Here is a 57,671-nt window from a genome sequence, read left to right on the forward strand (position 1 = left end):
CCCGCCATCAGGTTTTGCGTATTTGGAATCACTGCTTGTGCAGATTGACGCCCTTGGTGCGCAGATCAGGCATCTCGTACCATTTCAGCTTACGTGCCATGATCGGGTTGGTGTTTTCGATCAGGATCAGTTGCTGATCATCCCTCAAGCGCATCAGCTCATCGGGATAGGCCAGCTTGCGCTGCGTTGCGGCCCGATTATCTGTGGTGGTGCTGGACCGGCTGCTGGAGCCACCATTGCCCCCGGAGCTGGAGCTGAAGGCCGTGGCTATGGCCGAGCTGAAGTTCCACACGGTTGTCACGCCGCACATCGCTGAGAAGTATTCAGCGCTGGTCTTGTCCGGTGACCCGAAATACGCCACCGCCCCGGAGTTGGCGATGAAGCTCTCATAGTCCTGCCCGTAAATCCGCCGGAGTTGGCACAAATCTTGCGTGATGCCCCAGAGCTGAATACCGAACCCCGCCATCAGGCCATAGGCTTGCTCCACCATGGTCAGACGACCCAGAGCTGGCATTTCATCGAGGATGAAGAGCACCGGCTTTTTGGGCTTATCTGCGATATTGCGGGCATTGATGGTGATGGCTTGCTGCACCAGCAGGCGCAAAAACCGGCTGAAGGTTTCCAACCGATCCGCTGGCAGGATCAGAAAGATAGTCATAGGCTTGCGCTTCAAATCTGCGAAATCGAAGTCAGATTCAGAAAGGCATTCACGCACCCGCGCACTATCCAGCATGTGGGTTTCTGCTTGAGCCGAGGCCAGCACATTGGCCATCAGCTTTGGCTCTTTTTGCAGACTTCTCGCCCCAGTACTGGCTATCAGATGATGCGGTGATGCCGCCATCTGCTCGAACATGGCGATCATGTCATCGCCACTCAGCAAAAGCAGATCACGCACCGTGCCAAGATTGCGCCGCCCATCAAACGCCGCATCGAAGCAGACGAACAGGATCAAGCCTTGGATCAAGGCCTTAGCTTCTTCCTGCCAAAACGCATCGCTTTTGCTGTTTTTCTGAACAAGACTATCAGCCAACAACATGGCGTTTTCTGTTGCATCGACATCGCCCAGCTTAATCCAATCCAGCGGATTGATCCGAGCAGACACACGCCCCATCGCATCAGTAGCAATGCCCCATGGATCAACGCACATCACCTCTTGGCCCAGGGCTTCACGCTCATCAGTGGTAATGCGGGCATTCTCGCCTTTTGGATCGATCACCAAGGCAGAGCCTTGATAGCACAGCAGATTGATAATGATGTGCGAGACGCCCTTGCCTGAGCGTGTGGGCGCAGATGTCAGCAGATGGCGATCACCTTTATAAGAAAACACCTTTTCGACTGCGCCATTGACCGAGTCATCAAAGGCAGAGCCAAGGATGATTCCATCACTGCCAAACAGGCCCTTTTCATTCATGTGCTGACCATCGGCCCACTTACTTGAGCCAAAGGTCGTTGGCACATCCATCAGCGCTTTGACACCGCGACCAAGCCAGTAGCCAAGCGCGCCCAAAAACCCAAGCATGGATGCAAGCCATGCAGCGCTCCATCCCAGCACGCCGTTGCTCATGATGGCAACGAACACCAGCAGGCCAGCAGCGATCAGTGTTACAATGCGCCGAAACTCTTTTGCCTCAGGTGACAAAAACCAGCCAAGCAGAAAGCCAGCTCCAGTTGAGAGCGCCATCATGGCAATGCGCCACATCATGAACAGCCCGTCATAGTTCGAATAGCCGTAGCTTTGATACGGCGAGCTACCAAACAAGCCTTGCGCATGGGCATCATGCCCAAGCGCAAAAACAAGCAGCGTTGCGCAAATGCGCAGTTTTGTATTCGTGTTCCAGTCCATAGGACCATCTCCTTGTTGAGAGTTGATAGAACCCTCTCAATAAGAAGACGTCCGACTCGTCCGCGCGGGTATAGGCTGGGTAGGAACGGGTAATTCTCTAACCAGAGATCAATTTGGTTGGGTTAGTGAGCCGATATCAATCAGCACCCGTTATAGTTTTTGTTACCACTTGCCGTGATCGTATATGTGCCGCCGCGAGGGCCTGTGTAGCACCGCGAACTTGAGGATCGACGCGCGGTCGATCTGGCTTTGCGAGGTGGCGCTAGTCGCAACGTGGAGAGGCGCGTGGCTTGAGCACCCCATTCACAAGCAAGGCCATCGCCATCACCGTCTAAATTATGGGGATCTTGCGAAGGCCCGCCACTGGCCAAGAAAAATCGCTGCGCTAGCGCCCCAGATGCAAAATCACCGCAATCTTTATCACTGCCAGCAGTCAAAGTTGAAGCGGTTACAGATCTGGTAAATTGTGAACGACGATAAAGAGCGGCTGATTGTTTGCCGATATTACTGCCAGAACACTGTTTAGCGCCCCGCGCCGCAAGCTCAGCTTCTGTCATCAGCTTAACCTTCGCCGATGATGACGGCTGAATATATGTCGCACAAACGCTGGCCGTTGGTGCTTTTTGCAAGGCTTGGGCAAAGGCCATCATCCGTTGGTCAGACGCAGCATTGTTAACAGTCCCGCCCGCACATCCAGCAAGTGTTGCGCCAATCACAATTAAAAAACTCAATCGCATAGAAAAATCCTCATGCCCTAAAAAGTACAACTAAAGGTTAAGCACCATTAACCCTTGGCGGGAATTGTTTTCTGGGCAAAGGCCATAAATGACATGGCCCGGTCCTTTTACCGCGACAGATCAAACCCACGATTTTTCCGACGGGTTTTAACACTGGCATCTTGCGTCTGTGACTGAATTGTCCGGCGCATGTAAGCTGCGATATCGTTGGCGAGGATTTTGCGATCCTTGGCATGTTTAAATTTCAAGACACGCGCACGGGCTTGCAGGTTTTGCCGTTCTTTTAGCTGCTGGACAACTAGTCGATCCCGTTGCTCTTGATCACGCCGCATAGCTCCCAGTGCTTCTTTGACATTGAGATCGCGAACGGGTTTAGCTTTGCCTGTTAGGCGATCAAACAATCCCCTTAGACCCTTGTTCAGGCGATCTGATCGTATTGTTGATTCTGCGATCCACCGTTCTTCCTGCTTGGTTTTTAGCATCTGACGCTCAGACCGCTGGCTAGTGACCAGCGTCTCACGCTCAGCCAAGAGGGGCTTGAGCGCGTCGGCGTGAGACTGTTTTACTTGCGCGATATAGGCTTTCACCTGATCAGTCATTCTGGCTTTTAAGGTGCGCCCAACTTCCGTGACAGATGAACAGGCGGACGGATCGCCAAGCTTGGTCACTAAATCCTTGGCCTTAATCCCTGTCCATTTGGCGATGGCGTAAACATTGCCCTGCACATCCAATGCAACATGGCCACGACGATCACCTTTGGCGATATGATAGCCACGCTCAGCCAAAGCATTGCGATAGCTATCAAGATTATCAGAGCGTTCCCAAACCTCTTGAAATATCTGTTTGATTTCACGTGGATCGATCTTGACGCGTTTGGCTTGCTGCCATTCAGACAGTGTGAAATTTAGCGGGTTTTTATCACCGTAAGTTGCCAGACCCTTTGGCAGGGTCCAGCCGTGATCCAGATACAGATCCCGCGCGATGTCACGTAGCTTTACTTTAAAGTGGGGTAGGTTAATCGCTTTGATTGTTTCAGGATTTATCCGCGACCACACAACATGCGCATGACGACGGCCCTCTTTCTCATGCAGAATAATGGCGCGAGGTTGGCCGGTTAAACCCAGCTTAGCCTCAATTCTATCAGCAGCGTCTTCAAAATCTTGTTCCGAAACGTCATGCCCTTGCGGTGGATTGAGACTGACAGAAAATAGAAATTGCTTACAGCGGGTAGCCTTCGATATGGCATGCGCCTCATCTAATGCGCCGTGCAAATCATCAGCCATGAAGCCCCGCAATTGCAGAATGCTGATATGGTCGTTGTCGCGATCATTCATCAGGTGATCTGACAGCGCCCGGGCACCAGATCTTTGCGACGCTTTGATGATCACCGCTTTAAACCCAGAGCTGCCAACAAGGTCACACGCATCCATGCGACATCAACGCATGCTTGTTGCAGATCGCGTTCTAAATCTGGATTGACGACAAGTGTGCCTTGGTTCGAACCCTTGGCAATCTGATTAAGATTACTCGCCATGCGCGATGCACCCAGCCACGCCAAGATCTCAGCCAGAAGTTGTTGCTCCGCAACAGGTGGTTTTGACCTCTTTCGGTATTTAGGAGCCTCATCAGCCAAAACCACGGACTTGATATATGAGGCTAGTGGCATCGAACCAGCATGACCTTCAAGCTTTGCCCGTTCATCCTCAGTTAAACGCAGTGAAAACGGAGCTGGCCTTTGTGATTTTTGCTGGTGTCGTTTCATGGGTGAGGCCCACGCAGTTCATCTGCATGATCACTCAGCAGAAGATTCCAGCGTTCCAGCTCTTCAAAAACTTGTGCTGCCTGCCTGAAAGAAAGGCCTGTGGATGATTGTGATCCAGCACTGGTTTTATCATCGACCTCGGATAAAATGGCGTTCGAACGTTTGTGTTCCAACCGCACCAATTTTCCAAATTTGATTTTTGAACGCTGCCGCCACCTTGAGGGTGAAGGCTGCTGCTTGATCGTACGATCATGCCTCAAGCTTTGTGGTTTGAAACTGCGCCGCGCGCGGGCAGGATATGATGTCCCTCACACCTGTGCATCGCCGTCCCACGCGCGCTGCGGACAGGAACCTGCAAGCTGAACCCGATCGTGTAGCGCATCAGTCTGAACAGGGTCCCCACAACCACCCGAAATGGTCGCGGACAAAAGTATACGGCCCAATTCTTTCATTGAACTTTCAAATGGTTGACGCAGACCAAACATATTTTTGACCTTAAATTAATCCATCTGCTCCAGAAATGTGACTATTTAACGAGTGAGGGGCTGAACATGGCCACTGTGACCGGCGGAACCGGCGACGATACACTGACGGGTACGACTGGCGCAGACAGCATCCAAGGCAACGGCGGCAATGATACGATTTCGGGTGGTGCGGGGAACGACACCATTTATGGCGGGCAAAAGGGGCCGCCAAGCTACACGGCGGTCAGTAACGGGCAGACAATTAACGGGACCACCGGCCAGGACTATTTCCGTTGGTCCGCCGAAGATGGCTCAAACGCGACCATCCGTCTTGATGACGGGGGCGGTAGCGACAATGATGGTGACAATGTCGCGGATTACGTGCTGGTCGGGACGACGAATACGACCAATACCCTTGCCTTGCGTGGATTCGACTATGGCAAGGACAAGATCGTCCTGCAGGAAAACTACACCGGCATCACATCTTCTGTCGTTCAGCATTCGCCGACCACCTATGGCGTCGTCTACACGATCACCTATGCGAACGGCCACACGCAAACTTTCAACATCGAACTGAACGGAACGGGCCCGATCAGCCCCTATCAGATATTTACGACGACGCAGCCGACGGTCAGTGACGACGACAGCCTTTCCGGTGGCGATGACGCCGATACCTTCGTGATCGAGGATGACTTTGGCAGCGACACCATCGTCGGGGGCGAGGGCGGGACTGATTACGACACGATGAATCTGTTGTCCCTCACGGGTCCGGTCACGGTGACATATACCGGGGCCGAGGCCGGGACGATCACCGATGGCGCGAACACAATCACCTTCTCCGAGATAGAGCATCTGGTTCTGACCGATCAGGCGGACACAGTCGACGGCTCTGCCGACACGGCAGGCATGTACATCGAAGCCCGGGGCGGGAACGACGACATTCTCGGCGGCTTTGGCAATGACAGTCTGCGGGGCGAAGACGGCAACGATACGCTGTCCGGTCAGGCGGGCGACGATTCGGTTGCGGGCGGGGCGGGCGACGATCTGATTTACACCGGATACGGTGCCGACACGGTCTGGGGCGATTCCGGCTCGGACAGGTTCGTCATCGACGATGGTGACGGATCGGTGACGATCTATGGCAGCGACGAAGGTGGCGATACCGATACACTGGACTTCAACACCGGTGCTGCGACGAACGGGGTCACCGTTACTTTCGGCGGATGGGAATTCGGTGCGTTCAACTTTGACGGGACGACCGGCACTTTCTACGAAATTGAAGCGGTTCAGGGAACGGACCTGGCCGACAGTCTGGATGCGTCGGCCGACATGTCGGGGCTCGATCTGTCCGGTGCGGCGGGTGACGACACTATTTTGGGTGGCATGGGCGATGACTTTATCGATGGTGGCACCGGCGACGACAGCCTCAAGGGGGGGCTGGGCAACGACACGATCACCGGCGACGATGGTACCGACACGTTTTCCTATGCGGCAGGCGACGGCACCGACACGATCACCGATTTCAACACCGGTAATACGGGCACGCTGAATGACGGCGACAGCACCAATAACGATTTCATCAATCTGTCGGCCTTCTATGATGACATCTGGGAACTGCACGCCGACCAGGCCGATGACGGTATCCTCAACCAATCCAATGACGGGGTCGGCGGTGCCGACTATTCAAACAACGCGCATTTTGGCAGCGGCGGCCTGATCTTTTCAGGGGCCAGCGCGGATAATTCCAGCTTTACCTCAGAAAACACCGGCGTTGTCTGCTTTACGACCGGCACTGCCATTCGCACACCGCGCGGCGATGTCCTGATCGAGACCTTGCGGGTCGGCGATCTGGTGGTCACAGCTGATAACGGTCCTCAACCCATCCGCTGGATCGGCACGCGGCACTTGGATCACAGGGCCCTGCGCGCAGCGCCAAACCTTAGGCCGATCCTGATCAAGGCAGATGCCCTGGGCAATGTGCGGCCGTTGTTCGTCTCTCCGCAACATTCCATGATGGTTGGTGAAAGCAATCTGGTGCGCGCAAAGCACCTGGCCGAATACATGCCGGGCGTGCGCGTCGCCAGCGGCAAGCGGTCGGTCTGCTACGTCCATCTTATGTTCGACGCTCACCAGATCATTTTTGCCGAAAACGCCCCGTCGGAGAGTTTTTATCCCGGACCGATGAGTCTCAAGATGATGGGTCATGAACCCAGAACAGAGCTTTTGACGCTGTTCCCCGACCTGAGGGCGGACCCGAGCTTGCGCGATTTTCCGGCACGTTGGTACGGCGGGCCTGCACGCGAGGTGATCAGGCGGCGCGACTTGGCGGAAATCTCGATGAACTAGTCACCTTGCTAGGCTGTCGGAGACATCCGATCCATCAGCGAAGGCATCAGTTCGAATGGTGGGGAAGCTGAAAGTATTGAAAGGCGACGGCAAACAGCTAGCGAAGGATCCTTGCCCACGAACCCGGCGTTCGCGCATATCGTTAGGGACGTCGCAGAAAGTAAAGTGCCTAGGGCGATACGGGCAAGAATGCCGCCGAGCGGCCTTTGATCTTTAGACGCCGTTCGTCGTAATCTTCAGCGTGTAGTACTGGGTGGGCTGTCCTACGGTCTTGTAAAGATCGTCATCGTTGAAGGTCCGATCGCCTTTCAGGTCAACTTCATCCTCGACCAGTACGCCATCATAGCGGAAACGGCATCTGTAGGCCCAATAGCCTGTGTAGTCGGTCAGCTTGAGCGTGTGGTGGCAGGTGGGACAAGCGTTGCCATAGACCAGATCAAAAGCGTTCGCGTTATTGACCATGCCCTTGTTGATGATCGGGGATTTACTGCAATTGCTGCAGGTATAGTCGATGTTGATGCCGGGTTTGCATATCCTCCAGCTTGGGGCCGTCGGACAACCGGGGGTGCTGGAAAAACCGCCGCGCATTTCCGGGGCCGGAAAGTTGGGACTGGCCCCGATGCCGCTGACGAGATTGGTGTTCATCGCCACAAGGTGCACGTCTTCGATGATCATATGATGATGGCCGCCGCCGCCCATCCGGATCTGTTCGGGCAGAGCCGCCAAGGCGTCGATCAGTTTGGTCGCGATCGGGCTGCCCCAACCGGTGCATGCGTCAAATCCCGGTTCCGCCTGATAACCCGGAGAGTTCGGCGTGGACCGGTTGTCCCCGTGGAGGATGTTTTTGAAATATCCGCCCTTGGCCGCCAGTTGGTAGAGTTGCCCGTTGATGAAGCCAATACTGCCCTTGGATGGCTTGGCCCGGCTGCGTTTTTCATTGGCAAGCGCGATCAACGCGGCCCACATCGGAGCCACCGCGCTGGTCCCGCCGATGCCCATTTTGATGCCGCCGGTCTTGTAGATGTCCCAATCCCCGGCTGCCGCCAGAGACGCCACATCCGGTACCACACGCCCCGTCGACTTGCCGTCATTTGCCGACGGAATTGAGATGCCCTGCGCGGTTTGCCATTTCGGGGTGGCGAAGATGCTGCTGACACCGCCGCCCGTGGCACCGCCGCCTTTTTCGGTGTTGTTCCAGACCACTTCGGTTTTCGTGCCCTCGATATAGTCGATCTGGGTCCCGCCGCAGGCCAGCACGTTGGGGCTGCTGGCAGGGTAATCCACATGGGCGGTATTGTCGGTCGGCTTGCGTTGGCCCGCCGATCCGTTGGCACCTGCAGCAGCGCAAACCGTCACGCCTGCCAGAACCGCCTTTTCCAAAGCGGCTTCGACGGCAGAGGTTTTGCATTCGGAATTTTCCTTGCCGCCCCAAGAGATTGAGATCACCGTGTTCCTGTCCTTGACGGCGCGTTCGATTGCGGGACCGAAACCATCGGGGTTCGATCCGCGATAGATGTTGATCTTGGCCCGCGGGCAAATGCTGCCGATGATTTCGATGTCCAGATGCGTTTCGGTCGTGGGAAGCTTGTCTTGCGCGGCGGGGATCGTGTCGACATCGATCACCGTGACAGCGGGCAGGGGACGGATGCCCAGTTTCGTAAAGTCACCGGCCACCTCGTCCACGTCGATTTTGCCCCCAAGCGATATGATCGCGATGGACTGCCCCTTGCCGCGCAGATTTGTCGGGAAGCCGTAATATTGCGCGACGTCGATGGGCAGATAGCCGGGGAAATATTCCTTGGCCGGGTCCGTGACGCCGAATGATAGGTGATACCACGCCTTTGCGCTAAGTGTGGGGTAGGGGGTCGCCGCGCCGAACTTTGCCTCGCCCATCACGTCTTTTTCATTGCGGGCCAGAACACCGTGGTATTTCAGCCCGCAGTTCTTGAACCAGTACTGTTTGAAGTTGGCCATCCTAAGCTTGTGACCGCCGTGGCAGTGACCGAACAGCGACCCGCCTGCGTCGAACGTCCCGTATCCGGTCGGACCTGCGTTGACGATGACGTTGCCGCCGACCTCTGGGCAAAAGAACTCAAGGTTGAGACCATCACGGCAGGCGGCGGCCAACTGTTTGTCTATCGGCATCATCAAAAGTCCTTTTGGAAAAAACAGTAAGAAACAAACCCTCGGGTTTAGCGTGCATGAAAATTATGCAGGTTTTGGCCCAGTCACTCTGTGATCTAGGCCACATAAGCGAGGGTAGATGCTGGATAAATATGGGATTTGCCGGGCACTTGAGACCAGCGGTTGGTTCGCCCGACCTGGCTGAATGAATTCCTGCTGGTGCATAAAAGGAAGATTTTGCGCGTCCGTGATTGGGTCTGGGTCGCCCTTGATCATATTTCGGTAAGGTTCCCGTAAGGTTTCGGTGTTGAAGGGGGCTCGACCCAATAGCGAAGATACCCCAGATGACCATTTTCAAAACCCTGAAGACGCAGTTTTCCGCCCTTCGGAACACCTATACATTATCGCCTCTTACCTTGATCCTTTTGACTGTCGTCTTCGTGTTCTGCGTCGATAACGCCACTTTCTGGTCCATTGGCAGCCCGATATTCGAAGGGCATCCGCTGTCCTTTGCCGGCTTCCTGTTGGCCGTTTATCTCCTGACGACCGCTGCATTTTCGCTTTTCGGGTTTGCCTGGACGGTAAAGCCTTTCTTGATGTTCATCCTCATCCTCAGCGCGGTCACATCATATTACATGGACCGGCTGGGCGTCGTGATCGACAGGGACATGATCCAGAACGTCATGGTCACCACGATGGCAGAATCCAAACATCTGGTGACGGTCGGCTTTGTCACCCATGTTTTCGTACTTGGCGTATTGCCCGCGCTGGGCATTGCCTGCGTCAAGGTCACGCGCCACAGCATGCTGAAATCGATTGCGATGCCGGTGCTGACGTTCAGCGTCAGCATGGCGTTGGCCACCGGTTTGCTGATGGCCGATTTGAAAAGCTATTCGTCAATCCTGCGCGAACGCAAGGACCTCATGGGCAGCTATCAGCCCGGCATGCCGCTTGTCAGCACGATCCGCTATGCAAAGCTGATGACGCGCACGGCCAATCTGCAGATCGCCGCTATCGGTGAAGACGCCACCAAAGGTCCGGCCTACAGCGCAAGTCGTAAACCCGTGTTGACCATCGTCGTGGCCGGGGAAACCGCGCGGGCGCAGAATTTCAGTCTGAACGGATATGACAAAGACACCAACCCGCGGCTGTCGCAGCTGCCTGTGGTCAGTTTTACCGATGTGAATTCCTGCGGCACCGCGACGGCCGTTTCCCTGCCGTGCATGTTCTCGAACTTCACGCGCGATGATTATTCATATGAAAAGGGGATCTCGAACCAGAACGTGCTTGATGTGTTTGACCATGCCGGGCTGCACGTCGAATGGTGGGACAACAACACCGGCCACAAGGGCATCGCCGACCGCGTTGGCAGCCGTATGATGTCTGCCGCCGATGGTGCTGCGTTTTGCGCGTCGGGCGAATGTACAGACGGGGTGTTCATGCACGCCCTTGCAGAATACGCCAGCACCATCACCGAGGATACCGTTCTGGTGCTGCATCACATCGGCAGTCACGGACCCACGTATTACCTGCGCTACCCCGCCGAATTCGAGCGTTTCACTCCGGCCTGCCGCACCGCGGAATTCAAGAACTGCACTGCAGCGGAAATCACCAATTCCTATGACAACACCATCGCCTATACCGATGAAATCCTGGCCCAGACGATTGAATTCCTGAACGCACAGACGCAATTGTCCACGGCCCTGGTTTATGTGTCGGATCACGGGGAATCGCTGGGCGAGGGGGGGCTTTACCTGCACGGCTCGCCCTATTTCATGGCACCGGAGTTTCAAACCAAAGTGCCAATGATCCTGTGGATGTCCCAAAGGTTTCAAGACCAGTTTGCCATTGATCAATCCTGCATTGCGGATCAAAGATCCGGCACCTTGTCCCATGACAATCTGTTTCATTCCCTTCTGGGTATGATGGACATCAAGACGCGCGAACGTGACCCCGAGCTGGATATATTTGCATCTTGTAAGGCGGGTTTGAAAAATGTGAAAGTTGCGGACAAATGACACTTGATACATCAACCTCAAAACAGGATCGCCGCAAACCGGACCGCGTGACCGGGAGTGCCCATCTTTTTGCGGCTGCCGGATACTCCTTCGGCGGTCTGCGCAGACTTTGGCAGGAAACGGCGTTCCGGCATATCACCCTCGCGCTGCCGCTGTCCGGTGTGGTGTTGTGGTGGGCCGGGGCCAGCATTGGGGAATTTTGCGTCTTGCTGGTGCTGTTCTTCAGCCTTGTCGCGGTCGAGGCGCTGAACACCGCAATCGAATGTCTGGTCGATCACCTAGCCCCCAATTGGGAACTCTTCGCCCGCGACGCCAAGGACCTTGGATCGCTTGCGACCATGTGCCTGCTGTGCGCCAACGGCGTGTTCATCGGCTGGATCGTGCTGCGTGCCTTTATCGGCCCGTCGGCCGGCTGACCCTGTCCCGAAAGGGGCGTGATATCACTCTGACATCCGTTACCGCCTTGCGGCAGATGACACCTTGAACCGAAAAAACTGAAAAGGCCGGACAGGACATTCATGCGCATTCTCTTGATCGAAGATGAGGCCGCCCTTGCACGCCCTTTGATGGAGCATCTGGAGGCGGATCACCACAACGTTGAATGGTTCGGCACGCTGGATGAAGCCGACAGCGCCATCCTTGCGCTCGATTACGATGTTGTCCTGCTTGATCTGCAACTGCCCGACGGTGACGGCCTGTCGTTTCTAAGCACGGTCCGGGGGCGGGGGCTGCGCACGCCGATCATCATCCTGACGGCGCGGGACAAGGTGTCGGACCGGATCGACGGGTTGAACCGCGGTGCGGATGACTATGTGATCAAACCCTTCGACTTGGATGAGGTCACGGCGCGCATTCACACGGTCTGCCGACGCAGCGCGGACCTGCTGACCCAGACCATTTCTATCCGCGATCTCACCATCTGCCTGTCGGATCACAGCGTCTCGCGCGCAGGCAACCCAGTGCGCCTGACAGCGCGGGAATGGGGCGTTCTTGACGTCTTGTTGCGCAGAAAGACGCAGATCGTCCCCAAGGAAACCCTCGAGACCGCGATCTATGGCTATGGCGAAGAAGTCGAGAGCAACGCTCTCGAGGCGCATATCAGCCGTTTGCGCACCAAACTTGGCAAAGACCTGATCGCCACCCACCGCGGCATCGGCTATAGCCTGCAAACATGAACCGACGTCGGCACAGCCTGCTCAACACTCTTTTGAAATCAATCGTGCTGCCGGGTGTTCTGGCGGCAGTGCTGGGGGTTTTGATCGTCCATAACCTGGTCGAAGAAGAATATGACGAATTGCTGGACATCAGCCTGACCAGCAAGGCGCAGTTGTTGTTGACGATCTTCGAGACAACACAAACCTTGCCGGATGCGATAGATATTTCGACGATCATGGCGTTTGAGGATGCTGCGATCGAGCCTGACGAGCGGACGGTTTTTTGGTTTCTCGATGCGTCCGGCCAGATCATCGTCCAATCGCCGGGGGCCACCGCTGACCTGTTGCCCGCTACGCTAACCGGTGGGCTGTTCACGCAGAACGATCACCGTTTTGCAATTTTCCCTGCAGTGTCGGGCGATGCCACGGTGATCGTCGCCACCCCGATGAAGGAACGCAACGAGGCGATTTCAGACGTCTTGCTGGGGGTGATCCTGGGCTTTGCCTTGCTTGGGATTCTATTCGTCGGTGCGGCATTTCTGGTCATTCGACGGTCGGTCAGGGTGATCGCCAAACTCAGCGACAACATCGCCGAAAAGAACGAACATAACCTGTCGCCCATAGAGCGCCAGAATGCCTTTGCCGAAATCGAGCCTGCAATCGACACGCTGGATACCCTGATGGCGCGACTGGACAGCGCTTTGTCGGCCGAACGTGCCTTTGCCACCAACGCCGCCCATGAGCTGCGCACCCCGTTGGCGATTTCACTGGCCAATGTCCAGCGTCTCAAGGCGGTGTTGACCGATCCGGGACCGTCCGCCAGCGCGGCGGAAATTGAACAGGGGCTGAAGCGGTTGATCCGGCTGATCGAACGGCTTTTGCAGATGTCGCGCGCGCAATCCGGCCTCGGCGTAACCCCGGTCGAGGCCGATGTAAGGCCGGTCATCAGCTTGCTGCTCAAAGATTTGCGTGATCGCATTCCGGCAGAAGAAAAGCTGGTCATCAAGGCCCCGGAGGGGCCGTGGCCGAGCCGGATCGACCCGGATGCCCTGGGGATCATCCTGAACAATCTGTTCGACAATGCGCTGAAATACGGTGCCGGGCCCAAGCCCATTGTCGTGGATGCCAGTGTGCCGGGCCGGGTTGTCGTCTCGAACGATTGTACCGCCCTCGGCGCTGCGGATCTTGAGGCAATCAAACAGCGGTTCGTGCGCAAGGCACCGTTGTCAGACGGGTTTGGTCTGGGTCTGTCGATCGTGCAGGCGCTTTGCCAGCAGGCTGGTTGCAGCTTTGACGTCATGTCCCCGCAGCCGGGGCAGCAGCGCGGCTTTACCGCGATCCTGACCCTGCCTTTGGGCAATGCAGCCTTGGCTTAGGCTGTATCGCCAGACCCGGACACCCAAGCCGTTATCCCGATCTTCAGTTGCCCAACGCCTGCTGCAAATCTGCCGTCAGATCGTTGATGTCCTCGATCCCCACCGACAGGCGAAGCAAGCCTTCGGGAATGCCTGTATGGGGCTCGATCGTGTGGCGGTGTTCAACAAGGCTTTCGACGCCACCCAACGACGTGGCGCGGTGGAAAAGCTGCAAACGGCCCGCGACCTGCAGCGCTTTGTCCGCTCCGCCCTGCACCACAAAGGACAGCAGCGGGCCAAAGCCCCCCGCCATCTGACGGTCGGCAATCTTATGGCCCGGATGGTCCGGCAGGCCGGGGTAAAGCACGGTTTCGACCAATGGGTGAGCGTCCAGAAATTCGGCAATCGCTTGCGCATTGCGCGACATCTCTCGCATCCGCAGGGGCAGGGTGCGCATGCCTCGCACCAGCAGCCAAGCCTCGAACGGGCCGATGACCGCACCGGCATCATGGCGGTCGGCTTTTATATCGGTCCAGATTTGCGCATCGGTGTCGTTGGTGGCCAGAACGCCGGCCAGAACATCTGAATGCCCGTTGATCCCCTTGGTGGCCGAATGCATGACGATGTCAGCGCCATGCGCCAATGGCTTTTGCAGCACGGGCGTTGCGGCAGTGCTGTCGATCATCAGCAGCCCGCCGACCGCATGAACGGCTTGTGCTGCCGCTTCAATATCGGTCACCCGCAGCCACGGGTTCGACGGGGTCTCGACCAACACCAATGACGGCTTGAAATCGGCACAGGCCTGCGCAAAGGCTTGCGCATCCGACGCCTCTACCTCGCGCAGGTCGATCGCGCGGCGGGTGCAGAAATCGCGCAGCCATTTTGTCGTCCCCCAGTAAATCTGTGATTGCACCAGAACGCGCCCGCCATTGGGCACCGTGCGAAACGCTGCCGCCAACGCCGCCATGCCGGATGGAAACAGCAAGGCTTCTGCCGCCCCTTCAAGCTGGGCCAGCACTGTTTCGGCCACGCGCACGATATCGCTTTGATCGCGCAGATAGATGTTGTCGGGCCGCAGCGGCTGATACGCGGCGTCGCGCAGATAGGTCGTGGCCATCTGCAAAGACGGCACGACGCCACCGCTTTGCGCATCTACGGCACCTGCGGCCTGGGCGGCAATCGTGGCGGGGTTCAAGCGTGTGGTATCAGACATGGGGGCTGGCGTTCCTTCAAAGATGCTCGGATTTCAGGTGCCCGTACTTAATCCTGCCGCCCCGCAAACCACCAGTCGTGAAATGACGAAAACACACCATCCCCTTCATTTTGCCAAATAAACTCCCGCCGGAGGCATCCGCGATCCGCGCCGAACGTCAAGGCCCGCGCAAGGCGAACCCCGATCCCGCTTGTCCTTCAGCCCCTCTCGGTCTATCCCGCCTGCAACCGCAAAAGCCCTCACATAAAGGTATCACCACATGATTCCCCGCTATTCCCGCCCCGAGATGGTTGCAATCTGGTCCCCCGAAACCAAGTTCCGCATCTGGTTCGAGATCGAGGCACATGCCTGTGATGCCATGGCCGATCTGGGGGTGATCCCGCGCGCCAATGCCGATGCCGTCTGGAAGGCAAAGGACGTGGAATTCGACGTTGCCCGCATCGACGAGATCGAAGCCGTGACCAAACATGACGTGATCGCGTTCCTGACCCATCTGGCCGAACATGTCGGTTCCGACGAGGCGCGCTTCGTGCATCAGGGCATGACGTCTTCCGATGTGCTTGATACCTGCTTTAACGTGCAGCTGACCCGTGCCGCTGACATCCTGATCGCCGATATGGGCCTTCTGCTGGCTGCTCTCAAGCGTCGTGCGATCGAACACAAGGACACGGTGCGTGTCGGGCGCAGCCACGGCATCCACGCCGAACCCACAACCATGGGCCTGACATTCGCGCGTTTCTACGCCGAAATGGACCGCAACCTGCGCCGCCTCGAAACGGCCCGCGAAGAAATCGCCACCGGTGCCATTTCAGGGGCGGTAGGAACCTTTGCCAATATCGACCCCCGCGTGGAAGAGCATGTTTGCGAGAAACTGGGCCTCATGCCCGAGCCGATCAGCACCCAGGTGATTCCCCGCGACCGCCACGCTGCGTTCTTCGCGGCCCTTGGCGTTATCGCCAGCTCGATCGAAAATGTCGCCACCGAAGTGCGCCACATGCAGCGCACCGAAGTGCTGGAAGGGGCTGAATTCTTCTCGGCAGGTCAAAAGGGCTCCTCTGCGATGCCTCACAAGAAGAACCCGGTTCTGACCGAGAACCTGACCGGTCTGGCGCGTACGATCCGCATGGCCGTCATCCCGGCGATGGAAAACGTGGCGCTCTGGCACGAACGCGACATTTCCCATTCCAGTGTTGAACGCGCAATTGGCCCCGACACCACCATTACCCTCGATTTCGCCTTGCACCGCCTTACCAACGTGATCGACAACATGCTGATCTATCCGGACAACATGTTGGCCAACATGAACAAGTTCAGCGGGCTGGTCATGTCCCAGCGTGTCCTTTTGGCACTGACCCAGGCCGGCGTCAGCCGCGAAGACAGCTACAAACTGGTGCAGCGCAATGCGATGAAGGTCTGGGAAGACGGCAAGGATTTCAAAACCGAACTGTTGGGCGATGCCGAGGTGCTGGCTGCCCTCAGCCCCGAAGAGATCGAGGAAAAATTCGATCTCGGGTATCACACCAAACATGTCGACACGATCTTTGCCCGCGTTTTCAAAGACTGATTTTTGGGCAGATTAATCGGCGCGATACCTTGTCGTGCAAAACTTCTTTGAGAATGTCCGGGGTGTGTGTAGCCTGTCAGGGCATCTCAAAGGAGTAGTATGATGAAACTTGGAATTGCACTATCTACGTTGGCCCTCGTGGCATTGCCGTCGCTTGGTATGGCGACATGTTCTTCTCAAAAACACGCAATGTCTTGCGCTGATGGCATGGTTTATGACGCCGAAAGCGCAAGCTGCGTGACATCGGCCACGTCGTAACGATTACGTCAACTTGAAGCGGATTGCGCCCGTGCCCCTTTACCAGGGGTGCGGGCGCTCTATCGTGTTTCACTAGGAAACATATCGGGAGATTCCTCCATGCGCGTTCTAGTTACTTGTGCTCTTGCCCTGACCTTGCCGACGGGCGTGTTCGCCGCTGGTGGGGGGGATGAAACCGCACCGCCCAAACCTGCCGTTTCTTGCGAAAGCGGGATGGTTTACGACAAGAAAACCAAGAAATGCGTGACGGCCAAAGACAGCCGCCTTAGCCCGGACGATTTGTATGAAACCGTCCGGCGACTTGCCTATGCGGGCAAATACCAGGACGCGCAGCTGGTGCTGGCTGCGATGCCAGCGCAGGATGACCGCGCATTGACCTATATGGGGTTCACCCACCGCAAGATGGGTAATGATGCCGAAAGCATGGCGTTTTACACGCGCGCGCTGAAGGTGAATCCGGCAAATATCCTGGCGCGGTCCTACATGGCGCAGGGCATGGTTGAACAAGGTAATATCGCCGATGCGATGGCCGAATTGCGCGCAATCCGGTCTTATGGCGGCGAAGGAACATGGGCCGAGGCGTCTTTGCGCACGGCCATCGCGACGGGCCAAACTTTTAACTATTAATATATCGGCTGTTTGGGTTTCTTTCATCTTTGACTGCCAGAAGTAGCCTTGATACCGGGGCAGCTAAAGTTAGTTAAAAAATGAATGATCTCTTACCTTTAGGTGGTTTCAAGGGGATGGCTGTCGGGGCACCGTCCAGCAACGCGGCCGCCCCTTTGACCAAGCGCGCAAAAGCCGCGATCGTGGTGCGTCTTTTGTTGAACGAAGGCGCGGATATTCCGATTGAAGACTTGCCAGATGACCTGCAGGCGCGCCTGACGCAGCAGATGGGATCCATGCGGACGGTCGACCGGCATACGCTTGATGCGGTGGTCGAAGAATTCGAAAATGAACTCAACAGCATTGGCCTGTCGTTTCCCGGCGGTATCATCGGCGCGCTGACGGCGCTGGACGGCAAAATCAGCAGACAGACGGCAGAACGGTTGCGCAAGGAGGCGGGCGTGCGCCAGTTGGGCGACCCTTGGGCCCGCCTGCGCGATCTGGACGCGCCGACGATGCTGGAAATGGTCGAAAAGGAAAGCACCGAAGTCATTGCCGTCGTGCTGTCAAAGCTCAAGGTGTCCGTGGCGGCAAAACTGCTTGGGCTGTTGCCTGGTCCGCGCGCGCGGGAAATTACCTATGCCGTGTCCCTGACCAACAGCGTCTCGCCCGAGGCTGTCTATAATATAGGGCTTTCTCTGGCCAGCCAGCTCGACAGCATTCCGGTCAAGGCGTTTGACGATGAACCTGTCGAACGGGTCGGGGCGATCCTAAACTCTTCGACGTCGTTCACCCGTGATGATATGCTGACCGGACTGGATGAGACGGACGAAGGGTTCGCCAATGCGGTGCGCAAGGCGATCTTTACCTTCGCGGACATCCCCGCGCGCGTTCAACCGCGTGATATTCCCCGCATTTTGCGCGGCGCGGACCGGGCGCAATTGGTCTATGCGATGGCGGGCTCCGAGACGGCCGGATTGAAGGTCGTCATGGATTTCATCCTGGACAACATGTCCTCGCGCATGGCGGACCAGTTGCGTGAAGAAATCGCAGAACTTGAAACCGTCAAGGCATCCGAGGCGGAGCAGGCGATGTCGGCCATCATCGACGTCATTCGCCGACTTGAGACGGATGGCGAACTGCAATTGGTCCAGGATGATGAGGAGGAGTGATCCGGCTTGTCGCCTATGGCCCGGCACGTTAAGAAATAGGCGAAATATGTGACAGTCGCATGTTCTTGCCGTGCAGAGGCCTATGCCCGACCCAAAACTTCCCCCTCAAGATCCGCTGGCGCGGCGCGTTGGTCATTATCTGACCAACGCAGTCATCGTGGGATTGATCCGCTTTGCGCTATTGATTCCCTATCGGGCCCGTCTGGCCTTTGTGGGGCGGTTTGTTCAGCATGTTCTAGGGCCGGTCGCAGGATACAGCCGCAGGGCGCAGGACAATATCAAGATGATCTGGCCGGATCTTCCTGCCTCCCGTCGCAACCAGATCGTATCAAAATGTCTGAATAACGTCGGACGCAGCTTTATCGAAAACTATTCGGCGCAGGAATTTCCGGCGCGGATGGCACAAAATACGCCGACCGGCGCGGGTGTTGCGGCCCTTGAAGCTGCGGTGGCAAAGGGACAGCCGGTTATTTTGGTCACCGGCCATTACGGGAATTACGAGGCGACGCGGGCCTGTCTGGTTGCGCGCGGCCTTGATATCGGCGGGCTGTATCGGGATATGAAAAACCCCTATTTCAACGCCCATTACGTCAAGACGATGGAGGCCTTCGGCGGCCCGGTCTTTCCGCAAGGCCGCCGGGGGACGGCCGGTTTCGTGCGGCACCTCAAGCAAGGTGGGCAGCTTGTCTTGCTTTTTGACCAGCACGTCTTTGGCGCGCCCCCGCTTGATTTCCTGGGACAGCCCGCGAATACGGCCTTGTCTGCCGCTGAACTGGCGCTGCGATACGATGCGTTGCTGATCCCCTTTTACGGCATCCGCCAGCCGGACGGCGTGTCGTTCGAAACTGTGCTTGAGGCACCAATTCCCCATTCGGACCCTATGACCATGACCCAATGCCTGAACGACAGCCTTGCGGCGCGGATCAGGTCAGACCCCGAACAGTGGTTCTGGGTCCACAGACGTTGGCGTATTCACGACAATTAACGTTACGTGCAGCGCTATTTGATCCGGGCGGCAGCCACGATCGGCCCTGCGCCGCTTTGTTGGACGATGATTACCACCGGCAAGTCGCCGGGCAAGGGGGTCGCCATGTCAAGCGGTGCCTGTGCATCCCATTCGCCCAAAACCGTCCAGTTCTGCGCGATATTATGATACTCAAACGTATGGCCTGCGTTTTCGCCGCGCTTGATCTCTATCGTCGCTTCGGGGGTATAGCGTACCATGTGCACCGTATAGGGCCCTTGCGCCCCTTCCAGAACGCTGGCGTCGATTTGCAGCGTGTTACCGCTGCGCGCCAAGCTCAGTTGCACCGTCTCGCGGTCGTTCTTGTGTTCCGCAATGGCCTTTGACAATGCCATCGGCTTCGCTCCGACAACGTCGGTATGGCCGTTCACGATCATCTCGGGGGTGTAGACCGATTTTCGCCCGGATGCGACCGCATAGGCCCGCTGCCGCGCGGCATGGTTTGGGTCGCCAAAGCGGTCCTTCCAGCCGATATAATCCCAATAATCAACATGTAACGCCAAGGCGATAACATCATCGCGCTGCGCCAGTTCAGCCAGAATCTTGTCCGCGGGCGGGCAGGAAGAACATCCCTGCGAGGTAAAAAGCTCGACGACCACGGGGCGATCTTGTGCAGAAAGCGGTGTGGCGCATAGCAGGCCCAAGGCAAACAGGGAGGGGAAAATGCGGATCATTGACGGCGATACTTTCAACTGGTTCCGTTTTACTAGACCGATGCCCGGGCAATTACCATTCAAGCTTTGTTGAAGCGTTGTAACCGCAGCGACGGCTTAAATTTCATCAAATTCGGTACACAACGGTATACATTTATCGTTTCAAGCACCGATTGCAGTTGAAAAGCAAGCCGCAATACTGCATCTAGAGCCCAAGTCACTGTACTGATATCAACCCATATAGGGAGCATTCCATGACCATTATCGTTGGCCAGGATACCGCCAAGACCCGCAAGACACTGACGTCCGGGGATCAATCCATCGCTTATTATTCCATTCCTGCCGCGCAGGAAGCCGGGCTTGGGGATTTCTCAAAGCTGCCCGCCGCGCTGAAAGTGGTGCTGGAAAACATGTTGCGGTTCGAAGATGGCAAGACCGTCACGGTTGATGATATCAAGGCGTTTGCCGAATGGGCGACCAAGGGTGGTCAGAACCCGCGCGAGATTGCTTATCGTCCGGCACGCGTTCTGATGCAGGATTTCACTGGCGTTCCGGCTGTTGTTGATCTGGCCGCGATGCGCGACGGTCTGGTTGCTTTGGGCGGTGACGCCGACAAGATTAACCCGCTGAACCCCGTTGATCTGGTCATCGACCACTCGGTCATGATTGATGAATTCGGCAACCCGCGTGCGTTCCAGATGAACGTCGACCGCGAATACGAGCGGAACATCGAACGCTACACCTTCCTCAAGTGGGGCCAGAAGGCGTTTAACAACTTCCGCGTTGTGCCCCCCGGCACCGGCATCTGCCACCAGGTGAACCTTGAATATCTGGCTCAGACCGTTTGGACCGACAAGGACCAGAACGGTGTTGAAGTCGCGTACCCCGACACGCTGGTCGGCACGGACAGCCACACCACCATGGTAAACGGCATGGCCGTACTGGGCTGGGGCGTTGGCGGGATCGAAGCCGAAGCCGCGATGTTGGGCCAGCCGATTTCGATGCTGATCCCCGAAGTTGTCGGGTTCGAGCTGACGGGCCGCATGATGGAAGGCACCACCGGTACGGACCTCGTGCTGAAAGTCGTCGAAATGCTGCGCGCCAAGGGCGTGGTCAGCAAATTCGTTGAATTCTATGGCGAAGGGTTGGATCACCTGCCGCTGGCGGACCGTGCGACCATCGCCAACATGGCACCGGAATATGGCGCGACCTGTGGTTTCTTCCCGATTGACGGCGAAACCCTGCGCTACCTGCGCACAACAGGCCGTGACGAAGACCGCATCGCGCTGGTCGAAGCCTATGCCAAGGAAAACGGCATGTGGCGCGGCGACGATTACGCGCCTGTCTACACCGACACGCTGAGCCTGGACATGGGGACGATCGTGCCTGCGATCTCGGGCCCGAAGCGCCCGCAGGACTACATCGCCCTGACCTCTGCGCACACGGCATTCGCCGACTACATCAAAGGTGTGCGCAACGGGGAAAACGGTACGGCCGACGCCGAAGTACGTTGGGAAGGTGAGGGCGGCCAGCCCGAGCCACGCGATATCCCCGGTGATGTCGGTAACCACAAGCGCGGCTACGTGCAGACGGATGACGGCCACTACCAGCTGCATGACGGATCCATCGTGATCGCGTCGATCACGTCCTGTACCAACACATCGAACCCTTACGTGATGATCGGTGCCGGCCTCGTCGCGCGCAAGGCGCGCGCCCTGGGCCTGACACGCAAGCCTTGGGTCAAGACATCGCTGGCCCCCGGCAGCCAGGTAGTTTCGGCCTATCTCGAGGCGGCGAACCTGCAGGAAGATCTGGACGCCATCGGCTTCAACCTCGTCGGCTACGGCTGCACGACATGTATCGGCAATTCCGGCCCGCTTGAGCCCGAGATCAGCAAGGCGATCAACGATTACGATCTGATCGGGACGTCGGTCCTGTCGGGCAACCGCAACTTTGAAGGCCGGATCAGCCCTGATGTGCGCGCCAACTATCTGGCGTCTCCGCCGCTGGTCGTGGCCTATGCGCTGGTCGGTGACATGAACGTCGATCTGGCCAACAGCCCGCTGGGTCAGGACAAGGATGGCAATGACGTCTACCTGAAGGACATCTGGCCAACCACTCAGGAAGTCGCCGAACTGGTCGAACAGACCGTGACGCGCGAAGCCTTCCAGGAGAAATATGCCGACGTCTTCAAGGGCGATGAAAAGTGGCAGGCGGTCGAGACAACGGATGCCAAGACCTACAACTGGCCACCCGCGTCGACCTACGTACAAAACCCGCCCTATTTCCAAGGCATGTCGCCAGAGCCGGGCGTGATCACCAACATCGAAGGTGCAAAAGTGCTGGCGGTCTTGGGTGATATGATCACCACCGACCACATCAGCCCAGCAGGATCGTTCAAGGAAAGCACGCCTGCCGGCAAGTACCTGTCCGAGCATCAGGTCCCCGTGCGCGAGTTCAACTCGTACGGCAGCCGTCGTGGTAACCACGAGGTGATGATGCGCGGCACCTTCGCCAACATCCGCATCAAGAATGAGATGCTCGATGGGGTCGAAGGCGGCTATACCAAGGGACCGGATGGCAATCAGACATCAATCTTTGATGCCGCGATGGCCTATCAGGACGCAGGCACGCCGCTGGTGATCTTCGGTGGTGAACAGTATGGCGCGGGGTCTTCGCGTGACTGGGCGGCCAAGGGGACGGCATTGCTGGGCGTCAAGGCCGTGATCGCCGAGAATTTCGAACGTATCCATCGGTCCAACCTTGTTGGCATGGGGGTCATCCCGTTCGAATTCACCAAGGGCGACACGCGCAAGAGCCTGGGTCTGACCGGCGAAGAAACCGTGTCGATTTCCGGCCTGGATACGATCAAGCCACTGCAAGAAGTACCGTGCACGATCACGATGGCCGACGGAACGGTCAAAGAGATCATGATCAAGTGCCGCATCGATACCGCGATCGAGATCGAATATATCGAACACGGTGGTGTGCTGCATTACGTGCTGCGCGATCTCGCAAAATCCGCCTGATAAAGGCCATGGCCCCAACTGACGGGGCGATTTAAGACACTGAAACGCCCACCAAGCCGCAGCTTGGTGGGCGTTTCGCGTTTCGACCCGAAAAGGGGCGCTGGTCTGCCATACCCGCAAGATTTAGCGCAAATCGCCATATTCTGTGTTCACAAATGCGAATTTTCCCCAGACACTGTTTGCCGTGACGGGGGTATTTCCGCTATGTGTTGCGGTGTTAAGGTTTGAGATGCTGACGATGCTCCGGAACGGGCTATGCTACGTCACAGACGTTCGGTTCGGTAAAGGAGTGCCCCATGGTGCGAGTAGGTAAGAACGGTTTCAGGGGTGCTTTGCAGGTGACTGCCGCTGCGATGGCCTTTGCCTGGACCGGTGGCGCGGGCATCGCCGCAACGCTGGACATCACCGGCATCGCCGAGGGCACCGACCTTTACGAGGCGATTGCGGGCGGGTCATTGCTGCGCGAACAAACTGCCGAAGATGCCACGCCCAGCACGCAGGAACTACTTGCCGCCGCCCAGGCCGATTACGCGCGGCTGTTGGCGGTCTTGTACGATCAGGGCTATTTTGCAGGGGTGATCAAGATCACTGTGGACGGTGTGGATGCCGCAGCTATCGCGCCCGTGGCCCCGCCAAAGCAGATCAACAAGGCCGTGATCGCGATTGAGCCGGGCAAGAAGTTCAGTTTTTCCAAGGCTGAAATCAAGCCGATTGCCGAAGGGACCGAACTGCCCGATGGCTTTGCCACGGGTCAGACCGCCAGCCTTGGCGTGCTGAAAGAAACCGTTTCTGCAGGCATCGAAGGCTGGCGCGATCAGGGGCACGCCAAGGCGGCGCTGTCCAGCCAGCAACTGACCGCAAGGGTTCCCGACAGCACGATCAGCGCCACGCTCAAGCTGGCTCCGGGGCCGCGCCTGCGCTTTGGTGCGCTGACGATCAAAGGTGAAAGTGCCGTTCGGACCAACCGCATCCAAAAGATCGCCGGCCTGCCGACGGGGCAGGTGTATAGTCAAGAGCAGCTTGACCTTGCCGCCACGCGGCTGCGGCGCACCGGTGCCTTCAGTGCGGTCGCCATGATCGAGGCTGACGAAATCATCGCCCCCGATGTTCTGCCCATCACGGCCCAGATCACCGATGCGCCGCCACGTCGTTTCGGCTTTGGCGCTGAACTGTCTTCGCTCGAAGGGGTGACGCTCAGCAGTTTCTGGCTGCACCGCAATCTGTTGGGCGGGGCAGAAAGCCTGCGGGTCGAGGGCGAGATCAAAGGGATCGGCGGCGAGTCTGGCGGCACCGATTACCGTCTTTCCACGCGGTTCAAGCGTCCGGCGACCTTTAACGCCGACACGAACTTCTATGCTCTGGCCGAGATTGAGCAGCTTGACGAGGTGAATTTCTTTTCCCGCCAGCTTGATCTTGAGGCCGGGATCGAACGGATCGCAAGCGAGGAACGCACCTATAGCGCGGGCATTGGTCTGCGCACTGCCGAAACGCGCGATGCCTTCGGCACCAATACCTACACGCTTCTGACCCTGCCGCTGAGCGCCGAGCATGATTATCGCGACAACCGGCTGGACGCCAAGGACGGCTTTTTTGCCCGGGCCACCGTGACGCCGTTTCTGGCCCTTGCCGGGTCCGCCAGCGGTGCGCGCAGCTATCTTGATCTGCGCGCCTACAAGACCTTCGGCACCGAGCGCCCGGTGACCTTTGCGCTGCGCGGGCAGTTGGGGTCGGTCTATGGCCCCGAACTTGCGCAGGCCCCAGCGGATTATCTGTTCTACTCGGGCGGCGGCGGCACGGTGCGGGGGCAACCCTACCAGACGCTCGGGGTTGATCTGGGCGGCGGCAATACGGTCGGGGGGCGCAGTTTCGTCGGTCTGTCCGCCGAAGCGCGGGTCGCCGTGCGTGAAAACATCGGTGTCGTGGCCTTTGCCGATGCGGGCTATATCGGCGCGGAAGAATTTTACGATGGGTCTGGCCAGTGGCATTCCGGCGCGGGTCTCGGGCTGCGCTATGCGACGGGCATCGGCCCCATCCGCTTTGACGTCGCAGTGCCGACGTCAGGGCCCGAGACGGCGGATAATTTTCAGGTTTATATAGGTATTGGACAATCGTTTTGATCCATTTCATACGCAGTTTTCTGATTTCGGTAATGATTTTGGTGGCCAGTGTGGCCACCGCCCAGGAAGACGACAAAGGGTTTCTGACGCGAACCATCCAAGACGCCCTGAGCGGGGCGGGCCGGACGGTAAGCATAGACGGCTTTGCTGGGGCGCTCAGTTCGCGCGCCTCGTTTGAGCGCATGACGATTTCCGATGATCAGGGCGTTTGGTTGACGCTGGAACAGGTCGAACTGGATTGGAACCGATCGGCCCTGCTACGTGGCCGGCTTGAGGTGCAGGGCCTGACCGCGCAACGCCTTTCGGTGCCCCGTCTGCCCGTCGCTGCAGAGGATACGTTGCCAGACCCCGAGGCGACGCCATTCGTGTTTCCGACAATTCCCGACCTGCCGGTATCCATAGACGTCGCCAATTTTGCGGTCGATGAAATCATCCTTGGCGCGCCTATTCTGGGCGAAGCGGCTGAACTGACGCTGAAGGCGAATGCGCTGCTGAACGACGAGGTCCTCAAGCTTGAGATCGACGCCAGCCGTACCGATGGCAAAGGCGGTCAATTCGGAATTTCCGCCAATCTGGATCGCGGTGAAAACCTGCTGGATCTGCTGGTGAACCTGTCCGAGGATGAAAAAGGCATCGTGGCGCGTACGCTCAACATCCCGAATGAACCGTCGGTCGATCTGACGGTCGCAGGGCAGGGGCCGTTGTCGGACTTCAAGACGGACATCACCCTGTCGACCGATGGCTCCCCCCGGCTTTCCGGTCAGGTGGGCGTGGCGGAATTGGGCGACCCTGCTGATCCGGACCGCCGGATCAATGCAGACCTCAGCGGGGATGTGACCGCGCTGATCCTGTCGCAATACCGCGAATTCTTTGGCACCGACGTGGCGTTGACGTTGGATGCCTTGGTGCAGGCGGATGGTGGCGTCGATGTCAGCGATTTTGCGTTAAAGGCGCAATCGGCTGATTTGCAGGGCAAGGTCACGCTGAACAGTGACAAATGGCCCAGCCTGATCGACATCACCGGAACCGTGGCGGCAGCAGATGGGTCGCGCGTGTTGTTGCCCGTTGCCGGAGCCGACACCTATGTGCAGCGCGTGGCGTTGGATGTGAAATATGACGCAGGGTCCGGCGAAGCGCTGGATGCGACATTCGATGTGACAGGGCTGGCGACAGATGCGCTTGCGATCGATACAGCGCAGTTGCAGCTGGATGGCACATTGCAGGGCCGTGCCGGTACGGTCGGCGAATTCAACGGTGATCTGGTCTTTGCCACAAAGGGCCTGACCCTGACCGATGCCGCCGTGTCCGAGGCCTTGGGTGACACCCTCAACGGGCGTGCAAATATCGCCTATGTCGAAGGCACGCCGACGCAGATCACCGGGCTGGAACTTTCCGGTGCTGATTACGGGCTGGCAGGCGATGTGACGATCAGCGGTCCCGCCGAAAATTTCCTGACCCAGTTGCAGGCCCGGCTTGAGGCCGCGGATATCAGCCGGTTTTCGGCACTTGCAGGGCGCGACCTGGATGGGGCAGCAAATGTCGATCTGTCAGGCCAGATCGTGCCTTTGGACGGTACGTTCGATCTGCGGATTGCGGGGCTGACCCGTGATTTGAAAGTCGGTATCGAACAGGCCGACACCCTGTTGGCTGGCGAAACCACCCTCAGCCTCGGGGCTGTACGCGACGAGACGGGCACCTTCATCCGCGATCTGTCGCTTGAGAATGCAGCCCTGTCTGCGACGGGCGGGGTTGAACTGCGCAGCAATAACTCGCAGGCGCGGATCGACGCGAAACTGAATGATATCGGGCAGGTCATGCCGCAGTACTCCGGCCCCGTGACGATCAGTGCCACTGCCGATCAGGACAGTCGCGGCTGGACCATCGACGCGGCGACAGACGGACCGTACAATGCCGCGATCACCGCCAAGGGACTGGCCACAGGTCCAAATGCCGCGCTGACATTTACCGCCGAGGTGCCCGAGATCAAGGATTTCGTACCGGATGCGCCGGTCGGCGGGCAGGTGGCGCTAGACGGCATGCTGCGCCAGACGCCTGACGGCTGGCAGATCGACAGCAAGGCCAGCGCACCGCAGGATGTTGCGGCAACCGTCAAAGGCCTGCTGACCCCGCTTGATATTGATTTCACGGCCTCCATCCCCCGTGTTCAGGCCTATGCACCGCAAATGACAGGGGCCCTGACCGCGTCAGGGAACCTTAAACAGACCGAAGCCGGTTTCGTGATCGACGCTGTGGCCGATGGCCCCTATGCCGCGCAGGTCGCGGTGCAGGGGGCGCTGACGCCGATGATAGACATCAGCTTTGACGCGGCAGTTCCCAACGTGAACGCCGTGGTGCCGCAGGTGAACGGACCGTTGAACGCCACCGGCAGGCTGCGCCAGACTGAAAAGGGGTTCTTTGTCGATACCTCGGCGACCGGTCCTTATGGCGCGCGCGCGATGGTCGAAGGGTTGGCGACGGGGCCGGATATGTCGCTGACATTCGATGTGTCGGTGCCCAACGTTCAACCGCTGGTGCCGGGCGTGTCCGGCCCATTCGCCGCCAAGGGGTCGGTGCGACAGACCCCGACGGGGATCGCGATTGATACCAATGCCACCGGCCCCTATGCCGCGCGCGCGGCGGTGCAGGGCGTGGTCACAGGCAGCAATCCGACGCTGAATTACGATGTGACGATCCCCAACCTGGCCGCCCTGGTCCCCAAGCTTGTGGGACCGTTGAACGTGACGGGGTCGGCACAGCAGGAAAGCGCCGGATGGCGGCTGAATACCAATCTGGCAGGACCTGCGGGGACGCAGGCCACTGTGGCGGGACTGGTCGGGACCGACGGCAGCCTGAACCTTGATATTAACGGCAACGCGCCGCTGGGGCTGTCGGCACCGTTCATCGCGCCGCGCAGCCTGCAAGGGCAGGCGGCGTTTGATCTGACCGTGAACGGGCCTCCACAGCTGGGGTCTGTCAGCGGGACGATCCGGACGTCGAATGCGTCTTTGTCGGCACCGAACCTGCGGGTGGCGCTGCAAAATATCGCGGCCGACATCCGTCTGGGCGACAACCGCGCGCAGATTGATCTATCGGCGGACAGCGCCGATGGCGGTCAGATAAAGGTGGGCGGCGCGGTCATTTTGACCGGTGCTTTGCCGGCGGACCTGCAGATCGGGCTGAACAATCTGGTGCTGATCGATCCGTCGCTTTACCGGACAATCCTCAATGGCAATCTGCGGGTTGCGGGGCCCTTGACGGGCGGTGCCCGCATCGAAGGCCAGATTGATGTCGGCGAAACGTCGGTCACGGTGCCGTCGACCGGCATGACCAGCATCGGGGACATCCCGCAGATCGATTTTGTCGGGGCACCTGCCGATGTGCTGGCCACTCGGCGCAAGGCGGGCCTTGAAGGGAACGACGCGGGCACCGACCCTGCGCAGGGCAGCAGCGGGCCGGGCTTTGGGCTGAACATCGGCATCAACATGCCCAACCGCATCTTTGTGCGCGGGCGAGGGCTGGATGCTGAACTTGGCGGGCGGCTGACCCTGACGGGAACGACCAATCGCGTGATATCGGCCGGGCGTGTCGATCTGATCCGGGGGCGTTTGGACATCTTGGGCAAACGTTTTGACCTGAGCGAAGGGGCGGTGCAGTTCCAAGGCGACCTGATCCCGTATCTGCGCTTTGTCACCGCGGCCTCGACCGCAACGGGCGAGGTGCGCATCATCATCGAAGGTCCCGCGACAGAACCGAGGGTCTCATTCGAATCCACCCCGTCGGCCCCTCAGGACGAGGTGCTGGCGCAGCTTTTGTTCGGGCGCAATATATCGGAAATCTCGGCGTTTCAGGCGCTGCAACTGGCCAGTGCCGTGGCCACGCTGGCAGGGCGCGGCGGCGTCGGTGTGATCTCGAACTTGCGGTCGGGGTTCGGGCTGGACGATCTGGACGTGACCACCACAGACAGCGGGGCCACGGCGGTGCGTGCGGGGAAATACATCTCGGACAATGTCTATACGGATGTGACGGCGGCGTCAGACGGGACGGCTGATATCTCGATCAACCTGGACATCACCAAGAACCTCAAGGCCAAGGGCCGCGTCGGGTCGGATGGCAACACCGGGATCGGTATCTTCTTTGAAAAGGATTACTGACTTCAGTCCTTGGCAGCGATGAAGCTGCCATAACGGCTTTGTTCGAACATCAGGGCCGGTGCATCCGCATCGGGATGGAACGCGGCATCGGTGACCCGGCCCACGATGATCGAATGGTCGCCCGCAGCGTGAACATCATAAGTGTCGCAGTGGAATGTCGCGAGGCAGCCCGCAAGGGTCGGTGCACCATTCGGGCCAGCAGCCCAGTCAAACGCGCCAAAGGCAAAGCCGTCTGCCGCAAAGCTGTCTGCTACATCCTGCTGGTCCGCACCCAGAACATGGATCGCGAAATGCGTGGCAGTCGCAAAGGCATCATGGCGTTTCGATTTCTTCCCGGCAGACCACAGCACCAGCGCCGGGTCCAGCGACACGGATGAAAATGAATTCGCCGTCATGCCCAACGGCCCGTTGGCGGTCTGCACCGTGATCAACGTCACGCCCGTCCCAAAGCGGCCGAACGCGCGGCGCAGGTGGTCGTCTGCATCGGCACCAAGTTTGAAATGTTGCATGTTATTTTTCATGGCGCAGCGGTGCCATGAGGGCGGCGGATTGTCCAGTCGGCAAAGCCGCGGGGCTGCCAAAAGCAAAGGGGCACCCGTCCGGATGCCCCTGTTCTCTCGGTTTTGTGAAAATTCTAGCGGTTCATGCGGTTTTCGATCAGGTCATCCACCACTTCGGGTTCTGCAAGGGTCGACGTATCGCCAAGCGCGCCAAAGTCGTTTTCGGCGATCTTGCGCAGGATGCGGCGCATGATCTTGCCGGACCGGGTCTTGGGCAGGCCGGGGGCCCACTGGATCAGGTCGGGCGATGCTATCGGGCCGATCTCGTTCCGGACCCAATTGCGCAGCTCTGTGCGCAGGTCATCGGTCGGTTCCTCGCCCGCCATCAACGAGACGTAGCAATAGATGCCTTGGCCCTTGATGGTGTGCGGGTATCCGACCACGGCGGCCTCGGCCACCTTGGGATGTGCGACCAGCGCGCTTTCCACTTCGGCGGTCCCCATGCGGTGGCCCGACACATTGATCACGTCATCGACGCGGCCCGTGATCCAGTAGTCGCCATCTTCGTCGCGGCGGCAGCCGTCACCGGTAAAGTAATAGCCCGCATAATCGCTGAAATACGTCTTTTCGAACCGCTCGTGATCGCCCCAGACGGTGCGCATCTGGCCGGGCCAGCTGTCGGCGATGCACAAGACACCTTCGACGCCATTGCCCGCGATCTCTTCGCCCGACGTGGGTTCCAGCACGACGGGCTTGATGCCAAAGAACGGTTTCATCGCGGCACCGGGCTTGGTGGCATGGGCACCGGGCAGGGGGGTCATCAAATGGCCGCCGGTTTCGGTCTGCCACCACGTGTCGACGATGGGGCAATTGCCCTTGCCAACCACGTCATTGTACCAGTTCCACGCTTCGGGGTTGATCGGTTCGCCCACGGTGCCCAGCAGTTTCAGGCTGCTCAGGTCACAGCCGTCAACGAATTCCCGCCCCTTGCCCATCAGCGCACGAATGGCGGTGGGGGCGGTATAGAACTGGTTCACCTTGTGCTTTTCGCAAATCTGCCAGAACCGGCTGGCGTCGGGATAGGTCGGCACGCCCTCGAACATCAATGTGGTCGCACCATTGGCCAGCGGGCCATAGACGATATAGCTGTGGCCCGTGACCCAGCCGACATCCGCCGTGCACCAGTAGATGTCGCCATCATGGTAATCGAATGTGATCTCGTGGGTCATCGCGGCATAGACCAGATACCCGCCGGTGGAATGCACAACGCCCTTGGGCTGCCCGGTGGATCCTGAAGTGTACAGGATGAACAGCGGGTCCTCTGCGTTCATGGCCTCGGGCGCGCAGGTGTCTGCGGCGTCCTTTGCCAGCGCGTTGTAGTCGAAATCGCGCCCTTCTGTCCATGTGGTCTGGCCGCCCGTGCGCTTGACCACAAGGCATTTGACGCTGTCCTTGCAGTGCAGCAGCGCCTGATCGGCATTGGTCTTCAACGGGGTCGCCTTGCCCCCGCGCGGCGCGTAATCGGCGGTGATCACAACCTTGGCTTCCGATCCATTGACCCGCGATGCCAGCGCATCGGGCGAAAACCCTGCAAAAACGATCGAATGGATCGCGCCGATCCGCGCGCAGGCCAGCATGGCATAGGCGGCTTCGGGGATCATGGGCAGATAGATCACGACCCTGTCGCCCTTGCCGACACCAAGGTCGCGCAGGATATTGGCCATCTTGCAGGTCTGGGCGTGCAATTCCTTGTAGGTGATGTGCTGCGCGCCTTCTTCGGGGCTGTCGGGTTCCCAGATGATCGCAGTCTGATCGCCGCGTGTCTCAAGGTGGCGGTCGATGCAATTGGCGCTGACGTTCAATTCACCATCGGCGAACCAGTTGATCTTGACCTGACCAAGGGTGAAATCGACGTCTTTCACGGTCGTGAATGGTGTCATCCAGTCAATGCGCTGCGCCTGATCGCGCCAGAACCCGTCCGCATCCTCGATCGAGGCTTTGTACATCGCGTCATATTTCGCAGCATCGACATGGGCCTTGGCGGCCATCTCGGTGGATGGTGGATAGGTGGTTGAAGCAGCGTTTGACATCGGTTCCTCCCTCAGAACTTTGATCGTTTTCGGCCGGATCTGCCGCCAGGCCATCCGGTCCTCCCTCGCCGGATCATAACGGCAACGGAAAAGAAGGGAATAAGCATCTGTAATCTCAGCCTTTGTCTGTAAAGAGTTTTCCCGAAATTTCCCGATTTTGTAAATTTATCGTCAAAACCACTGAATTTCCGCGCGATGGGCAGCAATTCGGTGTCAACACATGCGCACGTTGCGCCGTCCTGCGTTCCAAATGGTCTAAAATCCTCGCCGAAGGCTCTGGAATCTGCGCCCGGGGCGTGTCTTCGGGGTTGGCAGACCGGCCCGCCGCAGGTACTAATTCGACAAGCGGGCCCGCAATGTCCGCACCAAGGGAGAAACCAATGAACAAATTTTTGAACGGCGCAGCTGTCTGCGCCATCACTTTTGCATTCGCCTCACAGGCTGCTGCGACTGAATGGAACGCCTCTGTCTGGGGCAAGCGCCGCGCCTTTACCGAGCACGTCGAAAAGATCGCCGAGCTTGTTTCGGAGAAGACAAACGGCGAATTCACCATCAACGTCAGCTATGGCGGTCTGTCCAAGAACACCGAAAACCTTGACGGGATTTCCATCGGTGCCTTCGAGATGGCGCAGTTCTGTGCCGGCTACCACCGCGACAAGAACCGCGTGATCACCGTTCTGGAACTGCCGTTCCTCGGCGTCGAGAACCTTGAGCAGGAAGTCGCGGTTTCCCGCGCCGTTTATGCCCACCCCGCCGCCGCCGAAGAAATGGCGCAGTGGAATGCAAAGCTGCTGATGACGTCGCCCATGCCGCAGTACAACCTTGTGGGCACCGGCGATCCGCGCACCACTCTTGAAGATTTCAAGGGCATGCGTGTCCGCGCCACAGGCGGGATCGGCCAGGCATTCGAAGCGGTTGGCGGTGTGCCGACATCCGTGACCTCTGCCGAGGCATTCCAGGCGATGGAAGCCGGTGTTGTAGACACGGTAGCCTTTGCGCAGCACGCGCACCTGTCCTTTGGCACCATCAACGAAGCTGACTGGTGGACAGCCAACCTGAACCCTGGCACCGTGAACTGCCCGGTCGTGGTTAATCTCGACGCCTACGAAAGCCTGTCGGATGCAGAGCGTGAAGCGCTTGATTCCTCGGTTGACGAAGCGCTGGATTACTATCTGGAAAACTACGCCGAACTGCTGAAGCGGTGGGATGCGGTTCTGGAAGAAAAAGGCGTTGAGAAAGTCGAGATCGCCCCCGAGGTGATCGCCGAGTTCCGCGCCACGGCCGCCGATCCGATCCGCGACACATGGATCAAGGACATGGAAGCACAGGGCCTGCCAGGTCAGGAGCTTTATGATCTGGTCGTCAAGACATTGGCCGAAGCGAAAAGCGGCAGCTGATTGATAGGTGGGGCGCGTCATGCCCCCCGCATCTGATCACAAAGGGCTGTGCGGGTTTCGCGCAGCCCTTCACGCATAAAAAAAGGGGGTATGGCGATGGCAGGTTCCGCCGCGGTGCTGGAAGATTCCAGCCTACTGAGCAAACTCGACCGCATGTTACTGCCGCTGGAGCGTTTCGGCGCTCTTTTAAGCGGCCTTGCGGTTTTTTCATTGATGTTTCTGGCAGCCTATTCGGTGACGGCGCGTAAATTCTTCGGCAGTCCTCTGTTGGGCTATGTTGATTATATCGAAGCCGCGATGCCGATCATTGCGATCATGGGCGTGTCCTATGTGCAGCGCGACGGGTCGCATATTCGCATGGATATGTTGGTCAGCAAGCTTAGGGGCCGTGCTTTGTGGTTCTTCGAATTGGTGTCGGTGTTGTTGATGCTGGTATTGGTGATCGCGCTGACATCCGGTGCCTGGGACCATTTTGACCGCTCGTTCGATTGCACCCGGCCATGGTGTTCACGCGACAGTTCCATCGATATCAGCCTGCCGATCTGGCCCAGCAAACTGGTTGTGCCTGTGGCCTTCGGGATTTTGGCCCTGCGACTGTTGTTGCAGGTCTGGGGATACGGACGTGCGCTGGTTCTGGGGCTGGAAAATCCTGTTGCCGTACCGCTGACGTTGACGATTGAAGAGCAGGCAATGGCGGAAGCCAAGGCGCTGGAAGGGGCGGATTGATGGAATCTATTGAAATTGGCATCTATGTCTCACTCGGCATGCTTGTGCTTGTGGTGCTTGGCATGCGCGTGGCCTTTGCCGCGGCGCTTGCGGGCTATGTTGGCCTGATCTGGCTGCGCTGGAACGGGTTCGACTATGACCCGGCCCGCTTTTGGAAAGCGGTCGAGATCAGCACCAAGATTGCGGGCCTGACCCCTCACTCAAAGGTCAGCTCGCAAGTGCTGAGCCTCATTCCGGTGTTCATCCTGATCGGTTATCTTGCCTATTACGCCAAGCTTACAACGGCCCTGTTCGAAGCGTGCAAACGCTGGTTTGCCTGGGTGCCGGGCGGTCTGGCGGTCTCGACCGTGTTCGCCACCGCAGGCTTTGCGGCCGTATCGGGTGCATCTGTGGCCACGGCGGCGGTCTTTGCCCGCATCGCCATCCCCGAGATGCTGAAGATCGGTTATAACAAGCAATTCGCGGCGGGCGTCGTCGCTGCTGGCGGCACGCTTGCCTCGCTGATCCCGCCGTCGGCGATCTTGGTGATCTATGCCATTATCGTCGAACAGGATGTCGGCATGTTGCTGCTGGCAGGGTTCATTCCCGGCGTATTTTCCGCCGTCGTCTATGCCGCGTTGATCATCGGAATCGCGATGATCTGGAAGAACGTCGGCCCCCCCGTGAGCGGGTTCACCTGGAAGCAGCGCTTTGAAAGCCTGCCGCCAGCGCTGCCCATCGTGGCGGTGGTCGTGATCATCATCTTCTTCGTCTACAACCCCTTCGGCGACGCTTGGGGCACGCCGACGGAAGGCGGTGCCGTGGGCGCGTTCATCGTGTTCCTGATGGCGCTTTACCGCGGCATGCGGTGGGGCCAGATGAAGGACGCCCTGCTCGAGACAGCCAAGCTGACGGTGATGATCTTTTCGATCATCTGGGGTGTCTTGATCTATGTGCGGTTCCTCGGCTTTGCCGAACTGCCCGAGGCCTTTGCCGACTGGATCACATCGCTGCACATGGCACCGATCCTGATCCTGATCTGCATCCTGCTGGCCTATGCAGTCCTTGGCATGTTCATGGATGCCATCGGGATGTTGCTGCTGACGCTGCCGGTGGTCTACCCCGCCGTTATGGCGTTGAACGGCGGCGAACTGGTGTCGGCTGCGGATTCCGCCTTCGGCATGTCCGGTCCGATGTGTGCGATCTGGTTCGGCATCCTCGTGGTGAAAATGGCAGAGTTCTGCCTGATCACCCCGCCCATCGGCCTGAACTGCTTTGTCGTTGCCGGTGTGCGCGATGATCTGACCGTTCAGGACGTGTTTAAAGGTGTCACGCCGTTCTTTATGGCAGATGCGGTGACCATCGCGTTGCTGGTGGCATTCCCGTCGATCGTCTTGTGGCTTCCGTCACTCGCCGGCTGACGCGGTATTGGGCTCCGCCTGCGTATCATCGGGTTTGACCTGCTCTGCGGACAGGAAATTCCCGATGGTATGCAGCGGTTCAAAGTTTTCGCAGATGACTTTGAACACAACAAGAAACGGCACCGCGACCAACGCGCCCGCGATGCCCCAAAGCCAGCCCCAGAACACAACGGTCAGAAAAACCGCCACGGTGTTCATCTCAAGCCGCCGGCCCACCAGCCATGGCGTGATAATCTGGCCTTCAATCATGGTCAGCGCAAGGTATCCGAACGGTGCCAGTAGGGCGAAGCCAAGGCTGTCAAAGGTCACGACCGAAAACCCCCCGACCAGAAGCACGCCAACAAACCCGCCAATATAGGGCAGGAAATTCAGCATGAACGCCGCGATTCCCCAGATATAGGCGGACGGCAGACCCAACGCGGTAAGATACAGCCCGACAAGAATGCCGAGCACCAGATTGATCGACGCGATGGTCAGCAGATACCGGGATACGCGTTTCTCAACGTCATAGACTGTTTGCAACGCGCGCTTTTTGCCGGTGAGCGTCGGCATCGACTGCACAAGCTTGAGGTAAAACATCTGCCCCGAGGACAGCAGGAACAGCGCTAAAATCAACGTCACGGCAAGGGATGCGCCAGTGGTGCTGACCGTGTCCATAGCGGTGTCCATCAGGCCCGGCTGACGCACGATCACCTCTTGCGGCTTGAACCCTTCGCCGGTTCCGATCTTTTCAACCTCGGCGCTTGCGGACCGGATCGTTTCGACGGCTTCGCTGACACCGGACAGTTTTTGTTTGATCTCAAGGCCCATTTGCGGGATTTCATCGCTCCAGATCGCGACGGTGCCTGCGGACAGGATGACCACGGACAGGATACTGAAAGCGGTGGCCGAGATCAGCAGAAACCCTGAAACGGCATGCGGCACGCCAACCCGGTTCAACCCGCGTCCCACGGGGCTAAGCGTGAGGGCCAGCAGGAATCCCATCACGATCGGCAGTATCAGGTCCTTCGCGAAATAGGCCGTCACAAACAGCGAGATCAGAACCAGCATCTGCAAAGAGCGCCGGATGGAGTGGATGTGGTCCAAGGTATGTTCCAATGCAAAAGCTTTTAAGGGTAACGCGCAACCGCCCGAAAGGTTCACGCCCCTGTGACAGAGATTTCAAAACGCTCTCGCAGTGGCGCGCGATCTGTGATGATGTGTCCGCAAATCAGTATCGGAGACTTTTGCAATGACCCTCACCCCCCTTGGCCTTGATCCATCCCTTTGTTTTATCGGGGGGGCATGGGTCCCTTCGACAGCAGCGGCGCGGGTGCCGTTGGTCAACCCGTCGGACGGATCGGCCCTGTGCGAGATCGCTTGCGGATCGGCTGATGACATCGACCGCGCGGTGCGTGCCGCCGAAGCCGCCTTGCAAGGCGAATGGGGCCGCGCCACAGCCGCCGAACGCGGACGGGTGCTGGCCAAAATCGGTCAGGGCGTGCTGGCCAATGTCGAAGAACTGACCCGGCTTGAGGCGCTGGATGTGGGCAAGCCGCTAAAGCAGGCCCGCGCCGACGTGCTGGCACTGGCGCGCTACATGGAATTTTACGCCGGTGCCTGTGACAAGGTACATGGCGAAACGATTCCCTATCTGGATGGCTACACCGTCTATACGCTGCGCGAACCGCACGGGGTGACGGGGCACATCATTCCGTGGAATTACCCGATGCAAATCATCGGACGCTCGGTCGGGGCGGCGCTGGCGATGGGCAATGCCGCAGTCTTGAAACCCGCCGAAGAGGCGTGCTTGACCGCGCTTGCCTTTGCGGAAATCGCACGGGTGGCCGGTCTGCCCGATGGCGCGCTGAATGTCGTGCCGGGTTTGGGAATGGACGCGGGGGCCGCGTTGACGCGCCATCCGGGCGTGCATCACATTTCGTTCACCGGATCGGTCGGCGTGGGCAAGCTGATCCAGGAAACGACCGCGCGCAATGTGGTCCCTGTGACGCTTGAGCTGGGCGGCAAGTCGCCGCAACTGGTGTTTGACGACGCCGATATCGACGCAGCTCTGCCGTTCTTGGTTAATTCTGGAATACAGAACGCGGGTCAGACCTGCTCTGCCGCTTCGCGCATTCTGGTGCAGCGCGGCGTCTACGACCGTGTCGTGGCGGCGATGGGCGCGCGTTATGATGCGTTGCGCGTCGGGCCTGCGCTTGCGGACCTGGATGTGGGGCCGCTGATCTCGGCCCGGCAGAAATCCATCGTCGAAGGGTATCTTGCGAAGGGTGAAGGCCTGGAAGCCGTCGGGCGTGGTCAGATCATGGCGGATGCGCCTGCAGAGGGGGCCTATGTGGCACCAACGCTGTTTGCGGGCGTCGCCCCGGATCATGTGCTGGCCCAAGAGGAAATCTTTGGCCCCGTACAGGTCATCATTCCCTTCGACACCGAAGAAGAGGCAGTGCAGATCGCCAATGGTACCGCGTTTGGCCTTGTCGCGGCGGTCTGGTCGCAAAATGGCGCGCGCCAGATGCGGTTGGCGAAGCAGTTGCGCGCGGGGCAGGTGTTCCTGAACAACTACGGGGCAGGGGGCGGCGTTGAATTGCCTTTCGGGGGCACAGGCCTCTCAGGGCATGGCCGCGAAAAGGGGTTCGAGGCGCTCTACGGGTTTTCGACCCTCAAGACGGTGGCGGCCTTCCACGGGTGAATGCGCGCGCGGTTAAGTAATTAAGGAAGGATTAAGAAAACTCTTCACAATTGATTTAACCGGATGTAGCACGGTTGTACTTTGGTCCGGGCGGTGCGTCGTCTGGTTAAAAGGGAACGTGGTGCGGCAGAAGCCAATGCCACGACTGCCCCCGCAACTGTAAGCGGCGAGCGAAACCGGCATATGCCACTGTCATGAATGCCATGATGGGAAGGTCCGGTTTAGTGTCGACCCGCAAGTCAGGAGACCTGCCGAAGTGATCACCCTGCTCAGGACGCTAGGGGCGTTTGGGCTGCGGAATCTCCGCTGTGGTGGCTTCACCGTCTGCGGGGGACGTCCGTCCCTTTACTGACATCGCACGTCATTTGGCCGCTGATCGGTCAAATCCGAAGGGTTATCATGATGTTGAAGACATCCTTGCTTTCATCCGCCGCCGTTTTGGCATTTTCCACTACGATGGGCATTGCGCAGGAAACATTCGCGCTGGACGAAATCATCGTCTCGGGCGGGCTGTCGCCCATTGCTGCGCAAGAATACGGCCGGTCCGTTTCCGTCGTGACTGCACAGGAAATCCAGGATCGCGGCATTTCCACCGTGGTCGACGCCTTGCGCGCCTTGCCCGGTGTATCGGTCAGCAGTGCAGGCAGCGGCTTTGTGCAGGTGCGGATGCGCGGCGGCGAGGCGCGTCACACGCTGGTGCTGCTGGACGGCGTGCAGCTTGCGGGTGGCGAGGGGGAATATACCTTCAGCGGCCTTCAGACCACCAACATCGAACGCATCGAAGTGCTGCGCGGCCCGCAATCGGTGGTCTACGGATCGAACGCGACGACGGGTGTGATCAACATCATCACCCGCAAAGGCACCGTGGGCAAAACCTATGATGGCACGTTCGAAGTCGGCGGCGCGACCGCAGGCAGCGTGTTCCTGTCGCGCCGTGACGAACGCGGCGGCATTTCGCTGTCCCTGTCGCGCCGCAGCGACCCCAGCTTTGACCAATCCGGCGATGGCGGTGAACGTGACAAGCTCGACCGTCTGACGGCGGTCCTGAGCGGCGATTATCTGGTGACGGACACGCTAAAGCTGGGCTTCGTCCTGCGCCGATCGAAAGAGTATTTCGACTTTGACGCCACGAACTTCGCGGCCACGGATGCGGATTCCTATATCGTTGACGACACAACCTTGATGGGCCACAGCAAGGAAGTCATCGGCTCGGTTTTTGCGGAATATGCGATGCTCGAAGGGCGGCTTGTCCATCGTTTGGCCTACGAGCGGACCGAGAATAAGGCCAGACGCGATGGCGCGCCCCAGACCCAGACCGATGCGGATGTGGTGAAATACCGGCTTAGCTATGGTCTGGACGGCAACACCGTCGCCGAGGCCGACCATCTGCTGAACGTCATGCTGGAAACCCACGCCGACAGCAGCCCGATGACACCGCTTTACGAGCGGTCCTCTAAATCGGTGGCTGTTGAATACCGCGCGCGCCTGTCCGGCGGGCTAGATTTTCAGGCGGGTGTGCGTCATGACGACAATGACCTGTTCGAAGACGCGACGACATGGAACGTTGCCCTGTCCTATCTGGTCCCCAACACCGACATCCGCCTGCACAGCTCGATGGGGACGGGGGTGCTGAACCCGTCCTATTTTTCGCTTTATGCCAATGCGTTCGGCTATACGGGCAACCCCGATCTGGATCCCGAGCGCAACAAAAGCTTTGATATCGGTGCCGAATTTCCAGTTCTTCAAGGGCGCGGCACCGTTGATGTGACCTATTTCGACGAAACGCTTACCGACGAGATTTCGCCGGTATCCCTGGGGGGCGGGGCGTTCACCTATGGCAACCAAACAGGCGACAGCACGCGCAAAGGCGTTGAAATCGCAGGAAACCTTCAGGCGACGGACGCGGTAGCACTGCGGATGTCCTACACCTATCTGAATGCCAAGAACCCCGATGGCAGCGTCGAAATTCGCAGGCCCCGCCACGAACTCAGCCTTGGTGCCACGGTCGAAACCTTTGGGGGGCGCGGGCAGGTTGCCGTCGATCTGCGCCATGTGTCTGGCAACTATGACACGCAGTTTTTCGGCACCTATGAGACGGCCGAACTGCCCGCCTATACCACGGTCGACGTGGCCACGGAATACGAGGTGAACGATACCTACACCCTGACCGCGCGGGTCACCAATCTGTTCAAGGACGAAGCGGTGGATGTCTGGGGCTACGGCAGCCCGGACCGCGCAGCCTATGTTGGTTTCCGTGCGAATTTCTAGGGCGCGGTATATCCCTTGCCTTGCGGTGCGCACGTCTGATGCGCCCGCCTTTTCCGCGTTTCGGGGCGTCCCGCACGCGACGCGGAAACCTCTGGCGCTCGCTTATGCTTTCGTTCAGGTCGCAAATCGCGGTCAGGGACGGTTGGCATGATGCGTCTGGCGATCCTCCTCGGCAGTCTGGTGCTGGCGCTGTTCATGGGCACTTTGCTGATTGGCCCTGCCGATATCTCGCCTGTCCAAAGCCTGCATGCGCTGATCCTTGGCGAAGACGGCCCGATGACTTTGGTGATGCGCGAGATACGCCTGCCGCGCGCGATCTTGGGGCTGTTGATCGGGGCCTCTCTCGGGCTTGCAGGGGCGGCGATGCAGGGCTATCTGCGCAACCCGCTGGCCGATCCGGGGCTGATTGGCGTGTCAGGCTCTGCCGCGTTGGGGGCGGTGCTGTCGATCCAGACCGGGCTTGCGGCCGCCATTGCGTTGGCCTTGCCGATGATGGCGCTTGGTGGCGCGCTGATCGGCGTGCTTCTGGTGCTGTTGCTCGCCGGGCCGCGCGGCTCGTCGCTGACGCTGATCCTTGCGGGCATCGCGATATCTGCCTTCGCGGGCGCGCTGACGTCGCTGGTGCTGAACCTGTCGCCCAATCCCTATGCGGCAAGCGAGATTGTTTTCTGGATGATGGGATCACTGGCGGACCGGTCCATGGTGCATGTCTGGATCGCGCTGCCGTTGATCGTGGCGGGCGGGCTGCTGCTGGCAAGCCTGCCGCGCGGGCTGGATGCGCTGACGCTGGGCGAAGACGCGGCCGAAGCGATGGGCATCAATCTGACCCGGTTGCGCCTGTCGCTGGTGATTGGCACAGCCGCGGTGGTCGGTGCCTCGACCGCGGTAGCGGGGGCGATCGGTTTTGTCGGGTTGGTGGTGCCGCATTTGCTGCGGCCACTGGTCGGCGCGCGGCCCGGTGCACTGCTTTGGGCCTCGGCGCTTGGCGGGGCGGCGATGATCCTGGCATCTGATATTTTCGTGCGCGTGGTACTGCCCGAACGCGACCTCAAGCTGGGGGTGGTGACGGCATTGGTCGGCGCGCCGTTGTTCCTGCATCTGATCTACCGCACCCGGAGGGACGGGGTATGAACGTGCTGTCGTTGCAGGATTTCGGCGTGAAACGCGGCAGGCGGCAGATCCTGGGCGGGATCACGCTGGACATCGCCGCCGGAGAGGTCGTCGGCCTGATCGGTCCGAATGGTGCCGGCAAGACCACATTGATGCGCGCCGCCTTGGGGTTGATCCCGTCGCAGGGCCGCAGTTCGATCGCCGCCATGACGGCACGGGACAGGGGCCGTGCTGCCGCCTGGATGCCTCAATCCCGAGAGATCGCCTGGCCCGTCGACGTGGAAATACTGATCCGGCTGGGACGCACGCCGCATCTGGCGCGAGGGCAAAAGATGACCGCCACGGATCAGGCTGCGGTCGAACGTGCCATCGTCCGCATGGGACTTGAGCCGTTTCGCCACCGCACCACGACGCGATTATCCGGTGGGGAACAGGCGCGGGTTCTGATCGCGCGCAGCCTGGCGCAAGAGGCTCCTTTGCTGATGGCCGATGAACCCACCGCCGGGCTTGATCCGGCGCATCAGATCGCCACGATGCAAACCTTTGGACAGCTTGCCGCCGAGGGACGTTCGGTGCTGGTATCGCTCCATGATCTGGGGCTGGCGGCGCGTCATTGCACGCGGCTGGTGATCTTGCATGATGGTGGCATTGCAGCAGACGGTGCGCCGCGCGATGTGCTGACCCCCGACCTGATCCGTGCTGCCTTCGGCATTTCCGCTTACCTAAAAGAGACGCCGGAAGGGCTGATCTTTCAACCGCTCGAGGTCCTGACATGACACCCCAGATGCTTGCGTTTCTGAACACCGGCGGCCCTGCGCTTTGGGCGATTGCAGTGCTGTCCGTGCTGGTTCTGGCGATTGTGCTGTGGAAGCTTTGGCGGCTGATGTTGATTGGCGCATGGTCGCGCAGCGGGGCCGAAGCGTTGTTGGCGGGGCAAAGCGGTGCCCCAAAGGGCTTGCGTGCGCGCTTCGTCGCGGAGGTGTTCGCCGCGCGCCGCTTGCCCGACGCGCTGGCCCGCGAAGAGGTGATGCGCATCGCCGCCCGCGTGCTGTCCCAGTTGCGCAGTGGTTTGCGCCCGCTTGAGCTGATCGTCACCATCGCCCCGCTGATCGGTCTGCTGGGCACCGTTCTAGGTATGATCGAAGCGTTTCAGGCGTTGGAAACCACCGGCGGGCAGGCGGATCCGTCGGTACTGGCCGGCGGCATCTGGGAGGCACTCTTGACCACTGCCGCAGGCATGGGCGTCGCGATCCCCGCCGCCGTCGCCCTGAGCTGGTTCGAGGCGATTGCCGACACCGTTCAAGGCGACCTTGAAGACATCGCCACGCGCATCTTCACCCAAGGGCCACAAGGCTGATGTTCGCCTTTTCCGCACCAAGGCGCAGCCGCAAGCCCAGCCTGACGCCGATGATCGACGTGGTGTTCTTGCTTTTGGTGTTCTTCATGTTGGCCTCGCAGTTCGGTCAGGACGCTGCCGTGCGCCTGTCGGGCGCGGGCAACGGAACCGCCTATGCAGGCCCGCCGCGCCTGATCCAGGTTGCGCCGGAAACGCTGACCCTGAACGGGGGGGCCGTGACGCTTGACGCGCTGCCGCAGGCGTTGGAACCCTTGATGACCCAGCCCGGCGATACGATCATCTTGCGCGGGTCCGATGCGGCAAATCTCCAGCGCTTGCTGGATGTGGTGCAGGTGTTGCAAAAGGCCGGTTTCGACAGCCTTGTGGTGGTGGAGTGAACGAATGAGATTTGCAGCCCCCCGCCGCAGACAAGCGCCCGAATCCGTGGTCCCGATGATCAATGTCGTCTTTTTGCTGCTGATCTTTTTCATGATGTCCGCGACCATCATGCCCGCGCCGCCGTTTGATCTGACCTTGCCCCAAACGCAAAGCCAGGGCGACGTTACAGGCGACCTGACGCTGTATCTATCCGCCGACGGATCGGCGGCATTCGACGGTCTGCTAGGCGATGCCGCTTGGGAGGGGTTGGCCGCGCGCGCCACAGACGCGCCGCTGACGATCCGTGCGGATGCTGGCCTGGCCACAAGTGCGCTTGCGCAAACCCTTGCGCGGTTGGCGGAAATCGGGCAGGCAGAGGTCGAATTGGTGATCCGTAACCCATGAAACAGCTGTTTGAATTCTCGTTCTTTCTGGCAGGTGCGACCGCGCTGCACCTTTCCGTGGGCTATGTCGCGCCGTCGGGGCAAAGGGCGTCGGCGGGGGCAGGCGGTGATGCGGCCATCACCCTGGCCGCCGCGACGGCATCGATGCAGGACATGGTAACGGCGTGGGAACAGCCGGTGACAGCCGCCCAGACCGTAGCGCAACCTCAGCCGGTGCCCCAGATGGAGCCCACGGCGCTGCCGCTTGCGGCACCGTTGCCCGATCGTGCCATATCCCGACCTGCGGTGTTGGCCCCGCCATTGGTCAGTGAGGCCCCGGCGTTGCCAGAGGTCGACCGCAGCGTTGCCCCGCCGCCCCGGCCCGAGATCGCACAGACCCGCCCGAAACTGCGTCCGCCCGCCCCCGTGAAGACGGTAAATAAGGCCGAACCAGCCAAGCCCAAGGCCAAAGCGCCGCCGCCAACCAAGGCCACGAAAAACATCGCTCCGCAGAAAGCTGCCGGCGGCGGGGGCAAAGCGGCGCGCGGGAGGTCGGACAGCGGGGCCGCGACCAAAACCAAGCCCGGCAATGCCAAGCACCTCATGGCCCAATGGGGCGGTCAAATCCGCACCAGCGTAGAGCGCCGCAAACGATATCCGTCTGGCACCCGCGCACGCGGAACCGTGACGCTGGCGATTTCCGTACATACGCGCGGTGCGGTCATGAACGTGTCGCTGCGCAAATCCTCGGGCATCGCCCAGATTGACCAAGCGGCCATCGCCGCGGTGAAGTCTGCGCGGATTGCGACTGCGCCCAAGGGCCTTGCCCCGGGCGTGCACAGCTTCACGCTTCCTATGAAGTTCGCGCCGTAAGTCTTTGTTTCCAGGTCACTCTGCCGGTTTACGCTCTACCGCGATCAGGCCCAGGGACCTTGCGGTGGTCAAAGCCAGGACAGGGCTGTCCGGGCCACCTTCGGCAATCTGGTATTCCCGCATCGCCGCCCGCGTCGGGTCATCATAATGGCCGGAAATCTCGCCTTTATAAATACCTCTGGCCTCAAGCGCGCGCTGCAATGTGGCGACGAAGTCGGCATTTAGCCGGTCGGTGCAAGGGGTTTCGAACCAGTTGTCCTGCCGTTGGGTCACGATCTTCTGGCGCGTCTCGGTCCGGTAGATCGGCAAGGACTGGATTTCACCGGTTGAACTGATCTGCGCGGGCTGGACCTGCACCTGCTCGGTTACGGTTTCGATCACGGCGGGCGAAACGGTGCGGCCCCAGCACGATCCGGGGACGGCACCTGCAGGGCCCTGGGTCGTCGCCTCGCGCACGCCGGGTTCGGGGATCGCGTCACTTGTGGCGGGCAGATCGCAGCCCGAAAGGGCGAGGGCGCAAAGGCTGATGCACAGGTTGCGGATCATGTTTTGACGTAGAGGGTACTGCACGCGCTGCCTTTGACGGTTTGCCATTTTGCGCCACGCTATCCGGTTTTTTCTGTGGTGCCTAGATGATTGCCGGCGCTGTCCTGCCTTTTGCAACGTACCTGCGGCGTTGGCCCCGCAAAAGGGACTGGCGAAGGGTCGCTTCGCTGACTACATATGGGGCAAGTTTTTATCAAGAAGGGGCTCACGATGGCCAAAATCACCTACGTAGAACATAACGGCACAGAACATGTGGTCGAAGTGGCCAATGGCCTGACCGTCATGGAAGGTGCGCGTGACAATAACATTCCAGGGATCGAGGCCGATTGCGGCGGGGCATGCGCCTGTTCCACCTGCCATGTCTATGTAGACGCGGCATGGGTCGAAAAGGTTCCGGCCAAGGATGACATGGAAGAAGACATGCTTGATTTCGCCTATCAGCCCGACCCTGAGCGGTCGCGCCTGACATGCCAGATCAAGGTGACGGATGCGCTGGACGGCTTGCGCGTGCAAATGCCGGAAAAGCAGATCTGATGCTGGCGGAAGCGCGGCGTCTTCCGTCGCGCTTTTTGCGTCGTATCATCCGCCGCGCACACCCGGTGTTGTATGTGGTCGGGGCGTTGCTGGCACCGGGCCTTGGCTGGTCCGAGACAATTCTCACAGCCAAATACGCTGATCCGACGACCCGCTATGACCACGGTGTTCTTAGCGATGCGATCGAATGGGGAACGCTTGAGGTGTCGCTGGACGACGGGATTGTTCGTCGCTTTATACTTCCCGAAAATCTGGTGTTCGAGGACACCGCTCCGCGTCTTGCAGATCTGGACGGCGATGGCAGCCCCGAAGTCATCGTCGTGGAAAGCAGTCTGCCGTCGGGGGCGCGGCTGGTGATTTACGGCCCAAAAGGTCGTCTGGCGCAAACAGACCACATCGGTCGCAAGAACCGCTGGCTTGCGCCAGTGGGGGCGGCTGATTTCACGTCCGACGGCCGCCTGGAGGTTGCCATGGTCGTGACACCACATCTTGCGGGTCGGCTCGAATTGCTGGCGTTTGATGGATCGTCCCTGACCCGCTTGGGCACCCTCGAAGGTCTTACGAACCACCGTATCGGCGACGCGACAATCGCAGGCGGCATTCGCACCTGCGACAAGGGGCCGGAAATACTGTTGGCCCAGATGCCGTGGCGCAGAACGGGCCGCACCGCCATGGTTGCCGTCAGGTTCCAAAATAACACTCTGATCCCCGAAAGCTTCACCGAGGAATTCTCCCCGACCAACATCGCCAAAGCAATCGCCTGCGACCTCAACCCGGCCTAACCTGGCAAGCGCCAACCTGTTTTCCAAATGGTCCTAAATCCTGGGGGTCTGGGGGCTAGCCCCCAGTCAATGCCTGATCAATCCAAGGCCCGCCAGCCGATATCGCGCCGGAAAAATCCGCCCGGCCAATCGATGGCGTCAACCATACGGTAGGCCCGCGCCTGCGCTTCCGCCAGGCTTTCGCCGCGCGCGGTCACGTTCAACACCCGCCCGCCATTCGCGACGATCTGGCCATCCTGTTGGGCCGTGCCCGCGTGGAACACCATGTTCCGGCTGTCCTCCGGCAAATCATCCAACCCGCCAATAACGCTGCCCTTGGCATAGTCCCCCGGATAACCCAAAGCGGCCATGACAACGGTGACGGCATGATCTTCCGCCCAATTCACGCGCATTTCGCTCAGCCGTCCTTCGGCCGTGGCGTGCAGAAGATCAAACAGTTGCGCCCCAAGCCGCATCATCAACACCTGACATTCAGGGTCCCCGAACCGCGCGTTGTATTCCACCAGACGCGGCGCCCCGTCTTTGATCATCAGACCCGCGTAGAGCACCCCTTGATAAGGCATTCCGCGCTCGGCCATCTCGGCCATGGTGGGGCGGATGATCTCGTCCAGGGCGCGTTCGGCAATCGCGTCGGTCAACACTGGCGCGGGCGAATAGGCCCCCATGCCGCCGGTATTGGGGCCCGTGTCACCATCGCCCACACGCTTGTGGTCTTGTGCCGTGCCAATGGGCAACACGGTGTCGCCATCGCATAGCACGAAAAACGACGCCTCTTCGCCGTCCATGAATTCTTCGATCACCACCTCGGCCCCGGCATCGCCAAAGGTACCGTCGAACATGGTGTCCACGGCGGCAAGCGCTTCTGCATCCGTCTCGGCGATGATGACGCCTTTGCCTGCGGCCAGACCGTCGGCCTTGATCACGATTGGGGCAGGATGGTCGGCCAGATAGGCGCGCGCAGATGCTGCATCGGTAAAGTGGCCATATGCCGCCGTGGGGGCGTTTGCGGCATCGCAGATTTCTTTGGTGAAGGCCTTTGAGGCCTCAAGTGCTGCGGCGGCCTTTGACGGTCCGAAGGTCAGCACACCGGCGGCGCGCAAATCATCGGCAACCCCTGCGGCAAGCGGTGCCTCGGGCCCGATGATCACGAAATCGATGTTGTTCTCGGCGACGAATTCCACCACCGCCGCGCCATTGTTGATGTCGAAGGTGGCACAGTCGGCAATGGCGGCAATGCCCGCATTGCCCGGTGCGACGATCAACTTGTCGCATTTGGGGTTTTGCAAAACGGCCCAGGCAAGGCTGTGTTCACGCCCGCCGCTGCCCAAAATGAGGATGTTCATGAATACGCTCCCTTGGCCTTGGTTGCTGCGCGTTCTAAGCTGGGGCTGACAAAGACACAAGGACGCGCGCATGGATCTCATCGACGAACCGGCCCCGGGCCAGAACAGCCCGGAATTCACCGTGACCGAGCTTTCCAGCGCGATCAAGCGGGTGATCGAGAGCGAATTCGGTCATGTCCGGATTCGGGGCGAGGTGGGGCGCGTCAGCCGTCCGCGGTCGGGTCACATCTATCTCGACCTCAAGGATGATGCCTCGGTCATCTCCGGCGTGATCTGGAAAGGCGTGGCCGCCCGTCTGGAAACCCAGCCCGAAGAGGGGATGGAGGTGATCGCCACGGGCCGCATCACCACGTTCGGCGGGCAATCGAAATATCAGATCGTCATCGAAGACATCAAACCGGCGGGCATGGGCGCGCTGATGGCGCTGTTGGAAAAACGCAAGGCCGCGCTGGCGGCCGAGGGGTTGTTCGCCCCTGAACGCAAACGCGCGCTGCCGTATCTGCCTGATGTGATTGGCGTGGTCACGTCGCCTTCGGGGGCCGTGATCCGCGATATTCTGCACCGTCTGCGCGATCGTTTCCCGCGCAAGGTCCTGATCTGGCCAGTGGCCGTGCAAGGCGCGAAATGCGCGCCCGAGGTTGCGCGTGCCATCGAAGGGTTCAACAAACTGACCTTCGGCGGGGCGATTCCGCGGCCTGATCTGCTGATCGTCGCGCGCGGCGGCGGGTCGGTCGAAGACCTGTGGGGCTTTAACGAGGAAATCGTGGCGCGGGCCGCAGCCTTGTCCGAGATTCCGCTGATCTCGGCTGTGGGGCACGAAACGGACACGACCCTGATCGATTATGTGTCGGACAAACGCGCGCCCACGCCCACGGCAGCCGCTGAATTGGCTGTTCCCGTGCGCCACGAACTGGTCGCGTTGCTGGACGGCCAAGAGGCGCGCATGACCCGCGCGCTAAGCCAGGGGCTTGCGCGGCGCGATCAGCGGTTGCGCGACATGGCGCGGGCCTTGCCACGGGCAGACAGCTTGCTCGATGGTCCGCGGCAAAGGGTGGATGTTCTGGGCGGGCGGCTTGGGCCTGCGCTGACAGCGGGCGTTCAGAAACGTAAAGTGCGGCTGGCGAACATATCCGGCGTCCTGCGTCCCGGCACGCTTACGCGCGCCTTGCAGTCCGAGCAGCGACGCCTTGCGGGCCTTTCAGCGCGCTTTCGGCCAGAGGCATTGGTGCAGGATCAAAAGCGCAAAGCCGAGGCGTTTCAAAGCCTTGCGCGCCGCCTTTCAGACGCGGGGCTGCGGCAGACCGCTGGCTGGCGCAAGCAGATTGCGGGGCTGGACCGTGTCCACGAGATGCTCAGCTATAAATCCACGCTTGCGCGGGGCTATGCCGTCGTGCGCGGTGACGGCAAGCTGGTCACGACCAAAAAGGCCGCGCAGGATGCCACATCGCTCGAGATTGAATTCGCCGATGGCCGCATGCAGGTGGGCGGCAAGGCCGGACCGCGCAAGGCTGCGAAAAAGCCGCCTGAACAGGGCAGTTTGTTCTAGACCCCGATTTTGGGGCCGAGGCACAGAAGTTCCTCGTCCATGTCTTCCGCCTCATAAAGCTCGGTCGTCGTCGGGTTGTTCTCGAACCGGGCGATCAGACCGCCGGTGCCCAGCTGGAATGTCCAGCATTGCGCATCGGGGTTGTCGTCATAGGTAAAGCAAATCTGCCCGTTATCCTCGTACCACTGACCGGGCTTGCATTCGCCATCCAGAAACGACCATTCGACGCGGCGGTCCTCAAGGTAGCGTTCCGCCCCGTAGGTCTGCCCGTTGCTGTTGTAAAACAGGGTTTTTCCGCGGGTGTAGGCGTCGAACTGTTCGGCTGTCATGGGGGATTGCGCCGCCAGCGGGGCCGCCGTGATCAACGCGAGAAGGGCGAGAATATGTTTCATGCTTTCAACCTGACAGAAAGGGTGCGGCTGATCCAGTGAGGATGATCCGCCCTCAGGCAGGTTTCTGCCAGCGCGCCACGCGGCGGTCCATGATGCGCCGCCAAAGCGGGGGCACCAGCGCAAGCACCGCCATCACCGGCAGGGATCGTGGCAGCACCGGCATCGTATCCGGCGTGACCTCAAGCGCGGGAAAGGCGCGGGCAGGGCGCAGGTGGTGGTCCGAATGGCGCGGCGCGTTCAGCATCATCGCTGACGAATACCACGCCGGTGCGTTCCAGCTGTGCTGCGGGCCGACGGGTTCCATGCGACCATCGCTGCGTCTTTGGCGGCGCAGCCCGTAGTGCTGCACATAATCGGACAGCAGCAATTGCATCTGCGCATAAAAGGCGATGGCCAGCAGGGCGGCCACGCCACGCCCCCCAGCGATGAGCGCGGCACAGCCAAGCGACAGCGCGCCCCCTGCAAGATACCCGACATAAGGATGCGTCAGCGCGGTTTGGTCGCTCCCTCGCGCGCGGTGCCGGGTGTCGGCGCGCAGGCCCGCCAAGAACTCACCCCGCAGAACACGGAACGCATAGGCATAAAACCCTTCGCCCAGACGTGCCGAATTGGGGTCGGCATCAGTCGCAGCGTGGATATGGTGCACCCGAAGATGTGCGGACACGTGGTGCCCGTGCAGGATCGAACAATAGATCGCCGTGCCGATGCGTCTTGGCCATCGGGTACCCGCATGGATAAGCTCGTGCGCGTTGGAGTTCGAGATTTGCCCGAAAAACAATCCCGCACCGAGGTAGATCATCACCTTGTCCGAAACACCTGATCCGCTGTTCCCGGCCAACGCCCAAACCGCCAAGGGCAATAGGGTAAAATGCGCGGCGGCAAGGATCAGGCTTAGACCGCGCCCCGTGTCATCCCGCGTCGGCGTCAGCCGCGCGATACGGTCGAGGAAAAACACCAGCACGGTGATCGACAGCAAGGCCGCCAGCGGCCAGGGCCCGCCAAACACGCAGGCCAGCGCCAAAAGCACGGCAGGGGTCAGGCTGGCGATGGCATAGCAGATCATCTTATCGGCTCCGTCTTGGTCCCGTCAGGGTTTGCAGGTTTCTTATAGGCGAAATGCGGCGCGAAAAAGGACGCAGCCTGTCGCGGGTACCGCGTAAAGCGCAACGGAAAGGTCGTTTTTCGAATGTGAGCAAGGATGCTTTTTTGATAGCTTGCCCGCAAGAACTTAACGAAGGGCCGAAACATGGCATTGGATGATCGCAAGAAATCAGGGGAAGGCCCCGAAAAAGGCGTCTGGAAATCCGGCAAGGGCAAGGGGCGCACCCACACCAAGGGACGTCAGCTGGATGATGCCGCTTGGGATCAGGTGCGCGCCTTGCTGGGCGACAAACCGCGCCGTGCCGATCTGCTGATCGAACATCTGCATCTGATTCAGGACGAATACGGCCATCTGTCCGCCGCCCATCTGCGCGCGCTGGCCGAAGAAATGCGACTGAGCATGGCCGAAGTCTATGAGGTTGCCACCTTCTACGCGCATTTCGATGTGGTGAAAGAAGGAGAGGTGCCACCGCCTGCCTTGACGATCCGCATCTGCGATTCTCTGGCCTGCGAGATGGCGGGGGCGCAGGAGTTGAAGGCTGCGCTCGAGGAGGGGCTGGACGCAACGCAGGTGCGTGTCGTGCGTGCGCCGTGCATTGGCCGTTGCGATACCGCACCCGCGCTTGAGATCGGTCATAATTTTGTGGATCACGCGACGGTTGAAAAGGTCGAGGCGGTAATCGCCGCAGGTGACATCCATGTGCATGTGCCCGATTATGAAGATTTCGCCGCCTATTCCAATGACGGGGGGTACGAGACGTTGAAAACCCTGCGCGCCACCGGCGATTGGGAAGCGGTGCAGGACCAACTGCTCGAGGCCGGACTGCGCGGTCTTGGCGGGGCGGGTTTCCCGTCGGGCAAGAAATGGGGCTTTGTCCGTGGCAATGCGGGCCCGCGCTATATGGCCGTCAACGGGGACGAGGGCGAACCGGGTACGTTCAAGGATCGCTGGTATCTGGAACGTGTGCCGCATCATTTCCTTGAGGGGATGCTGATCGCCGCCTGGGCCGTCGAGGCGGACAAGGTGTTCTTGTACATGCGCGACGAATATCCGCAGGTACTGGCACTGCTGCGCACGGAAATCGCGGCGCTGGAAGCGGCGGGCATTGTCGAGCCTGGCTATATCGACCTGCGGCGCGGGGCCGGAGCCTATATCTGCGGCGAGGAATCCGCGATGATCGAAAGCATCGAAGGCAAACGCGGCATGCCACGGCACCGCCCGCCTTATGTGGCGCAGGTCGGCATCTTTGGCCGCCCGACTTTGGTGCATAACGTCGAGACATTGCACTGGGTCGCGCGGGTGTGCCGCGAGGGGCCCGAGGTGCTGAACAGCACGGTCAAGAATGACCGCAAGGGCCTGCGCAGCTATTCCGTGTCGGGCCGCGTCGCCAATCCGGGCATGTATCTGCTGCCGGCCGGATCGACGATCACCGATATCATCGACGCCGCAGGCGGCATGGCCGACGGGCATGTGTTCAAGGCATATCAACCCGGCGGGCCGTCTTCGGGCCTGTTGCCAGCATCCATGGCGGATGTGGTGATGGATTTCGATACATTGCAACCGCATGGATCGTTTATCGGATCGGCGGCGGTGGTGGTGTTGTCAGAACATGACAGCGCCAAGGCGGCCGCCCTGAACATGCTGCGGTTCTTTGAGGATGAAAGCTGTGGCCAGTGCACGCCCTGCCGTGTCGGCTGCGAAAAGGCGGTCAAGCTGATGCAGGCGGATCGCTGGGATAAACCCCTGTTGGAGGAATTGTCCCAAGCCATGGTCGATGCGTCGATCTGCGGGCTGGGGCAAGCGGCCCCGAACCCGATCCGGCTGGTGATGAAGCATTTCCCCGACGAGGTGTAATCGCACGCACCAGCGACGTTCAGGCAAAGGGCTGCCCGCTATCGGGCGGCCTTTTTGCTGTTCGGGTCGTGTGGGGCGTCAAATCTTGTCGGCACCCTTTCCTCTCGCCGAATGAGGCTGTAGATCGTAGTCAACAGACGACGCCTGACACCATTTCCGGAGAGCACGCTTGGCCTTTTTCAAAAAGCTGAAAACCAAATTGTTCAAATCCTCGTCCAAGATCGACGCGGGGCTGGAGGCGATTGTCGAAGACGGCGGCGCGGTGCAAGCGCCCGAAACCATCGACGAAGCCCCCGTAGATCAAGTGATGGAGACGCCGCAAGCGGCTGTCGAAGCCTTGCCCGAGGCCGTGGATGACGAACCCGCGCCTCTGCCAGCCGACGCAGAGGAAGCGCCCGAGCCCGTTTCCATTTGCGAAACAATTCAGCCCGCTGTTTCCGATTTGGATACAGAAAACCCTGCCAAACCCGGCCCGGCCAAGCCCGGTCTGATGGGCCGACTGCTGGGGCGCGATACGTCGGCACCCGTGGTGCGTCGGGTGCTGGATGACGAGATGCTGGAGCAGCTTGAAGAGCTGTTGATCTCGACCGACATGGGCGTCGATACGGCGCTGCGGGTGACAGCGAACATGGCCGAAGGGCGCTTTGGCAAGCGTCTGTCTGTCGACGAAATCAAACGTCTCTTGGCTGCCGAGATTGCGCGGATCATGGACCCGATCGCCAAACCGCTGCCGCTGTATTCCAAGACACCGCAGGTTGTGTTGGTCGTGGGCGTGAACGGGTCGGGCAAGACGACTACGATCGGCAAGCTCGCCAGCCAGTTCAAGGCGGCGGGCAAGCATGTGGTGATTGCCGCCGGTGACACGTTTCGCGCCGCCGCAGTCGAACAATTGCAGGTCTGGGGCGACCGTGCGGGCGTGCCCGTGTTGACGGCGGCCCAAGGGTCCGACCCGGCCAGCCTTGCCTTCGAGGCGATGGGGCAGGCCGAACGCGATGGCGCAGACCTGTTGCTGATCGATACCGCCGGACGCCTGCAAAACCGCGGCGACCTGATGGAGGAACTGGCCAAGATCGTGCGCGTGATCCGCAAGAAAGACGCCACCGCCCCGCATAACACGCTGTTGGTGCTGGATGCGACGACGGGTCAGAACGCGCTTAATCAGGTCAAGGTCTTCCAGGAGATTTCTGATGTGTCCGGTCTTGTCATGACCAAGCTGGATGGCACGGCTAAAGGCGGTGTGCTGGTGGCGTTGGCGGATAAGTTCGGTCTGCCGATCCACGCGATCGGGGTCGGTGAACAGATCGACGATCTGCAACCCTTTGACCCGCAGGAATTTGCGGATGCGCTGATGGGGCTTGATCCCCAGTGACAGATTGGCTTGCCCAGATAGAGGGCACTGCGCAAGGGCATCAGGTTGCCTTGATCCTCGCTATTCTGGCGGCGTTCCTGCATGCGGTCTTTGGTGCGCTGCAAAAGGGGCGGCATGATCCCTGGCTGACGCGGGGCGCGATCGACGCGTGTTATTGTGTCATGGCAGCGCCTTTTGCATTGTTTGTCGTGCCGTGGCCTGAACCGCACATGTGGGTCATTTTTGCCGGGGCCTGGGCGATCCATATCGTCTACAAGATCCTGCAGGCCTGGGCCTATACCAAGGGCGCTTATACCGTGGTATATCCGGTGGTGCGCGGCACGGGGCCGCTGTTTACCGTGATCGGGGCCTATCTGATCTTCAACGAAAGCTTTACCGGCATCCAGTGGCTGGGGGTGGCCGTGTTGATGGCGGGGATCTTTGGTCTGGCTCTGTACAACATGGTGTTTCTGGTCTCCGAAAGGGACACGCTGAACGCGGCCCTTGGGCTGGCTGTGCTGACCGGCCTGTTCGTCGCATTTTACACCACCTTTGACGCCTACGGGATCCGTGCCAGCGAAAACCCGTTTACCTTTCTGGCATGGTTTTTCATGATCGACGGTGTGGTGATGCCCTTTATCGCTGCCCGTCGCTGGCAGCGCATGGACAATCGGCCCGCACTTGGCCCTTTGATGACACGGGGAATGGCGGGTGGCATCGTGGCGTTCTTCAGCTTTGGCGCGATCATGATGGCCACACGGCTGGACAAGGTCGGCGAAGCGGCGGTTCTGCGCGAAACTTCGACCGTGTTTGCGGCGGTGATCGGTTGGCTGGTGTTGAAAGAAACTGTAGGCCCGCGCCGGATTGCGCTGATGGCATTGATTGCCGCGGGCGCTGTGATAGTTGAGATTGGTGGCTGAAGGAGTTCCCGATGACTGAAAAACGCGCGATCCATCCGATTGTGAAATCAACGCTCGATTTCGGGCCTGTGCTGCTCTTTTTCGTGGCCTACATGTACTTCAAGGATGATGTTTTCACGATTGGCGGGACCGAATACAGCGGCTTCATCCTCGTGACGGCCGCTTTCGTCCCTTTGCTGATCGCATCGACGGCGGCCCTTTGGCTTTTGACCGGCAAGCTGAGCCGGATGCAGGTGGCAACGGTGATCCTGGTGACGGTGTTCGGCGGGCTGTCGGTCTGGTTGAACGACGAGCGGTTTTTCAAGATGAAGCCGACGGTGATCTATTTGCTGTTCGGCCTGATTCTGGCCGTCGGGCTGCTGCGCGGGCAATCCTACCTCAAGTTTCTGATGGAAGAGATGATGCCGTTGCAGGAGGCGGGCTGGATGATTCTGACCAAGCGCCTGATGCTGTGCTTTTTCGGGCTGGCGCTGGCGAATGAAGTCATCTGGCGTTTCGCAAGCACCGAAACATGGGTCTATTTCAAGACCTTCGGACTGACGGCGGCGGTGTTCATCTTTTTCATGGCGCAAAGCAGGGTGTTTCAGGCTTACGCGTTGGAGAAGGACTAGGGGCCGGTTTCAGGCCCGCTCGGACCGAACGTTCGCCTTCGCTTGATCGGGGTGTGATGTGACCTCGGACGGGGCGATGGAAAACGCGACCTTCTGCGCCATATCCACCGACAGCGTCGCGTTAAGCGCCATTTTGAAGCGGGTGGATTTCTGCGACAGCCGCCGCAGGTCGGCGCTGGACCATTCCAGAATCTCCGACCCTTTGGACATCACCGTTGTTGCCGAGGCGCGCTGATCCGTCAGATACGCGACCTCGCCCACGAAAACACCGGGGCGGATCATGAAACTGTCGTGCTTCTTGGTGATCCAGGTTTCGCCGGACAAGGTGTAGAACATCCGCGTCATCGGCGCACCTTCGGTGGTCAGCTTGGTCGGGGCGTCCAGTCTGTAGCGTTTTGCATGGCGCATCAGTGTGCGGAAATCACCGGGCGGAAGGCCGGGGAAGTTGTGATAAATGTCGCTGTGCGCGCGCGGGATGGCCAGCCGCGAGTTGCGTGCCAGCAACCCGACCAGTCCGAACATATTGGCGCAGCCGATCAGGCCGCTGATATAGATCGCCTCCCAAAGGGGTTGATCCGCGACAAAGGCGTAATAGACGATGTAAAATCCGGTCCCGCACATCAGCAGCAGACGCAGGATGATCTGGTTGATGATGAGCAGCCCCATCACATAACAGGCACCCGCGGCGTAGACCAGAAACTGAACGTTTTGCAGGGCTTCAGGCACAGACAGTCCAAACCTTCAAGGGTCGACGCAGCATCATTTACTTTTGAACAGCGTTGACTGCGCGCCCTTGTCACTGCGGAAATCCGCCCGCTTTTCAGCATAAAGCGCACGCCCCGCCTGTACGCCCGGACGCGCCCCCATCACATCCAGCCAGCGCGCCATATGGGGTTTGTCCTCCAGCGTTTGCTGCTGGCCTTCCCACAGCGATGCCCACCCCCAGATCGCAAAATCCGCGATTGTGATCTGGTCGCAGGCCACGAATTCATGCAGTGTCAGTTGCCGGTCCAGCACGCCGTAAAGCCGCGCAGTTTCGGCGCGGTAACGGTCTTTTGCGTAGGGCAGGTCGTTGGGTGGGTCCATAGCGGGGGCGTATTTCAGGAAATGATGGGCTTGGCCGGCCATTGGCCCCAGTCCGCCCATTTGCCACATCAGCCATTCCTCGACCGCGATTTGTTCGCGCGAGGTCCGCCCGCCGAACTGTCCTGTCTTGCGCGCAAGGTATTGCAGGATCGCGCCGGACTCAAATATCGAAACCGGCGCGCCGTCCGGCCCGTCCGGGTCCACGATCGCGGGCATCCGGTTGTTGGGTGCGATCTTCAGAAACTCCGGGGCGAATTGTTCACCTGCGCCGATGTTGATCAGATGCGTGGTGTAGTGCAGCCCCATTTCTTCGAGCGCGATCGAGATTTTCCAGCCGTTGGGCGTGGGCCAATAATAAAGATCAATGGGCTGGGTCACTGGGTCACGCTCCTAAGCTGGAAGTCGGCCCATGATGCGTGTTTTTGTCAGGCTCGCAAGGGGGAGTCTTGACCAGCGCGGGCTAGGCTGTGGCGGCAGCATGTCCGCCACGCGGGGCAGGGACAGGACATTCGGCTGCGCCAGAAGTTGCGCATAAAATGCCAGTGCGCCGGGGCGTGTGTAGCCTGACCAGTGGCAAATATGGCTTTGGGGCGGGCCGATGGGGCAGCCAAGGGCGGCAAGCCCTGCCAGTGTCACAGGGCAATCCAGCTGGATGTTCAGCGCGTTCGGCGCGGCAATTCCCTGGCCCAGGGCGCGGTCGTCGGCGGCGGCTTGGCCCAGCAGGCGTTCAAAGACAAAGTCGAACAGGTCGTTTTCGCGGCTTGTTATGTTGAAAACTTCCGCGGTTTTGCCAGCGGGGCTGCGCAGGGCGCGGGCGGCATGACTTTGGAAACTGGCCCCGGTGATCAGCACGACCCGCGACACGGCCCC

The 57,671-nt window shown here is 59.7% G+C and carries 48 protein-coding genes and 1 riboswitch (1 of these 49 only partly in view); of the genes, 31 read left to right on the forward strand and 17 right to left on the reverse strand.

The annotated features are described in order from the left end of the window. Positions 1-28 precede the first annotated feature (28 nt). The 4 genes from RGAI101_RS00205 to RGAI101_RS21445 all read right to left on the reverse strand — a co-directional run bounded on the left by RGAI101_RS00205 (position 29) and on the right by RGAI101_RS21445 (position 4,342). Positions 29-1,843 (reverse strand): type IV secretory system conjugative DNA transfer family protein, encoded by a 1,815-nt coding sequence (locus RGAI101_RS00205; protein WP_008225205.1) that lies wholly within the window; start codon positions 1,841-1,843, stop codon positions 29-31. A 140-nt stretch (positions 1,844-1,983) separates the two neighbouring features. After that, positions 1,984-2,580, reverse strand: a complete 597-nt coding sequence (locus RGAI101_RS21440) for an excalibur calcium-binding domain-containing protein (RefSeq protein WP_083792067.1) — start codon at positions 2,578-2,580, stop codon at positions 1,984-1,986. Positions 2,581-2,687: 107 nt separating this feature from the next. Beyond that, entirely contained in the window at positions 2,688-3,914 is a 1,227-nt protein-coding gene (locus RGAI101_RS00210; protein ID WP_254655218.1) for a relaxase/mobilization nuclease domain-containing protein, read from the reverse strand. Between the two features lie 50 nt (positions 3,915-3,964). After that, positions 3,965-4,342 carry a hypothetical protein gene (locus RGAI101_RS21445; protein WP_254655219.1) on the reverse strand — a complete coding sequence of 126 codons (378 nt, stop codon included), beginning with the start codon at positions 4,340-4,342 and terminating at the stop codon, positions 3,965-3,967. 551 nt (positions 4,343-4,893) lie between these two features. Here RGAI101_RS21445 and RGAI101_RS21140 point away from each other — a divergent pair. Further along, entirely contained in the window at positions 4,894-7,152 is a 2,259-nt protein-coding gene (locus tag RGAI101_RS21140; protein WP_008228904.1) for a Hint domain-containing protein, read from the forward strand. 213 nt (positions 7,153-7,365) lie between these two features. Here RGAI101_RS21140 and RGAI101_RS21145 read toward each other — a convergent pair whose 3' ends face one another. Continuing rightward, positions 7,366-9,297, reverse strand: a complete 1,932-nt coding sequence (locus RGAI101_RS21145) for a S53 family peptidase (RefSeq protein ID WP_198133662.1) — start codon at positions 9,295-9,297, stop codon at positions 7,366-7,368. A 323-nt stretch (positions 9,298-9,620) separates the two neighbouring features. Between RGAI101_RS21145 and RGAI101_RS00230 the strand changes: the two genes are divergently transcribed. The 4 genes from RGAI101_RS00230 (at position 9,621) to RGAI101_RS00245 (ending at position 13,824) form a co-directional block, all read left to right on the forward strand. Further along, positions 9,621-11,294: a phosphoethanolamine transferase gene (locus RGAI101_RS00230; RefSeq protein ID WP_008226876.1), complete on the forward strand. Its 1,674-nt coding sequence runs from the start codon at positions 9,621-9,623 to the stop codon at positions 11,292-11,294. Then, a complete protein-coding gene (locus tag RGAI101_RS00235) occupies positions 11,291-11,710 on the forward strand; it encodes a diacylglycerol kinase (protein WP_008229217.1) in 420 nt (139 codons plus the stop codon). Before RGAI101_RS00230 ends, RGAI101_RS00235 begins: the two co-directional genes overlap by 4 nt. Positions 11,711-11,812: 102 nt before the next feature. After that, positions 11,813-12,469, forward strand: coding sequence for a response regulator transcription factor (locus RGAI101_RS00240; RefSeq protein WP_008226427.1), 657 nt, complete (start codon positions 11,813-11,815; stop codon positions 12,467-12,469). Further along, on the forward strand, positions 12,466-13,824 hold the full coding sequence (locus RGAI101_RS00245; protein WP_008227007.1) for a sensor histidine kinase: 1,359 nt from the start codon (positions 12,466-12,468) through the stop codon (positions 13,822-13,824). Before RGAI101_RS00240 ends, RGAI101_RS00245 begins: the two co-directional genes overlap by 4 nt. A gap of 43 nt (positions 13,825-13,867) precedes the next feature. On the opposite strand, the gene RGAI101_RS00250 is transcribed toward RGAI101_RS00245, so the two are convergent. Then, the gene (locus RGAI101_RS00250) at positions 13,868-15,016 is read right to left on the reverse strand and encodes a trans-sulfuration enzyme family protein (RefSeq protein ID WP_008225595.1); all 1,149 of its coding nucleotides are present in this window, start codon (positions 15,014-15,016) and stop codon (positions 13,868-13,870) included. 259 nt (positions 15,017-15,275) lie between these two features. On the opposite strand from RGAI101_RS00250, the gene purB reads away from it, so the two are divergent. The 5 genes from purB to RGAI101_RS00270 all read left to right on the forward strand — a co-directional run bounded on the left by purB (position 15,276) and on the right by RGAI101_RS00270 (position 19,601). Beyond that, a complete protein-coding gene (gene purB, locus RGAI101_RS00255) occupies positions 15,276-16,580 on the forward strand; it encodes an adenylosuccinate lyase (protein ID WP_008228970.1) in 1,305 nt (434 codons plus the stop codon). 102 nt (positions 16,581-16,682) lie between these two features. Then, positions 16,683-16,838 carry a hypothetical protein gene (locus RGAI101_RS22060; RefSeq protein ID WP_198133663.1) on the forward strand — a complete coding sequence of 52 codons (156 nt, stop codon included), beginning with the start codon at positions 16,683-16,685 and terminating at the stop codon, positions 16,836-16,838. Between the two features lie 99 nt (positions 16,839-16,937). Next, the gene (locus RGAI101_RS00260) at positions 16,938-17,465 is read left to right on the forward strand and encodes a tetratricopeptide repeat protein (protein WP_037226945.1); all 528 of its coding nucleotides are present in this window, start codon (positions 16,938-16,940) and stop codon (positions 17,463-17,465) included. 80 nt (positions 17,466-17,545) lie between these two features. Continuing rightward, positions 17,546-18,616, forward strand: coding sequence for a flagellar motor switch protein FliG (locus tag RGAI101_RS00265; protein ID WP_157044605.1), 1,071 nt, complete (start codon positions 17,546-17,548; stop codon positions 18,614-18,616). 82 nt (positions 18,617-18,698) lie between these two features. After that, positions 18,699-19,601, forward strand: a complete 903-nt coding sequence (locus tag RGAI101_RS00270) for a lysophospholipid acyltransferase family protein (protein ID WP_008228025.1) — start codon at positions 18,699-18,701, stop codon at positions 19,599-19,601. A gap of 14 nt (positions 19,602-19,615) precedes the next feature. On the opposite strand, the gene RGAI101_RS00275 is transcribed toward RGAI101_RS00270, so the two are convergent. Next, positions 19,616-20,314: a DUF1223 domain-containing protein gene (locus tag RGAI101_RS00275; RefSeq protein WP_008227708.1), complete on the reverse strand. Its 699-nt coding sequence runs from the start codon at positions 20,312-20,314 to the stop codon at positions 19,616-19,618. Between the two features lie 233 nt (positions 20,315-20,547). Between RGAI101_RS00275 and acnA the strand changes: the two genes are divergently transcribed. The 3 genes from acnA to RGAI101_RS00290 all read left to right on the forward strand — a co-directional run bounded on the left by acnA (position 20,548) and on the right by RGAI101_RS00290 (position 29,590). After that, positions 20,548-23,322, forward strand: a complete 2,775-nt coding sequence (gene acnA, locus RGAI101_RS00280) for an aconitate hydratase AcnA (protein WP_008225964.1) — start codon at positions 20,548-20,550, stop codon at positions 23,320-23,322. Between the two features lie 296 nt (positions 23,323-23,618). Beyond that, positions 23,619-25,439 (forward strand): autotransporter assembly complex protein TamA, encoded by a 1,821-nt coding sequence (locus RGAI101_RS00285; RefSeq protein ID WP_050763166.1) that lies wholly within the window; start codon positions 23,619-23,621, stop codon positions 25,437-25,439. Next, entirely contained in the window at positions 25,436-29,590 is a 4,155-nt protein-coding gene (locus RGAI101_RS00290; RefSeq protein ID WP_008228450.1) for a translocation/assembly module TamB domain-containing protein, read from the forward strand. The genes RGAI101_RS00285 and RGAI101_RS00290 overlap by 4 nt, the downstream gene beginning before the upstream one ends. 2 nt (positions 29,591-29,592) lie before the next feature. Here RGAI101_RS00290 and RGAI101_RS00295 read toward each other — a convergent pair whose 3' ends face one another. Further along, a complete protein-coding gene (locus RGAI101_RS00295) occupies positions 29,593-30,099 on the reverse strand; it encodes a flavin reductase family protein (RefSeq protein WP_037226949.1) in 507 nt (168 codons plus the stop codon). Between the two features lie 125 nt (positions 30,100-30,224). Next, positions 30,225-32,180 carry an acetate--CoA ligase gene (gene acs / locus RGAI101_RS00300; protein ID WP_037228808.1) on the reverse strand — a complete coding sequence of 652 codons (1,956 nt, stop codon included), beginning with the start codon at positions 32,178-32,180 and terminating at the stop codon, positions 30,225-30,227. 380 nt (positions 32,181-32,560) lie between these two features. On the opposite strand from acs, the gene RGAI101_RS00305 reads away from it, so the two are divergent. From RGAI101_RS00305 to RGAI101_RS00315, 3 genes are all read left to right on the forward strand, one after another. Then, positions 32,561-33,577 (forward strand): C4-dicarboxylate TRAP transporter substrate-binding protein, encoded by a 1,017-nt coding sequence (locus RGAI101_RS00305; protein WP_008228891.1) that lies wholly within the window; start codon positions 32,561-32,563, stop codon positions 33,575-33,577. 96 nt (positions 33,578-33,673) lie between these two features. Then, a complete protein-coding gene (locus RGAI101_RS00310; protein ID WP_037228810.1) occupies positions 33,674-34,303 on the forward strand; it encodes a TRAP transporter small permease subunit in 630 nt (209 codons plus the stop codon). Next, complete coding sequence (locus RGAI101_RS00315) at positions 34,303-35,703, forward strand: TRAP transporter large permease (RefSeq protein WP_008226552.1); 1,401 nt, start codon at positions 34,303-34,305, stop codon at positions 35,701-35,703. The genes RGAI101_RS00310 and RGAI101_RS00315 overlap by 1 nt, the downstream gene beginning before the upstream one ends. Here RGAI101_RS00315 and RGAI101_RS00320 read toward each other — a convergent pair. After that, a complete protein-coding gene (locus RGAI101_RS00320; protein ID WP_254655220.1) occupies positions 35,689-36,801 on the reverse strand; it encodes an AI-2E family transporter in 1,113 nt (370 codons plus the stop codon). The two genes, RGAI101_RS00315 and RGAI101_RS00320, sit on opposite strands and share 15 nt — an antisense overlap. A 133-nt stretch (positions 36,802-36,934) precedes the next feature. On the opposite strand from RGAI101_RS00320, the gene RGAI101_RS00325 reads away from it, so the two are divergent. From RGAI101_RS00325 to RGAI101_RS21150, 8 genes are all read left to right on the forward strand, one after another. After that, positions 36,935-38,389, forward strand: a complete 1,455-nt coding sequence (locus RGAI101_RS00325) for an aldehyde dehydrogenase family protein (protein WP_008225570.1) — start codon at positions 36,935-36,937, stop codon at positions 38,387-38,389. A 65-nt stretch (positions 38,390-38,454) separates the two neighbouring features. Beyond that, positions 38,455-38,659: riboswitch (cobalamin riboswitch) on the forward strand. Between the two features lie 132 nt (positions 38,660-38,791). Continuing rightward, a complete protein-coding gene (locus RGAI101_RS00330) occupies positions 38,792-40,657 on the forward strand; it encodes a TonB-dependent receptor plug domain-containing protein (RefSeq protein WP_254655221.1) in 1,866 nt (621 codons plus the stop codon). 147 nt (positions 40,658-40,804) lie between these two features. Beyond that, positions 40,805-41,788 carry a FecCD family ABC transporter permease gene (locus RGAI101_RS00335; protein WP_008226691.1) on the forward strand — a complete coding sequence of 328 codons (984 nt, stop codon included), beginning with the start codon at positions 40,805-40,807 and terminating at the stop codon, positions 41,786-41,788. Further along, positions 41,785-42,543, forward strand: coding sequence for an ABC transporter ATP-binding protein (locus RGAI101_RS00340; RefSeq protein WP_008226958.1), 759 nt, complete (start codon positions 41,785-41,787; stop codon positions 42,541-42,543). Before RGAI101_RS00335 ends, RGAI101_RS00340 begins: the two co-directional genes overlap by 4 nt. Continuing rightward, positions 42,540-43,124: a MotA/TolQ/ExbB proton channel family protein gene (locus RGAI101_RS00345; RefSeq protein ID WP_008226736.1), complete on the forward strand. Its 585-nt coding sequence runs from the start codon at positions 42,540-42,542 to the stop codon at positions 43,122-43,124. Before RGAI101_RS00340 ends, RGAI101_RS00345 begins: the two co-directional genes overlap by 4 nt. Continuing rightward, positions 43,124-43,501: an ExbD/TolR family protein gene (locus RGAI101_RS00350; RefSeq protein ID WP_008227536.1), complete on the forward strand. Its 378-nt coding sequence runs from the start codon at positions 43,124-43,126 to the stop codon at positions 43,499-43,501. The genes RGAI101_RS00345 and RGAI101_RS00350 overlap by 1 nt, the downstream gene beginning before the upstream one ends. Positions 43,502-43,505: 4 nt before the next feature. Next, on the forward strand, positions 43,506-43,886 hold the full coding sequence (locus RGAI101_RS00355; protein WP_037226954.1) for an ExbD/TolR family protein: 381 nt from the start codon (positions 43,506-43,508) through the stop codon (positions 43,884-43,886). After that, positions 43,883-44,737, forward strand: a complete 855-nt coding sequence (locus tag RGAI101_RS21150; protein ID WP_008228222.1) for a TonB family protein — start codon at positions 43,883-43,885, stop codon at positions 44,735-44,737. The genes RGAI101_RS00355 and RGAI101_RS21150 overlap by 4 nt, the downstream gene beginning before the upstream one ends. A 15-nt stretch (positions 44,738-44,752) precedes the next feature. On the opposite strand, the gene RGAI101_RS00365 is transcribed toward RGAI101_RS21150, so the two are convergent. Beyond that, complete coding sequence (locus RGAI101_RS00365; RefSeq protein ID WP_254655222.1) at positions 44,753-45,307, reverse strand: peptidoglycan-binding domain-containing protein; 555 nt, start codon at positions 45,305-45,307, stop codon at positions 44,753-44,755. A gap of 186 nt (positions 45,308-45,493) precedes the next feature. Between RGAI101_RS00365 and RGAI101_RS00370 the strand changes: the two genes are divergently transcribed. Both RGAI101_RS00370 and RGAI101_RS00375 read left to right on the forward strand, forming a co-directional pair. Further along, entirely contained in the window at positions 45,494-45,817 is a 324-nt protein-coding gene (locus tag RGAI101_RS00370; RefSeq protein WP_037228819.1) for a 2Fe-2S iron-sulfur cluster-binding protein, read from the forward strand. Continuing rightward, complete coding sequence (locus tag RGAI101_RS00375) at positions 45,817-46,599, forward strand: FG-GAP repeat domain-containing protein (protein WP_008228284.1); 783 nt, start codon at positions 45,817-45,819, stop codon at positions 46,597-46,599. Before RGAI101_RS00370 ends, RGAI101_RS00375 begins: the two co-directional genes overlap by 1 nt. A gap of 77 nt (positions 46,600-46,676) precedes the next feature. Here RGAI101_RS00375 and purD read toward each other — a convergent pair whose 3' ends face one another. Further along, positions 46,677-47,942, reverse strand: a complete 1,266-nt coding sequence (gene purD, locus RGAI101_RS00380; RefSeq protein ID WP_008228208.1) for a phosphoribosylamine--glycine ligase — start codon at positions 47,940-47,942, stop codon at positions 46,677-46,679. A gap of 70 nt (positions 47,943-48,012) precedes the next feature. Between purD and xseA the strand changes: the two genes are divergently transcribed. Next, positions 48,013-49,488 (forward strand): exodeoxyribonuclease VII large subunit, encoded by a 1,476-nt coding sequence (gene xseA, locus RGAI101_RS00385; RefSeq protein WP_008225341.1) that lies wholly within the window; start codon positions 48,013-48,015, stop codon positions 49,486-49,488. Here the strand turns inward: xseA and RGAI101_RS00390 are convergent. Continuing rightward, positions 49,485-49,880, reverse strand: a complete 396-nt coding sequence (locus RGAI101_RS00390) for a hypothetical protein (protein WP_037226958.1) — start codon at positions 49,878-49,880, stop codon at positions 49,485-49,487. The genes xseA and RGAI101_RS00390 overlap by 4 nt on opposite strands. Positions 49,881-49,932: 52 nt before the next feature. Next, positions 49,933-50,943: an alkane 1-monooxygenase gene (locus RGAI101_RS00395; protein ID WP_008229022.1), complete on the reverse strand. Its 1,011-nt coding sequence runs from the start codon at positions 50,941-50,943 to the stop codon at positions 49,933-49,935. A gap of 183 nt (positions 50,944-51,126) precedes the next feature. Between RGAI101_RS00395 and RGAI101_RS00400 the strand changes: the two genes are divergently transcribed. From RGAI101_RS00400 to RGAI101_RS00415, 4 genes are all read left to right on the forward strand, one after another. Continuing rightward, positions 51,127-52,836, forward strand: a complete 1,710-nt coding sequence (locus RGAI101_RS00400; protein ID WP_008228586.1) for an NAD(P)H-dependent oxidoreductase subunit E — start codon at positions 51,127-51,129, stop codon at positions 52,834-52,836. Between the two features lie 169 nt (positions 52,837-53,005). After that, positions 53,006-54,205 (forward strand): signal recognition particle-docking protein FtsY, encoded by a 1,200-nt coding sequence (gene ftsY, locus RGAI101_RS00405; protein ID WP_008225838.1) that lies wholly within the window; start codon positions 53,006-53,008, stop codon positions 54,203-54,205. Beyond that, positions 54,202-55,104, forward strand: a complete 903-nt coding sequence (locus RGAI101_RS00410) for a DMT family transporter (protein WP_008226744.1) — start codon at positions 54,202-54,204, stop codon at positions 55,102-55,104. The genes ftsY and RGAI101_RS00410 overlap by 4 nt, the downstream gene beginning before the upstream one ends. Before the next feature lie 11 nt (positions 55,105-55,115). Next, positions 55,116-55,715 (forward strand): inner membrane-spanning protein YciB, encoded by a 600-nt coding sequence (locus tag RGAI101_RS00415; RefSeq protein WP_008229312.1) that lies wholly within the window; start codon positions 55,116-55,118, stop codon positions 55,713-55,715. 9 nt (positions 55,716-55,724) lie between these two features. On the opposite strand, the gene RGAI101_RS00420 is transcribed toward RGAI101_RS00415, so the two are convergent. The 3 genes in view from RGAI101_RS00420 to RGAI101_RS00430 are tightly spaced (at most 33 nt apart) and all read right to left on the reverse strand, a layout consistent with a single transcriptional unit that may run on beyond the window. After that, positions 55,725-56,441, reverse strand: coding sequence for a cyclic nucleotide-binding domain-containing protein (locus RGAI101_RS00420; RefSeq protein ID WP_008224985.1), 717 nt, complete (start codon positions 56,439-56,441; stop codon positions 55,725-55,727). A gap of 33 nt (positions 56,442-56,474) precedes the next feature. After that, positions 56,475-57,179, reverse strand: coding sequence for a glutathione S-transferase N-terminal domain-containing protein (locus RGAI101_RS00425; RefSeq protein WP_008225363.1), 705 nt, complete (start codon positions 57,177-57,179; stop codon positions 56,475-56,477). Positions 57,180-57,191: 12 nt separating this feature from the next. Further along, positions 57,192-57,671, reverse strand: the 3' portion of a protein-coding gene (locus tag RGAI101_RS00430) for a DUF726 domain-containing protein (protein ID WP_008229336.1). It continues 426 nt past the right edge of the window; only the last 480 of its 906 coding nucleotides appear in the window; its start codon lies off the right edge, out of view — the gene reads right to left on this strand; its stop codon occupies positions 57,192-57,194.

This window comes from Roseobacter sp. GAI101 (genome assembly GCF_000156335.1).
GTDB lineage: Bacteria > Pseudomonadota > Alphaproteobacteria > Rhodobacterales > Rhodobacteraceae > Sulfitobacter.

Coding starts and splice junctions, on each gene's coding strand:
- RGAI101_RS00370 (WP_037228819.1), top strand. CDS start 45,494: ATGGCCAAAATCACCTACGTAGAACATAACGGCACAGAACATGTGGTC.
- RGAI101_RS00245 (WP_008227007.1), top strand. CDS start 12,466: ATGAACCGACGTCGGCACAGCCTGCTCAACACTCTTTTGAAATCAATC.
- purB (WP_008228970.1), top strand. CDS start 15,276: ATGATTCCCCGCTATTCCCGCCCCGAGATGGTTGCAATCTGGTCCCCC.
- RGAI101_RS00400 (WP_008228586.1), top strand. CDS start 51,127: ATGGCATTGGATGATCGCAAGAAATCAGGGGAAGGCCCCGAAAAAGGC.
- RGAI101_RS21445 (WP_254655219.1), bottom strand. CDS start 4,342: ATGAAACGACACCAGCAAAAATCACAAAGGCCAGCTCCGTTTTCACTG.
- RGAI101_RS00355 (WP_037226954.1), top strand. CDS start 43,506: ATGAGATTTGCAGCCCCCCGCCGCAGACAAGCGCCCGAATCCGTGGTC.
- xseA (WP_008225341.1), top strand. CDS start 48,013: ATGGATCTCATCGACGAACCGGCCCCGGGCCAGAACAGCCCGGAATTC.
- RGAI101_RS00270 (WP_008228025.1), top strand. CDS start 18,699: ATGCCCGACCCAAAACTTCCCCCTCAAGATCCGCTGGCGCGGCGCGTT.
- RGAI101_RS00260 (WP_037226945.1), top strand. CDS start 16,938: ATGCGCGTTCTAGTTACTTGTGCTCTTGCCCTGACCTTGCCGACGGGC.
- RGAI101_RS00205 (WP_008225205.1), bottom strand. CDS start 1,843: ATGGACTGGAACACGAATACAAAACTGCGCATTTGCGCAACGCTGCTT.
- RGAI101_RS00310 (WP_037228810.1), top strand. CDS start 33,674: ATGGCAGGTTCCGCCGCGGTGCTGGAAGATTCCAGCCTACTGAGCAAA.
- RGAI101_RS00375 (WP_008228284.1), top strand. CDS start 45,817: ATGCTGGCGGAAGCGCGGCGTCTTCCGTCGCGCTTTTTGCGTCGTATC.
- RGAI101_RS00235 (WP_008229217.1), top strand. CDS start 11,291: ATGACACTTGATACATCAACCTCAAAACAGGATCGCCGCAAACCGGAC.
- RGAI101_RS00210 (WP_254655218.1), bottom strand. CDS start 3,914: ATGAATGATCGCGACAACGACCATATCAGCATTCTGCAATTGCGGGGC.
- RGAI101_RS00390 (WP_037226958.1), bottom strand. CDS start 49,880: ATGAAACATATTCTCGCCCTTCTCGCGTTGATCACGGCGGCCCCGCTG.
- RGAI101_RS00285 (WP_050763166.1), top strand. CDS start 23,619: ATGGTGCGAGTAGGTAAGAACGGTTTCAGGGGTGCTTTGCAGGTGACT.
- RGAI101_RS00330 (WP_254655221.1), top strand. CDS start 38,792: ATGTTGAAGACATCCTTGCTTTCATCCGCCGCCGTTTTGGCATTTTCC.
- RGAI101_RS00265 (WP_157044605.1), top strand. CDS start 17,546: ATGAATGATCTCTTACCTTTAGGTGGTTTCAAGGGGATGGCTGTCGGG.
- RGAI101_RS00230 (WP_008226876.1), top strand. CDS start 9,621: ATGACCATTTTCAAAACCCTGAAGACGCAGTTTTCCGCCCTTCGGAAC.
- RGAI101_RS22060 (WP_198133663.1), top strand. CDS start 16,683: ATGAAACTTGGAATTGCACTATCTACGTTGGCCCTCGTGGCATTGCCG.
- RGAI101_RS00295 (WP_037226949.1), bottom strand. CDS start 30,099: ATGCAACATTTCAAACTTGGTGCCGATGCAGACGACCACCTGCGCCGC.
- RGAI101_RS00240 (WP_008226427.1), top strand. CDS start 11,813: ATGCGCATTCTCTTGATCGAAGATGAGGCCGCCCTTGCACGCCCTTTG.
- RGAI101_RS21440 (WP_083792067.1), bottom strand. CDS start 2,580: ATGCGATTGAGTTTTTTAATTGTGATTGGCGCAACACTTGCTGGATGT.
- RGAI101_RS21140 (WP_008228904.1), top strand. CDS start 4,894: ATGGCCACTGTGACCGGCGGAACCGGCGACGATACACTGACGGGTACG.
- RGAI101_RS00315 (WP_008226552.1), top strand. CDS start 34,303: ATGGAATCTATTGAAATTGGCATCTATGTCTCACTCGGCATGCTTGTG.
- RGAI101_RS21145 (WP_198133662.1), bottom strand. CDS start 9,297: ATGCCGATAGACAAACAGTTGGCCGCCGCCTGCCGTGATGGTCTCAAC.
- RGAI101_RS21150 (WP_008228222.1), top strand. CDS start 43,883: ATGAAACAGCTGTTTGAATTCTCGTTCTTTCTGGCAGGTGCGACCGCG.
- RGAI101_RS00305 (WP_008228891.1), top strand. CDS start 32,561: ATGAACAAATTTTTGAACGGCGCAGCTGTCTGCGCCATCACTTTTGCA.
- RGAI101_RS00340 (WP_008226958.1), top strand. CDS start 41,785: ATGAACGTGCTGTCGTTGCAGGATTTCGGCGTGAAACGCGGCAGGCGG.
- acs (WP_037228808.1), bottom strand. CDS start 32,180: ATGTCAAACGCTGCTTCAACCACCTATCCACCATCCACCGAGATGGCC.
- RGAI101_RS00395 (WP_008229022.1), bottom strand. CDS start 50,943: ATGATCTGCTATGCCATCGCCAGCCTGACCCCTGCCGTGCTTTTGGCG.
- RGAI101_RS00325 (WP_008225570.1), top strand. CDS start 36,935: ATGACCCTCACCCCCCTTGGCCTTGATCCATCCCTTTGTTTTATCGGG.
- RGAI101_RS00250 (WP_008225595.1), bottom strand. CDS start 15,016: ATGTCTGATACCACACGCTTGAACCCCGCCACGATTGCCGCCCAGGCC.
- RGAI101_RS00275 (WP_008227708.1), bottom strand. CDS start 20,314: ATGATCCGCATTTTCCCCTCCCTGTTTGCCTTGGGCCTGCTATGCGCC.
- RGAI101_RS00350 (WP_008227536.1), top strand. CDS start 43,124: ATGTTCGCCTTTTCCGCACCAAGGCGCAGCCGCAAGCCCAGCCTGACG.
- purD (WP_008228208.1), bottom strand. CDS start 47,942: ATGAACATCCTCATTTTGGGCAGCGGCGGGCGTGAACACAGCCTTGCC.
- acnA (WP_008225964.1), top strand. CDS start 20,548: ATGACCATTATCGTTGGCCAGGATACCGCCAAGACCCGCAAGACACTG.
- RGAI101_RS00345 (WP_008226736.1), top strand. CDS start 42,540: ATGACACCCCAGATGCTTGCGTTTCTGAACACCGGCGGCCCTGCGCTT.
- RGAI101_RS00415 (WP_008229312.1), top strand. CDS start 55,116: ATGACTGAAAAACGCGCGATCCATCCGATTGTGAAATCAACGCTCGAT.
- RGAI101_RS00335 (WP_008226691.1), top strand. CDS start 40,805: ATGATGCGTCTGGCGATCCTCCTCGGCAGTCTGGTGCTGGCGCTGTTC.